Genomic DNA, 57,671 nt, shown 5'->3' with positions numbered 1-57,671 from the left:
CAGGGCCCGGCCACCGTCGAGACCTATACCGTGCAGTACGCGCGGGATGGCAAGCCGCTCAACGGCATCGTGATCGGACGCACGCCTGCCAACCAGCGCGTGATGGCGAAAGTCATGACGGACGATGGCGCCTCGATGGAACTGCTGCTCTCCACCGCGCGCACCGCCGTTGGCAGCATGGGGCACGTGCGGATCGACACCTTCGGCCTGCCCGTCTGGGAAGCCGGCGCCGAACCGCGCGATCGCCGGCAACTGCCGCGCCGGTATTGCAGCGTGACGCGCGAAGGCCACCTGACGATTGTCATGATCAACCGTCCCGAGTCCATGAACTGCCTGCACCCGGCCGCCAACGCGGAACTGGCCGAGGTGTTCGACGCGTTCGATCGCGACCCGTCGCAATGGGTGGCGATCATCACCGGCGCGGGCGACCGTGCCTTCTGCGCCGGCAACGATCTCAAGTTCACCGCTACCGCGATGGCGCGCGGCGAAAGCATCGAGCCGCCCCTGACCGGCTTTGCCGGCCTGACTGCCCGCTTCGGCCGCACCAAGCCGGTGATCGCGGCAGTGAACGGCGTGGCGATGGGCGGCGGCTTCGAGATCGCGCTGGCGTGCGACCTGATCGTCGCCGCCGACAATGCGGTGTTCGCCCTGCCGGAACCGAAGGTCGGCCTTGCCGCGCTGGCGGGCGGGCTGCTCCGGCTGCCGCAGCAGATTCCGCTGAAGCAGGCGATGGGGATGATCCTGACCGGCCGGCGCGTGGGCGCGCAGGAGGGGCTGTCGCTCGGCTTCGTCAACCAGGTCACCTCGCCGGGCGGCTTGATGGAGGCGGCCCGGCGCCTTGCGGCAGAGATCATGGCCTGCAGCCCGATGTCGATACGCGCGTCCGTGGAGATCGTCAACAAAGGCCTGGCGGAGCCGACGATGGCGGATGCCTACATCCGGCAGAACCGCTATCCGGCGGTGGCCGGCCTGTTCCGGTCGGACGACGTGCGCGAGGGTCCGCTGGCGTTTGCGCAGAAGCGCGCGCCGCAGTGGAAGGGCGAGTAGGCCCGGACAGCAGCACAGAGAAACAATACGAGGCACGGAACATGAGTGGAGATCATTGCGTAGTCGTCGGCGGCGGTCACGCCGCGGCGCAGATGGTGGCGAGCCTGCGACAGGAAGGCTGGAGCGGCGCGATCACGCTCGTCAGCGATGAGCCGATCCTGCCTTACCACCGGCCGCCCCTGTCGAAGGGCTTCCTGTGCGGCGACAAGTCCCGCGACGAGTTGCTGATCCGGTCGGAGGCGTTCTATGTGCAGAACCGGGTCGAGACCGTCCTGGGGGTGCGGGTCGCCTCGCTGGATCGCGGGCGCAAGCGCGTGGAATTGGATGACGGCACGAGCCTGTCCTGGGACAAGCTCGTGCTGGCGACCGGCGCGCGCGCCCGCAAGCTGGACGTGCCGGGGGCGTCCTTGCCCGGCGTGTACTGCCTGCGGACCGTCGGGGATGTGGGCGGTATCCGGCAGTCCATCGGCGCGGGCAAGCGCGTCGTGATGATCGGCGGCGGCTATATCGGCCTGGAGGCGGCGGCGTCGCTGCGCACCGCGGGCATGCAGGTAACGGTGCTGGAGGCCATGCCACGCCTGCTGCAGCGGGTGACGGCGCCGGAGGTGTCGGCTTTCTATGCCCGCGTGCATGCGGAAGAGGGCGTCGAAATCGTCACGCAGGCCGTGGTGGTCGGCATCGAGGGGGACAAGGCCGTGCAGGCCGTGCGTCTTCGCGATGGACGCACGATTCCCGCCGACGCGGTCATCATTGGCGTCGGCGTGGTGCCGGCCACGGAACTGGCCGAGGCGGCCGGATTGCGGGTCGACGACGGGATCCTCGTCGATGAATTCGGGACCACCAGTGATCCCGACATCTTCGCCGTAGGCGATTGCAGCAACCACCACAACCCCATCTATGGCCGCCGGCTGCGGCTGGAATCCGTCCAGAACGCCACGGACCAGGCGCGCACCGCCGCCCTGGCCCTGTGCGGCAAAGGCTTGCCCTATCGCGCGTTGCCGTGGTTCTGGTCCGATCAGTACGAACTCAAGCTTCAGATCGCGGGTCTGTGCACGGGCTACGACCAGGTCGTGCTGCGCGGCAGCGCCAGCGAAGGCCGGAGCTTCTCCGCCTTCTATTTCCGGGAAGGCAGGCTGATCGCGGCCGACTGCATCAACCGCGCGAAGGAATTCATGGTGACGAAGCGCTTCCTGGCGGAAGGCCGCTCGGCCGACATGGCGCGCATTGCCGACGAATCGATCGACATCAAGGACTGCTTCTGAGGCCACCACGGCAGCGAGAACAGAAGAAACAGGACCGAAACAGGATATTTCATGCCCTCGATTACTTTCATTGCCCACGACAGCACGGCCACGCAGGTGGCGGCCAAGCCGGGCCTGAGCCTGATGCAGGAGGCCGTCAATCACGGGGTCACGGGCATCATTGGCGAGTGCGGCGGAACCGGCGCCTGCGCCACCTGCCATTGCTACATTGACGACGCGTGGATCGACAAGGTGGGACCGGCCAGTTCCATGGAGAAGGACATGCTCGAATGCGTGGTGGACCCCGCGCCGAACAGCCGGCTCGGCTGCCAGGTCAAGGTGACGGAGGCGCTCGACGGGCTGGTGGTCCGCCTGCCGGTCTCGCAGTACTGAACCAGCCAGTGCGACGGCGGCAGCGCGCCTGCCGTCGCACCTCAGGGCGCTCAAGGGCGTCTCACACACCCATGTAGTGGCGCCAGGCCCGATGGAACACCTGGTTGCCCACTTCGTTGAGGCCAAGGAGCACCGGGCTGCCGAAAGGATGGCCCGCCGAGGACTGGATGCTGTTGCCCACCGGTACATCCTCGTTGACGATCGCGGCTTCGGCAATCCTCCAGTTCTTCGCCATGATCGCCTCGCCCCGCTCGTCGTGCTCGCGGGTGCGGGTCAGGATGCGTAGCTGGACGCGGCACCGGCCCGGGTCCTTCGTGTCCTGATAGAGCGTCCAGTGCTCGATGTGGTGCGGATGGAGCACGAAGGTCGTGTTGGGCGACACCAGGTTGCCGAAGACCGCGTAATCGTCCAGCGGCTTGCTGCCGGGCGGCTGGTCAAGGATGGTGTCGATCGTGCGGCGCGGGGTGCCCGTGACGTGGTGATGCCCGAAGTCGTCGATCACCATCATGTTGAGGTAGAAGTACGGCTTGATCGTGTCGCCGTGCACGAACGACACATGGTAGCCGTCGAGCACGCCCTCCAGCATCACTTTCCAGTTCTGTGGAAATTCCAGCTCGTGCGTGCGGTAGCAGAAGAACTGCTCCAGGTGGTAGTCGGCGAGCAGCCGGTCCATGCCGGGACCGAGATGCGCGGCAATGTCGATGCTGCCGGCTGGGTCTTCCACGATCCAGATGAAGCCGTGGCGCTCCTCCACCGGAAGCCTGACGAGATCACGCGGCGCATCGAGCTGGCCGAAGGTCTCGCGAAAGGAGATCGCCTTCAGCTTCCCGTCGGGGGTATAACTCCAGCCGTGATACGGGCAACTGAACAGGCGGCGCTTGCCGCTCTCCTGCGTGACGACGGTGGCACCACGGTGCCGGCAGGCGTTGACGAAGGCCATCACGCTGCCATCCGGCTGTCGCGTCACGAGCACGTTGGTCTGGTTCAGCCGCACCGTCACGAAGTCGCCGGCCTCCGGTAGCTGCGAACTCAGCAGGGTCATCATCGGGAGGCGGTGGAAGATGCGCTCGCGTTCCTGTCGGGCAATATCCGGATCGGCATACATGGAAAGGTCGTACTCCATCATGCCCGCCGCTTGGTCGGTGGTGCCCGCGCGCACGTGGGCGAAAAGCCGCTCGGTGAACCACTGGTTCCGTTCGGGACTGAAATACATGCTTGGCTCCTCGGGTGTGGGGATGGCGCCGTGGATGAGGAACCCGGGCATCGCTCCGATGGCCGGGGCGCGGGGCGCCTGGTGTTGCGGGAGAGGACGAAGGCGCGGCTGCGCCTTCGGGTATTGCAGGAAAAAGCCGGAGCCGTCGCTCAGTACGACGTCCACCCGGCATCGGCCACGACAACCGCGCCGTTGAGCAGGCTGGCCTCGTCGGACGCGAGGAAGCAGGCGATGTTCGAGATCTCCTCCGGCTCGCCGATGCGGACAAGGTTCTTCATGCCTGAGTTGGCGCGCCGCGCACCGTCGCGGTTCATGCTGCCGGCCTGCTCCATCGCCGCCTGGACCATGGGCGTTTCCACGGGGCCGGGGCAGATCACGTTGCAGCGCAGGCCGGTGGGGGCGTAGTTGAAGGCCGTGTGCTTGGTCATCGCGACAAGCGCATGCTTGGAGGCGGTGTACGCCACGCCGGAGCGGCCGTACTCGGTGCCGCCAATGGAGGCGATGTTGATGATGTTGCCGCGGCGTTCGATCAGGTGCGGGACGGCGAACTTGCAGGCGAGGAACGCCGCGTCGAGGTTGAGGGCGAAGACGTCGTGCCAGAGTTCCTCTTTCATGTCGGCGACGGCAGAAAAATCGTCGTTGATGCCGGCGTTGTTCACCAGCACGTCGAGCCTGCCGAAGCGTTCCACGGCGACCGCCACCATCCGGCGGATGTCGTCCTTGTCTCGCATGTCGCCCCGGAAGGGCACCACGCCCCCCGGATAGTCGGCTGCCCTGGCAGCGATCTCCTCGAGCTTGTCGGCGCGCCGGGCCACGGCCAGCACCCGGGCGCCTTCACGCGCGAAGCGCAGCGCCATCGCCTGCCCCAGCCCGGAACTGGCGCCGGTCACGATGGCGACCTTGTCCTTCAGTCTCATGGTCGATTCCCGATACGGTGGAGGTCAGGCGACGGCACGGCTCTCGCCGTGCAGCGTTTCATAGAATTGGGGCAGGTTGTTGCGCGGGACCTTCCCGGTGCTCGTGCGCGGCAGGGGCTTGCTGCTGATGATGATCTCCTTTGGCGTCTTGTATGCGCCCAGCGCGGTCCGGCAGGCCTTCATGATGCTCTGGGGATCCAGTACTTCCTGTCCGTGGACGACGGCCACCACCCGCTCGCCCCAGGTCGCATCGGGCATGCCGAAGGCGACCACCTCTGCGACGCCGTCCAGCCCGCTCATCGCGCGCTCGACCTCGGCGGGATAGACGTTCACGCCGCCCGAGATCACCATGTTCTTCTTGCGGTCCGCGATCTGGAGGCAGCCCGCTTCGTCGAGCTTGCCCAGGTCGCCGGTGCGATACCAGCCATTGTTCCACGCCTCGGCGGTTGCCTCGGGATTGGCCCAGTAGCCGCGGAACATCTGCTCGCCGCGCAGCAGGATTTCGCCCGCTTCGCCGACGGCGCAGGCGCGGCCGTTGGCGTCGACCACGCGATACTCCAGCGTCGGACTGGCCCAGCCGCACGACCAAGGCTTGGCGATCGCGTCGCGCGGATTGGGCACGGCGATCCAGCCGCCGGCCTCGGTGCAGCCGTACGTCTGGCGCACGCAGACGCCCTTGTCGGTGTACTGCTTCAGCAAGGCCTCGGCGACCGGGGCGCCGCCCGTGGTTGCGGTCTTCAGCGAGCCGAGGTTGGCGGCGGCGAAATCCGGCGAGGCGGCCATGCGCTCCCACAGGATAGGCACGCCCGTCAGGCCGGTGATCTTCTCCTGCGAGATGATGGCCAGGGCGCGCTCGGCGTCGAGGGTTTCCTCGATGAAGATGGCGCCGCCGATGATGTAGGCCGGGGTGTAGACGCAAATGAGTCCGCCCGTGAACGCGAACGGCGCGAGCAGCAGCACGCGTTCGTCGTTGGTCCAGCCGAATACCTTGAACACGCTCGACGCGTGCGCCTCGATGGAGCGGTGGGTCAGCATCGCGCCCTTCGGCAGTCCCGTGGAGCCGGACGTGAAGGTGATGACGGCGACATCGTCGGCAGCCGTTTCGACCGGCACCGGAATGCCACCGGCCGCGACGGCCTCGCGCAGTGAAATGGGCGCCGCGTCGCTCTTCATGGGAAAGATGTGGATGTCGCCGCTGTCAGCCACGCGGCCAGCCACCTTCGGATTGATGCGGCCGACGTGCTCGGCAACCGACACGAGGGCGGTGCAGTCGGTCTGGGCGGCGATCTCGCACAACTCGCCGTTGCCGTAGCGCGGGTTCAGCGGCACCAGGATGGCACCGGCCCGCAGCACGGCCACGAACGTGACCACCCATTCCATGCAGTTGTTCAGCAGGCAGCCGACGCGATCGCCCTTGCCGATGCCCGCCTGCTGCAAGGCGGCGGCGACTGCGTTGGCCTGCGTATTGAGGTCGGCCCAGGACAACCGGTGCTCCTTGAAGACCGCCGCGAGCGATTCGCCGCGCATTCGCGCCCAGTAGTCGGCGTAGCGAGCCAGATTCATGTCTCTCCTCCATGTCGTTCCATGACGACGTGTTGTTCGTAGTTCACCCCGTGAGGGTGGCGTGGCTAGAAGACCGTATTGGCCTGACGCAGACGCTCCACCTCGTCCGCGCCGATCCCCAGCAGGTTCCCCAGCACGTCGTCGGTATGTTCCCACTGGGCCGGCGCGGCCGATGGCGCGAACGGCTGGCCCGGCGTCTTGACCGGCGTGCCCGTCAGCGTGAGGGTGCCGATGCCGGGATGTTCCATCTCGTAGGTATTGTGGCGCGCCAGGAAGTGGGGGTCGGAGGCCAGCGTCCGTGGCGAGTTGGCCGGACCGCCGGGGATGTCGTGTTCCAGGAAGCACTGCATCCAGTCGTCGAAGTCCCGCGTGAGAAAGATCTTCGCGAGTTCGCCGTGGATCTCCTCGTCGACGTCGGCGGGATCCTTGCCTGACTCGTAGCGGGCCTGCAGGTCGTGCCGGTCGACCAGCGCGCAGAAGCGTTGCCAGAACTTCTCGTACATCCCCTGGAAGAAGAGCTTCTGGCCGTCGCGCGTCTCGTAGGCGCACAGGCGCGACCACAGCGCCATGCGACCGGCGCTGTTGTAGAAGCCAGGGCGTTCATGCAGCACGCCCTCATTGAGCACCGTGTTGACGCCTTCCGGCAGCCAGTGGGCCGCCGACTCGGCACCCGTGACCTCGATCAGCGCGCCATGGCCGGTACGCTTGGCCCGCAACACGGCGGCCAGCGTTCCAAGCGCGGCGTTGAGGCCCATCGCATGCATGCCGACGGGCGCGAAGTTGGAAGTTTCGCGTTCTGCTGCCGTCAGCGAATGCGGGTTGGTGGAGGACAGGGCGCCAAAGGCATCGAAGGACGGCCCGTGCGAGCCGAGCGTGTGGTAGGGACCGTCGCGGCCCAGCCCGGACAGTGAACAAAACACGAGGTGCGGCGCAACGGCGCGCAGGTCCTCGTAGCCCAACCCCAGCCGGTCCAGGACGCCGGCCCGCATGCCTTCGATCACGACATCCGACTTCGCCGCCAGCTTGCGGAACAGTTCCGCGCCGCCCGGGCTCTTGAGGCTCAGGCCGACGCTCTTTTTGCCACGATTCCAGCGCAGGTGCAGGAAGCTGACGCCGTCGGGCGAGCCGATCGCCGGCGAACTGCTGTGGCGCACGGGGTCGCCATCGACCCCTTCGATCTTGATGACCTCGGCGCCCATGTCGGCCAGATAGCCGCCAAGGCTCGAAGGGCCCAGGTGCGCGACTTCGAGCACGCGGACGCCGTTGAGAAAGTCATATCCTGACATGAAGACTCCGTCTTGCCGTGATGTGGTGAAGCCCGGTGGGGCGCTCAGAGTTCCTTGCCATCGAGATCGCGGGCAAGCTGGCGGTGCAGGTGCTGGGCCGACAACTCGCTGCGGCCATACCGGAAGGTGCCGGTGGGGCGTGCCGTGGCGTTCTGCTGGATCCATTCCTCCATCGGCCAGTCTTCGGTCGAGGCGGCGTTCTCCAGGATGTCCCAGCTCTTGCGCACGCGGCGCTCGATCTCGGGCGTGAGGATGTTCTTGCGCACGAGGAAGCGGATCTGCACGGTGGCCTTCGCCGGATTCTCGGTGGGCCAGACGGTCCAGAATTCGACGTGCTCCGGCGCCGCGATCATCATCGTGTTCGGATAGATGACCAGGTTGGAGGCGATGTACTTGGTGCCGAGGTTTCTCGCGTCGCCGTTCTTCGCCAGTTCCCGCAGCTTCTTGCGCGAGCTGAAGTGCTGGCCGTGCCGCCCGTAGCTGCGGAACACGCCGACATTCGTCTCGACCAGTTCGGCCACGCCGCCCGGGTGGAGGAATTGCGGATGGAGCACATCGATGGCGCCGTCCATCAGCAGCTTCCAGTTGATGTCGAGCGTATAGGACTTCTCCATCAGGATCGTCGAATCCTCCAGGTACCACGGCGCGATCTGCGCTTCCACCTCGGGTCCGAGGTAGTCGGCAACAGGGCGTGCCTGGTTGTTCGAGAAGTCGACGAAGATCAGGCCGTGTACTTCCTCGGTCTTGATCCGGTCGAGACCGTGCGTGCTGAAGTTGATCGGGTCGAACGACGTCTGGTAGGGGACAACCCGCAGCCCGCCGCCATTCGCGTCGTACGACCAGCCGTGATAGCGGCAGGTGAACACGCGCCGGTTGCCGGATTCGCCCGTTTCCACGCGGCCGCCTCGGTGGCTGCACATATTGAGGAAGGCCTGCACCGAGCCGTCGTTCTGGCGCGAGAGCAGCAGCGGCGTGCCGAAGACGTCACGGGTGATGAAGTCGCCGGGATTCGGCAGCTCGCTGCGGTGCGCCACCAGCAACGGCAGCGTCTTCATGAGGTCAATCTCGGCCTGGGCGCGCAGCGGACTCACGAAATGCTCGACGGGTACGTGGATGTCGCGGTCGGCCAGGTCCGTGGTCTCGTTCATCAGATGCGAGATCATCGTCTCAGCGACGGCCGCATTGACGCTAATGTCCTGTTTCAGGTTGGACATATTGCTCCTTGGCTGGAAATGTTCGGTAGGTCGGTTCATCTTGCGAAGGAGTGTTCGGAGAATCTGCTTCCGCAAGATGGCACGACGGAAGCGTAGAGGGCCGGGGCAAAGGGGGTCGTCGTCGTAAGAGACGATTTCGGGGGGGGCCGACGGACCACGCGGCGCGATTCGAGAAATGTCGAAAACGACGATTTCTTGCAGTGAGGCGGGTCCATAGAATGCAGACGGGACTGGCGGGCAGGCGACGCAACCGAAACCACAGCAACTTTGCAGCGAGATTCAGGAAGGAGTCAGAGATGAATGACGTGGACAACCCGCTGGGCACGGATGCCATCCGGGTGTTGAGGCCGACGCTGGAGTCGCTCGGTCCGAGCGCGATCGCGGCCATACGCCGCATTCCTCCCCATGACAGGAACGAGGTGGAATCCACCATCGCGCGGCGCCCGGCCGGCATCTTTACCGACCCGTCGCACTACGAGCAGGAGCAACGCGCGATCTTCCGGCGGCTGCCGGTGCCGGTCGGCCTGTCGGTGCAACTGCCTGAGCCGAACATGTTCCTGGCGCTCAACGCCTACGGCCTGCCGATCCTGCTGAGCCGTACCGCCACGGGCGAGGTCAAGGCGTTCTTGAACGTCTGCCAGCACAAGGGCTCCCTGCTGGTGGAGCGCGCCGACGCATTCAAGGCCGGCCGCGTCAGTTGCCCGTACCACGCCTGGACCTTCAGCGCGACCGGCAAGCTCGTCGGCGTGCCGCGCCAGGAAGTGTTCGCCGGCCTGCGCAAGGAAGACCACCCGCTCGCGGAACTCGCGTGCAAGGAAGCAGGTGGCCTGATCTGGGTCGTGCTGGATCGCAACGTAGAGCCGGATTTCAGCCATATCCACGACGACCTCGTGAGCGACTTCGAGGCGCTGAACCTGCCGCGCCTGCACTTATACGGCCACAAGACCTTCGAACTCGATGCGAACTGGAAGCTCGTGCTCGAACCGTTCCTGGAGCCGTATCACATCCAGCGGCTGCACGCCAACTCGGTGGCGGGGATGTTCGCGGACCTGCCGAATGTGGTCGACGTGCTGGGCGAGCATATCCGCCAGGTGTCGGGGAAGGCGGATTTCGAGCCGTCGGTGCTCGACAAGCCGGGCGAGAACATCCACAAGTCCGTGACCTTCGCCTACATGGTGTTCCCCAATACCGTGGTGATTACCAGCCCGCACTACATCAGCGTGAAGATCGTCAAGCCGAACGGCCCGGCGAAATCCACGGTGGAGTATTTCATGCTGACGCGCACGCCGCCGGACAACGACAAGGCAAAGGAACTCTACGCGCGCTCGTTCGAACTGATCCTCGACGTGTTCGGCAACGAGGACTATCACGCGGCCTGTATCTCCCAGCGCGGCATCGAATCGGGGGCAATCCGGGAACTGATCTATGGGGGGATGGAGACCAACATTCCGCTGTTCTACGAGTTCGTCGAGCGCCGCCTCGCGGCGGCGGGCGCGTACGCAATGACCGATCATTCTTCGCGGAGCTAAACGAGCATGAGTCTGACTTTCAGCAGCGCAATTTCCTGGTGGGCCAGGAACACGCCGGATACAGTCGCGATCCATGTGCTGGGCGAGACAATCTCCTATCGCACGTATGACAACCGGGGCGACCGCATCGCGGCGAGGCTGGTGGAGATGGGCGTCCGGCCGGGCGACCGTGTCGCCATCTGCGCGGGGAATTCCATCGACTACTGTGCGCTCATCCTCGGGGCGATACGGGCGGGTGCCATCGTGCTGCCCGTCAGCACGCGCCTGACCGCGCACGAGATTGGCGAGGTCTTCGCGGACACCACGCCGGCCCGCGCGTTCGCGGACGCGGCGAACCGCGCCAAGCTGGCTAGCACGGATGTCGCCGTGGTGGACATTGCGGAGGTTGCGCAGATGCGCGGCGACGCCGCCTTGCCGGACCTCCTGCCCGACGCCCCGGTCGCGATCATCACCACCAGCGGGTCGACGGCCAGGCCGAAAGGCGTGGTCTACTCGCACCGGTCGATGGCGAACGCCGTCGCCGAGTTCGTGCTGCATCTCCCCGGCTGCATCGCGCCGGGTGCACGTGCGCTGACCTGTGCGCCGCTCAGCACCTCCGCCGGCTTCGTCCAGCTCGTCACATACATGACTGCCGGGTCGACCTTCTACCTGGAGCCGGCCTTCGATGCCCAGCGCGCGCTGGACCTCATCCAGCAGGACCGGATCAACGTGTTCTGCGGCGCGCCGATCTTCCCCGAGCGCATCACCGCCTGCCCCGGGTTTGCCGAGGCCGACCTGAGCAGCCTGCGCCTGGTGACGGTGGGCGGCGCGGCGGTTAGCCGCGCGTTGCTCGATACGTGGAAGCAGAAGGGCGTCATCATCCGCCAGATGTACGGCCAAACGGAGATCGGCGGCTATGCGACGGTCATGCCGGCCGACCGCGCGGTGGACTCGCCGGAGAAATGCGGACGCGGTGGCATCTTCACCGACCTGCGCATCGTGGGCGACGACGGCAAGTTCTGCCCGCCCGGCCAGCCCGGGGAGATCGTGCTGCGCGGCCCGGGCATGATGCTGGGCTACTGGAACAATCCCGAGGCCACGGCGGCGGTGATCCGCGATGGCTGGCTGTACACCGGCGACATCGGCGTGCTCGACGAGGACGGACTGCTGACCTTCGTCGACCGCAAGAAGGACATCATCATCTCCGGCGGTCTGAACATCTCGGCTGCCGAAGTCGAGAGCGTCATTCTTCAGTTCCACGACATCGAGGAAGCGGTGGTCATCGCCGCGCCGGATGAGAAGTTCGGCGAGACGCCGCTGGCCGTGGTCCATGCGAGCCGCGCGATCAGCGTGGAGGAGATCATCGCCCACTGCAACGAGCGGCTGGCCGCCTACAAGGTGCCGCGCTACCTGGTGCTGTCGGACGAACCGCTGCCGCGCCTGGCGACCGGAAAGCTATCGAAGGTGGCGCTGCGCGAGAAGTATCGCGACATGGTCGCGACGCTGCCGCGCGTGCGTTGAGCATCGATCCTGTGCCGACTGACATGACACAACCCACACCTGCCAGCGCTGCCAGCCTGCTCCGTGGAACGCGCGTCGAACTGTCCCGCGACGAATCGAGCGCGACGCTTGCGCTGTTCAATCCGCCGCACGGCTATTTCGATGCGCAGAGCGAGCGGGAATTTCTCGAAGCGTTCGACCTGATCGACGCGCAGGCCGACATCCGCACGGTCATCGTGACGGGGCAAGATCCCGGCGTGTTCGTGCGGCACTATGATGTTGGCGTGCTGGCACGGCGCGGCCGCACGCTTGTCGAGCGCGATCTCCGTTTCAGCCCCCAGGCACCGCCGACGGAGTCGGGGTTCCATCGCTGCACGGCCCGCCTCGCCAGCCCGGAGCGGATTTCGGTCGCGGCGATCAACGGCTGGTGCATGGGCGGCGGCCTGGAACTGGCGCTGGCCTGCCACCTGCGGTATGCGCAGAATGGCGACTACCGCCTCGGCCTGCCCGAAGTCGAACTGGGCCTGATTCCCGGCGGCGGCGGTACGCAGCGGCTGGGATGGGCGGTGGGGCATGCCAGGGCGCTGGAGATGCTGCTGCGGGGGACGTGTGTCGAACCGGCGGAAGCGACGCGGATCGGTCTCGTTCATGCCGTCGTGCCGGATGCCGTGGCCCATGCGCGCGCCGTCGCGCGCCAACTGGCGCGACGGGCGCCGGGCGCGCTGACCCATCTCGTCAGGCTGAATCAGGCGGCGCGGGAGGCCGACGAAGGCGCCGGGATGGCGCTGGAGCGCGGCGCCTTCGCGGAACTGCTGCGCAGTCCGCACGCGCTGCGGCGCATGGAGGATTTCAATGCCGGCCACCAGCCGTTTCCCGACCTGAACACTGTTGTCCAAAGTCTTGAGGAAAAACCAGCATGAACCAGCAAGCCGCTGAAGTCACCGCGCAGTCGCATGGCAGGACTGTCCAGGCAATCGAGTCGCTGAGCCCGAGCCAGATCGAGGCCATCCGCCGCATCCCGGCACACGACCAGGCCACGCATGTGAGCGTGATGGAACGCCGGCCCGTGGAGATCTTCGTCGACCCGGTGCACTTCGCGTTGGAGCAGTCGTCGATCTTCAAGCAGTTCGGGATGCCGGTCGCGCTGTCGGTCCAGTTGCCGGAGAACAACATGTTCCTGGCGCTGGAGGCGTATGGCCTGCCCATCCTGTTGAGCCGCGATGGCGGGGGCGAAGTCAGGGCGTTCCTCAATGCTTGTCAGCACAAGGGCTCGAAAGTGGTTGAGCGCACGGATGCGTTCAAGGCCGCGCGGGTCAGTTGCCCGTACCACGCGTGGACGTTCAGCCTGGACGGCAGGCTGGTCGGCGTGCCGCGCCAGGAAGTGTTCGCCGGGCTGTGCAAGGAAGACCACGGACTCGCCCCGCTCGCGAGCCGGGAAGCCGGCGGCCTGATCTGGGTGATGCTCGACGCCGCCGCCCCGCCCGATTTCTCCAAGCTGAACGACGAATTGCTGGCCGACTTCGAGGCGCTGAATCTGCCTCGGCTGCACCTGTACGGCCACAAGACCTTCCATCTCGATGCCAACTGGAAGCTGGTCATCGAGCCGTTCCTGGAGGGCTACCACGTCCAGCGCCTGCATGCCGCCACCGTTGGCCCGCTGTTCGCCGATGTCCCGACTGTGCCTAGCCAGCTTGGCGACCACATCCGGCAGGTATCGGGCAAGGCGAACTTCGAGCCGTCCATGCTGGACGCGCCCGGCGAGAGCATCCACAAAACCGTGACGATCACCTACGTGGCGTTCCCCAACGTCGTGGTGGTGACCAGTCCGTACTACGTCAGCGTGATGATCATCAAGCCCGGGGCCGCCGGGAAGTCGACGGTCGAGTATTTCATGCTGACGCGGGACCCGGCCGACAACGACAAGGCGAGGGAGCTGTTCGGAAAGTCCTACGAGATGATCGTCAACGTATTCGGGAACGAGGACTTCCGAGCAGCCTGCATCTCGCAGGTGGGGCTCGCGTCCGGCGCGATCAAGGAACTCATTTATGGCGGGCTGGAGACCCAGATTCCCGTGTTCTACCGCATCCTCGAGCGCCACTTTGACAAGGGTTGAGCGGGAGGCCGTCCGCCGGGCAGGGCGACAGCACAAGGCTCGGCGTAACGCCGCCCGGATCAGGGCATGAGCTTAAGGCGCCGTGCGATTGCCACGGCCTGCGTGCGGTTCTGCGCCTGGAGCTTCGCGCTGATATTGCGCAGGTGGGTACGGATCGTGCTATCGGAGACAAACAGCTTCTCGGCCATTGCGCTGTTCGAATAGCCTTCCGCGACCAGTTGCAGTACACGCACCTCCTTGCGCGAAAGGGCCTCGACGATCTGCGGACCACTGGCATCTTCGTCGGCCTCAATCGGGCCGCAGATCTTGAGCAAGCGCTGGAGGTAGTCGACGAAGATGGGATCCCTGCGCGGGCCGTCGCTGCCGGAGACGGTCGCGTAGACACGCTGGATCAACTGCGCCGCCGCAGCGCCTTCGTCGAGGATCAGGCGCACGTAACCTTCCTGGCAAGCCAGCAGCAGGATTTTCGACATCAGCGTCGTGGCGGTGCCCAGGTCTCCCGACTTCGCAGTGGCCAGCGCGCGCAGCACTTCCAGCTTGAACGCGCGCCTGCCCAGGCCGCGCTGGCGGGCTTCGCGGAACGCGTCGAGCAGGCGCCGCGCCACGGCGGCGGCATCGCCAAAGGTCATCTCCCAGCGCATCTGGGCCAGTTCAATGTAGTCGAGGTCGTGGACGACCTGCCGGTGCTTGCGAACCCACGTCCAGACCGCCTGGTCGTTGGCGCGCTCCAGTTCGACGCGCGAGCCGAGGCTGTTGCCCTGCAGCAGCAGGAGCCGCGACCGTTCCAGGCGCGCCGTCGCGATCAGGCGCGGCAACTGCCGGTTCTGGCCGATGTATTCGAGCTGGATCAGATGCTGGAAAGCCTGGTCGATGTCGCCACGGCAGAAAGCGATGCGAGCCAGGATCAGGTGGCAACTGATCAGGCGCTCGGGCAGGCCGAGGTCGCGCGCCAGCGGCAGGTGAATGTTGAGCAGGTGCTCGGTCTGGTCGAACTGGTTCGTCTCGTACATGGTGTCCGCGAGCAGTACCGCGGCCCAGGCATTGACGTTGCTGTGTGTGGCACCGCCGGGCTGGTCGGGGCCAACTGCCATGCGAAAGCGCGCCATTGCATGGCGCAGCCGACCCTGCTGCAGGTCGAGTACGCCTTCGAGGCAGTCGGAGTACATCCGGTTGAAGGCGCTGTCCGGATAGGCGCTGCGGGTCAGGGCCGTCAGGCGCTGCGATTCCTCCTGATCGCCTAGCGTCGCGGCGAGGTGCGACATGCAGTTGATCAGCACCGAGTCCGCGAACGGGAGGCCCGTGGGCAGGCTCGGGACGATCTCCTTGCAGGCGGCAAAGGCCTCGTCGAAGCGGTCCGTCATGGTGAGCAGAAAGATGCTCAGCACTTTCACGTTGAACGCTACCGTCTCGTCGCCGCTGTGGAGGCAGCCGGACCGCTTGAGCAGTTCCCACGCATCGCGCGGACCGCGCGTAAAGCAGATGGCCCATGCCCAGGTGACCAGCAGCAGCGGATGCTCCGCGACCAGATGCTCCGGAACCTGCGAGAACCAGCGCGCAAGCAGCCGCAGGCGGCCCTGCTTCAGGAAATCGGGTGCGTGCTGCGACAACAGGCTGAGCGCGTAGGGATGGTCGCCGCCATCGATGGCATGGTCGATGGCAGGCCCCGGCCGGCTGTGTGACTCGTACCAGCCCGACGCGGCAAGGTGCAGCCGCGCCACTTCGTTCGGCAGTTCCAGCGCCAGTTGCGAGCGCAGGTAGTCCGCGAAGAGATGGTGATAGCGATAGGCATGCTGCTCGCCCGGGATCGGAGTCAGGAACAGGCTGGTGGAGGCGAGATGTTCGAGCATCTCCGCGCTGTTGTGCGCCGGGCAGAGGGACTGGCACAGGGCCGGATTCAGTTGCTTCAGGATGCTGGTGCGCAGCAGGAACTGGCGGACCTCCGGCGCCTGGCGCGACAGCACGTCCTCGGCGAGAAAATCGGCCACCGCCTGGCTCGACCCTGAGAAATGTTCGATGAACTTGCCTTCGTCGCCGTGCTGCGCGAGGGTAATCGACGCTAGCCACAGGGCCGTCACCCAGCCCTCGGTCTTGGCGTGCAGGCGCAATACGTCCTCCGCCGGCAGCGAGTCGAGCCGATGCTGTTTGATGAACTCCCGGGTCTCGTCCAGCGTGAAGCGCAGTTGCTCGGCGTCGATCTCCAGAAGCTGGCCACGGGCGCGCAGGCGTCCGAGGCCCAGGTTGGGAACGCTGCGCGAACCGACGACGATCTGGCTGCGCCGGGGCAGGCGGTCGATGATCTCGCGCAGCAGCTTGAGCACGTCCGGATCGTGGATCACCTCGAATTCATCGAGAAACAGCACGAGCGGCGATGGGTGGGACGCAAGCATCTCGATCGTTTCGAGCGGCGTCGTCGCGCCCCGGCGGTCCGGCCAAAGATTCGCCGCCGCCATCGACAGCCCCCTGAGCAGGCGCTCGGGGCTGTTGTCCTGCTGGTCGAGGGTGAGCCAGGCGGTTTCGATTCCCGATTGCTCCAGGCAGGCCCGCGCCTGGTTCATCACCGTCGTCTTGCCGAAGCCCGCCGGCGCGCGCAGCAGCACCAGCTTGGCGATGCTGGCATTGCAGATCAGGCTGGACAGGGCAGGGCGCGCGACCTGATCGGGCGTGACGGGAGGCTGTTCGAGCTTGGCTGCGAAATTGGCGGCGGAATTGGTAGCGAATGGGCCAGGGGAGGGGCGCATCGGGGACGTCTCGTAATCATAGTTATGGCCTCGCTGGCATGCTCCGGGAGTCGGAGAGCAGGGCCAGGGGGCGTAGTGATTGTAGCGCGCAGCGATCGGGCAGTGTTCCCCCGGCGGCTCCGCTGACTCGTCGAAAACGACGATATTGCGCTGGACATCGCACCAGAGCCGCTTTCGCCCTCCACTTCGCGGATACGATTGCCGCTCGTGTCCAATCCATCCGTGAATCATGACTCTGCACAACGGCTCGCGCCCCGGTGAGGCTGCCCAGGGGACATTCCATCTCGATGCCGCCCGGCTGGAGCGCTGGCTGGAGGAGAACGTCAGCGGCTTCCGCGGTCCCGTCAGCGTCTCCCGGTTCCAGGGCGGGCAGTCGAATCCGACGTACCGCCTGACCTCGCCGTCCGGCACCTATGTGCTGCGCAGCAAGCCGGCACCGAAGGCGCGGCTGTTGCCGTCGGCGCATGCTATCGAACGCGAATTCCGCATACAGCGCGCGCTGGCCGGCACGGACGTGCCGGTGGCCAAGGTCTACGCGCTCTGCGAGGACGAGGCGGTTATCGGACGTGCCTTTTATGTCATGGAGTGCCTGCAGGGGCGCGTGTTCTGGGATCCGTCGCTGCCGGGGATGGCGCCGGCGGAGCGTGCCGCCATCTATCACGCGATGCATGATGCACTGGCGGCCCTGCATCGGGTGAAACCCGGAGAGGCGGGGCTGTCGGATTTCGGAAAGCCCGGCAACTACTTCCAGCGGCAGATCGAGCGCTGGTCGAAGCAGTACCGCAGCAGCGAAACCGCCCGGATCGCCGCGATGGACGAACTGATGGAGTGGCTTCCCTCTCACATCCCGCCGGAAGACGCGCCGCCGGTGTCCATCGTCCACGGCGATTTCCGCATCGACAACCTGATCTTCCATCCGACCGAGCCTGTCGTCCTCGGCATCCTCGACTGGGAACTGTCGACGCTCGGGCATCCGCTGGCCGACTTCAGTTACCTCTGCATGTACTGGGACATTCCGCCCGACGTTTTTCGCGGCCTCGGCGGCCTGGACCTCGCCGCGCTCGGCATTCCGGACATGCACGCATACCGCGACAGCTACCTCGCCTCGACGGGCCTCACCGTGACGGGCGACTGGAACTTTTACCTCGCCTACAACCTCTTCCGCATGGCTGCCATCCTGCAGGGAGTGCTGAAGCGGGCGCTCGACGGCATGGCGGCGTCGGACGATTCGATCCGCAATGGCCTGCAGGTGGCGGCGCTGGCGGAACTCGGGCTGGAGCGTGCGCGCCAGGCAAATCGCTGACGCATCGATCGCGCGTCAAAACGTCGGATAAGACGATTACCGGGAATCGGTAAGCCCCGAGAATGCATCTCACCTCATCAAACCATTGGTCCGCGATCACGCGGCAGACACAGAGATGCGCTCCTTCGTCGCGCCCCTGGGCGAGATTCGATTCATCCTTCGCGAACTGCTTGATGTGGACCGCGAGCTATCCGGCCTGCCGGCCTATCGCGGGCTCGGCGCGGACACTTGCGAGCAGGTCATTGGCGCGGCGGCGCGCTACGCCGAGGATGTTGTCGCGCCGTTGAACGCGCGCGGCGACCGCGAAGGATGCGTGCTCGAAGCCGGTGAAGTCCGGACGCCTCACGGCTACGCAGCGGCATATCGCGCCTTCGTCGAGCAAGGCTGGCCGGCCCTGGCCTGCCGCGCGGAAGATGGCGGGCAGGCCTTGCCGTCGCTGCTGAACAATGTTCTCTACGAGTTCCTGAACGCCACCTGTCCCGCGTGGAGCATGTATCCGGCGCTGGCGCATGGCGCGTATCACACGCTGCGCCACTACGGCAGCGAGGCGTTGCGCCGGCTCTATCTGCCGAAACTGGTGTCGGGCGAGTGGACCGCGACGATGTGCCTGACCGAACCGCAGAGCGGCTCGGATCTTGGCACGGTGCGCTGCCGCGCCGAAGCGGAGGGCCACGGCGCGTGGCGGCTCAGTGGTGCCAAGCTATTCATTTCCGGCGGGGACCATGACCTCGCGGAGAACATCGTCCATCTGGTCCTCGCACGCCTGCCCGGTGCGCCGGCGGGAAGCCGCGGGGTGTCGCTGTTCGTCGTGCCGAAGTTCATCCCTGATGCGGTCGGACGGCCCGGTGTGCGCAATGCCGTCCGCGTCACTGGCATCGAGCACAAGATGGGCATTTGCGGCAGCGCCACCTGCGCGATGCAGTTCGACGGCGCGGTCGGCTGGCTGGTCGGAGCGCCCCACTGCGGTCTCTCGAATGCTTTCGTGATGATGAACGCCGCCCGGCTTGGCGTTGGGGTGCAGGCCGTTGGCATCGCGGAAGCGGCCAGCCAGGCGGCCATCGACTACGCGCGCCAGCGTCGGCAGGGCAGGGCCGCGAACATTGCCACTGAAGCCGCACCGATCATCGCCCACGCGGAAGTCCGCCGGATGCTGCTCACGCAGAAGGCGTGGGTGGAAGGCGGGCGCATGCTCGCATACTGGCTCGGGCTTCAGCTCGACGTGGAAGCGCACCACGAGGACCCGCACGCCCGTCAGCGCGCCGAAGACCTGGTGGCGCTGCTCACGCCAGTCGCCAAGGCATTCCTGACGGACAATGCATCGGCCTGCGCCAACCTCGCCATACAGGTGCATGGCGGCTACGGCTACATGGTCGAGACCGGCGTCGAACAGCTTGTGCGCGACGCGCGCATCATGCAGATCTATGAAGGCTCCAACGGCATCCAGGCCATCGACCTGCTGGGCCGCAAGGTCATTGCCGACGACGGGCGCCGCTTGCGTGTATTCCTCGACCTGATCGCCGTGTGGCTGGCATCGCCCGGCGCGCAAACGGCGCCCGCGTCCATGAGACAAAGGCTCGGCAGCCTCGCGGCGGACGTCGAGGTGTTGAGCCGGGAGCTTTCCGCATGCGTGGCAAGCGATCCCCATCTGGTCGGCGCGGTGGCCACGGACTATTTGCGCATCATCGGCCATCTGGCCTTCGCCTACCTCTTCGCCCGTTCCGCTGCCACGTGCGCCGCGCGGGCCGTTGCGGGAGATCCCTTTTTCCAGGCCCGACACGCCGTCGCGGCTTTCTATTTCAACCGCCTCCTGCCCGAAGCCGACGCATGCCTGGCCGCCATCCGTGCCTGTGATGGCGACTTCGCGGTGCGGGACGACGCCATCCTCTTTTTCTAAGGGCGCCCGCGTCCGTCCCGTGAACGGGACGAACACCCGCGCCGCGTACTCACGTACTCATCGAGATCACCATGACTGAAGCCTATATTTATGATCACGTCCGCACGCCACGCGGCCGTGGGCGTGCGGACGGCGCGCTGCATGCCATCACGCCGGTGGAACTGGCCAGCCAGGTGCTTGCGGCGCTGAAGACGCGCACCCGGCTTGATACCCGCGAGCTGGAGGATGTGGGACTGGGTATCGTCACGCCTGTCGGGGAGCAGGGCGCGGACATGACGCGCGCGGCCATCCTCAATGCGGGGTATGGCGAACACCTGCCCGGCTATCAGGTGAACCGCTTCTGTACCTCTGCGCTGGATGCCGTCAATCAGGGCGTGAGCCTGATCCGTGCCGGACAGGCGCAGGCGGTGGTCGGCGGCGGCGTGGAGTCGATGTCACGGGTGGCGATGGGGTCCGACGGCGGCGCCAACTATACAGACCCCCGGATCGGCCATCGCTATCCCTATATCCCGAACGGCGTCGCGGCAGACCTGATGGCAACGTTATGGGGCTTCTCCCGCAGCGACGTGGATGCGTTTGCCGTCGAAAGCCAGCGACGCGCCGCGCACGCGCGCGCATCCGGCTATTTCGAACGATCGCTCGTCGCGGTGCGCGACCTGCTGGGCGAGTCCGTTCTCGCGCGGGACGAGGCCGTGCGTCCGGGCACGACGATCGAAGACCTCGCCCGGCTCAAGCCGTCCTTCACCAGCTTGGGCGAGGCGGGCTACAACGCCGTCGTGCAGCAGTGCTATCCGCACGTCGAGGCGATCGAGCATATCCATACCAGCGGCAATTCCAGCGGGATCGTCGACGGCGCTTGCGTGGTGCTGCTGGGCACGCGCGAGTTCGGCGAGCACAGTGGGATCAGGCCCCGCGCGCGGATTCGCGGCTATGTATCGGCCGCGTCGGAGCCGCTGCTGAGCCTCGGTGGGCCCATGCCGGCCACATCGAAGCTGCTGGACCGGCTGGGCATGGGCATCGCGGACATCGACCTGTTCGAGATCAACGAAGCCTTCGCCGTCGTGCCGATGGCCTACATGAAGACCTTCGACATTCCCCACGACCGCGTCAACGTGAATGGCGGAGCGATCGCGCTCGGCCATCCGCTGGGGGCAACGGGCGCGATCCTACTGGGCACGCTGCTCGACGAACTGGAACGCCGCGACCTGACCACCGGCCTCGTCACGCTGTGCGCGGCCGCGGGCCAGGCCACGGTCACCATTATCGAACGCATCTGAGCCATCACCATGAATACCATTGATTTCGAAGTCGACGCCGAAGGCGTCGCGCGCGTCAGCATCAACGTGCCCGATCGCCCGATGAATGTTTTCGTGCCAGATCTGGTCGCGGACCTGGCCGAGGTTGTGCAGCGCGTGCGCCAGCAGGGCGGAATTCGCGGCGCGGTCATCACGTCCGGCAAGCGCGGCGGCTTCGTTGCCGGCGCGGACCTGAAGGACTTCGTCACGGCATACGACCGCAACGTCACGGCGGAGATGGCGCGCGATTCGGTGCTGCAAGCGTCGAAGATCCTGCGCGACCTGGAGACCTGCGGCAAGCCCGTCGCCGCCGCCATCAACGGCGTGGCGCTAGGCGGTGGCTATGAGCTATGCCTGGCTTGTCACTATCGCGTGCTGGTGGATGATCCCAGGGCGGTGGTCGGCCTGCCGGAGGTCACGGTCGGACTGCTGCCGGGCGGCGGCGGGACGCAGCGCCTGCCCCGGCTGATCGGCATCGAGCGCGCCATGCCGCTGCTGCTGGAGGGCGGCCACGTCAAACCGGCGGAGGCCCTGCGGATCGGTATGGTGGATGCCGTCGTCCCGGCGGATCAGCTCTACGCTACGGCCCGCGCGTGGGTCCTCGCCAATCCCGGCGCTTGCCAGCCGTGGGACGTCAAGGGCTTCCGCGTACCCGGCGGCGCCGGCCCGTTGGCGCCGCACGCGATGACGACGTTCGGCGTGGGCGTGGCGGCCTCGCATGGCCGGCACAGCGGCAACTACCCCGCGCCTGCGGCCATCCTGTCTTGCGTCTACGAAGGCACGCAACTGCCGATTGATGCCGCGCTTCGCGTCGAGGTGAACTACTTCGCCACCCTGCTCTCCGGCCCCGTGGCGAGAAACCTGATGCGCACGCTATTCGTCAACAAGCTGGCGGCCGAGAAGGGTGCGGCGCGGCCCGCCGGGATTCCCCCGAAGCCCGTGTGCAAGCTCGGCGTGGTCGGCGCTGGCATGATGGGCAGCGGCATCGCACATGCAGCCGCCGTGGCGGGCATCGAGGTCGTGCTGCTCGATGTGGACCTGGCTGCCGCCGAGAAGGGCAAGGCCCGTTGCACCGGACTGCTGGCCAGGGAGGTGACGAAGGGCCGCCTCACCGATGTCTCTGCGGAAGAGATCGCCGCACGCATCCGGGCAACCGACGCTTTCGCGTTGCTGGACGGCTGCGATCTGGTTGTCGAGGCCGTCTTCGAACAGCGGGAAGTGAAGGCCGATGTCATCCGCAAGGCGGAGGCGGTACTGTCGCCGTCCGCGGTCTTTGCGAGCAATACGTCGACGCTGCCGATCACCGGACTGGCAAGCGAAAGCGCCCGGCCGGCGCAGTTCATCGGCATCCACTTCTTTTCGCCGGTCGACCGGATGCCGCTCGTCGAGGTCATCGTCGGCAAGGAAACGGCACCTGCAACGCTCGCGCACGCGCTCGATTTCGTCCGGCAACTGCGTAAGACGCCGATCGTCGTCAACGACAGCCCGGGCTTCTACACCAGCCGGGTGTTCTGCGCCTATATCGACGAAGGCATGGCGATGCTGGCCGAAGGCATCGCGCCGGCGCTGATCGAGAACGCGGCTAAGCAGGCGGGCATGTCAACCGGCCCACTTGCCGTCACCGACGAAGTGTCACTCGACTTGCAGAAGCGCGTAATCGACCAGGCCGTCGCCGATGGCCTGCCGGCGTCCTCGTTGCGGCAGCATGCGCAACCCGTCATCGAGAAGTTCAACACCCTGGGCCGCCTGGGGCGCAAGGCCGGGAAGGGCTTTTACAGCTATCCGGACGACGGCAGAAAGCGCCTGTGGACCGGGCTGTCCGATCTCTATCCGGTGCAGGTCGTCCAGCCGAGCGTGGAAGACGTCAGGAGCCGCCTGCTCTGCATCCAGGCGCTCGAAGCCGCGCGCTGCGTGGAAGAGGGTGTCGTGACGAGCGCGGCTGACGCCGACATCGGCGCCGTGCTCGGCATCGGCTTTCCGTCGTGGACAGGGGGCACGCTGTCGCTGATCGAGACGATGGGCCTTGAAGCATTCGTCGCCGAATGCGACCGGCTGGCCGACCGGCACGGCGCGCGCTTCCGTCCTTCCGGTTGGCTGCGGCGCCGCGCCGGCGCGAACGACAGGTTCCACCCCCGTCCCGTGCAGTAAGCCCTTGCGAGGAACGCCATGAGACGCACGCATTTTGAGCCGGATCACCATGCCTTCCGCGACAGTGTGGCCCGCTTCTTCCAGGGAGAAATCGGCCCGCATACCGCGCGCTGGCGCGAACAGGGCTTCGTGGACCGCAGCGCCTTCCTCAAGGCCGGCGAACAGGGCTACCTGCTGATGTGGGCGCCGGAGGCCTATGGCGGGCCGGGCCTGAAGGACCTGCGCTACGAGCAGGTCCTGTACGAGGAGAACGTCCGCCACGGCGACATTGGCTTCTACATCAACCTGCACTCGCGCGTGGTCGCGCCGTACCTGGGCGCATTCGCATCGGAGGCGCAGAAGGCGCGCTTCCTGCCACCGGCCATTCGGGGGGAGAAGATCCTCGCCATCGCCATGACGGAACCGGATGCCGGCAGCGACCTCGCGGGCATGAAGTCCAGCGCAAAGGACATGGGCGACCACTGGCTGCTCAATGGTGCGAAGACCTATATCTCCAACGGGACGCAGGCGGACCTCGTCATCGTTGCCGCCCGCACTGACCCCGGGAGCCGGCACGCCATCGGCCTGTTCGTCGTCGAGGCCGGCATGCCCGGCTTCACGCGAGGGCGGAAGCTGAAGAAGATCGGGCTGCATGCGCAGGACACGGCGGAACTCTTCTTTGACAACGTCAGGATCCCGAAGGAGAACGTGCTCGGCGATCCGGCCAGGGGCTTCTTTTACATGTCGGAGCTGCTGGCCGAGGAGCGCCTGCAAGTCGCCATCGGCTCGATCGCGCATGCGCAGGTGGCGTTCGACCTGACGCTCGACTACGTCAGGCAACGGATGGCGTTCGGCAAGCCGGTCGGCACGTTCCAGCACGTGCGCTTCGAGATGGCCACCATGCGCGCGCAGCTTGACGCGGCGCAGGCGTTCGTCGACCACTGCGTGATGGAGGCCAATGCCGGCGAACTGACGGCGGTGGTCGCGTCGGAGGCGAAGCTGCTGGCGACCGAACTTGAGAACCGTGTGATCGACGCCTGCGTGCAGTTGCACGGCGGCGCCGGCTACATGGAGGAGTACCGGATCGCCAGGATGTACACCGACGCACGGGTCTCGCGCATCTTCGCCGGCGCGAACGAGATCATGAAGGAAATCATCGGGCGCAGCCTTGGCCTGGACGATAGGAAGAAGGCATGACGATCGCCCAACCTGGATGGTCGATGGTCGATGGTCGGGACCTGACTGCTCTGGAGATCTGACATGAATTTCGAAATCTCCGATGATCTGAAGGCGCTGCAGTTGCGTACGCGGCGCTTCATTGCCGAGCAGGTGATTCCGCTGGAGCGCGATCCCCGGCAGACGGCCCACGGGCCAAGTGAATCGCTGCGCCTTGAACTCGTTGCCAGGGCACGCGATGCCGGCCTGCTGACGCCCCATGCTTCGGTCGAGTCGGGCGGGTTGGGGCTGTCGCACCTGGCCAAGGCGATTGTGTTCGAGGAGGCGGGCTACTCTACTCTCGGCCCCACGGCGCTCAACATCGCGGCGCCGGACGAGGGCAACATTCACCTGATGGAAGCCGTCGCGACCCCGTCGCAGAAGGCGCGCTGGCTGCAGCCGCAAATCGAGGGAAAGATCCGCTCGTGCTTCTGCATGACGGAACCGGACCCGGGGGCGGGCTCCGATCCCGCCATGCTCCAGACGACGGCCGTGCGCGATGGCGACGGCTACGTGATCAACGGCAGCAAGTGGTTCATCACCGGCGCGGACGGCGCCTCGTACGCGATCATCATGGCGCGCATGGAGGACGGCCGCGCCACCATGTTCCTCTGCGACACGGACCGCCCCGGCTTTATCCACGAGCGGACGATGGACGCGCTGGATGCGTGCTTTACAGGCGGTCACGGCGTGATTCGCTTCGAGAACCTGCGGATTCCCGCCACCGACGTGCTGGGCGAGGTCGGGCAAGGCTTTCGCTACGCGCAAATCCGCCTCGCGCCGGCAAGGCTGACACACTGCATGCGCTGGCTGGGGCAGGCGCGCCGCGCGCACGACATTGCCTCGGACTACGCCGCGCGTCGCCACGCGTTCGGCAAGCCGCTCGGCAGCCACGAGGGCGTGGGCTTCATGCTGGCCGACAACGAGATGGACCTGCATACGGCCCGCCTGACGATCTGGCATTGCGCCTGGGTACTCGACCAGGGCGGGAAGGGACGCCACGAATCCAGCCTGGCCAAGGTGATCTGCTCTGAGGCCGAGTGGCGCGTGGTGGACCGCTGCGTGCAGATTCTCGGCGGGCAAGGCGTAACGCACGAGACGATCGTGGCGCGGATCTTCTCCGACATGCGCGCATTCCGGATCTACGACGGTCCTTCGGAAGTGCATCGCTGGAGCATTGCGAAACAGATTCTCCGCCATGCCGGCGGCGGTTCAGAGTAAGGAGCGAAAAGATGTGGAAAGAGAACGGGCAGGAGGCGGCAGCCTCTACGGTGCGCCGTGCGGCCGTGCTCGGCGCTGGCATCATGGGCGGCGGGATCGCCTACCAGAGCGCGTTGCGCGGCACGCCGGTCGTGATGAAGGATATCACTGCCGCGTCGCTCGACTTGGGCATGCGTGAGGCTGGCCGACTGCTGGGCAAGCAAGTCAGCGGCGGGAAGATGACCGGCGAGGCGGCACAGGCCGTGCTGTCGTCCATCGTCCCGACGCTCGACTACGGCGGCTTCGGGACGGTCGATGTCGTGGTGGAAGCCGTGGTCGAGAGCCTCGGCATCAAGCGTGGTGTCCTGGCCGAGGTGGAGGCACTGGTGCCGGCGCATGCCGTCCTGGCCTCGAATACTTCGTCGCTGTCGATCACCGATTTGGCGGCGAACCTAAAGCGGCCGGAGAACTTTGTCGGGATGCACTTCTTCAACCCGGTGCCGTCCATGCCGTTGGTGGAGGTGATTCGGGGGGAGCGAACCTCGGCGGCGGCTGTCGCCACCGTAGTCGACTACGCGCGCCGCTTGGGCAAGACGCCGGTAGTCGTGGCCGATTGTCCGGGATTCCTCGTCAATCGCATCCTGACCGCCTATATCCTGGCGTTTCTGCGCCTGGTGCGGGACGGCGTCGACTTCGTCGCCATCGACGAGGCGATGGAGGCATACGGCTGGCCAATGGGGCCGGCATATCTGCAGGACGTGGTGGGGATGGACACGGCGTCGCATGTCATCGAAGTCATCGGCAAAGGCTACGCGTCGCGCCTGAAGATCGACGGCGAGCATGCGGTCGCGCTGATGGCGCGAGCTGGCCGGCTGGGGCAGAAGAGCGGGGTCGGCTTCTACCGTTATGTCCGGGATGACAAGGGCAGGCCGGTGAAGTCGCCGGCGGACGACACCCATGCGCTCCTTGCCATGATCCAGCCCGGTGGGACCCGCGCCATGGACGTGGAGGAAATTGTCGCCCGAATGATGCTGCCGATGGTAATTGAGGCGGCACATTGCCTTGAGTCAGGGGTTGCGGCGTCCGCTGCGGACATTGACATGAGCCTGGTCCTCGGGCTCGGCTTCCCGCGCCAGATTGGCGGTGCACTGCACCATGCCGACGCGCTCGGTGCCCGGGAGGTGCTGGCGGCTTGCGAGCGCCTGGCGGAGTTGGGCGACCTGTACAGGCCGACCGCCGGCATGGTCTTACTGGCCGAACGAAATGGCCGCTACTTCGAATAACGGGGAGACAAGGGTGAGCAGGGAGTTCGACGAACAGTTCTCGCTGCAAGGGCGAGTGGCGCTGGTAACCGGCGCCTCAAGCGGACTCGGGCGGCATTTCGCCCGGTTCCTCGCGGCTCGCGGGGCGACGGTCGCGGTCGGGGCGCGGCGTCTCGACCGGCTGACGGCCCTGGTCGGCAAGATCGGGGATGCCGGCGGACGGGCACTGGCTGTCGAAATGGACGTCACGCATGCGCACAGCGTGCGCGAAGCGTTCGACGCGATGGAGTCGGAGATCGGCACCGTCGATCTGATCCTGAACAACGCGGGTGTCGCGGTGACCCGTCCGCTGCTGGAGCACGACGAGCACACTTGGGACGCGGCGATCGACACCAACCTGAAGGGTGCCTGGCTCGTGGCGACGGAGGCTGCGCGCCGCATGGTCGCCGCCGGAAGGCCGGGTTCCATTGTCAATGTCGCGTCGATCACCGGGGTACGGGTGGCGGGCGGCGTGGCGCCGTACTGTGCCTCGAAAGCCGGGCTGATCCATCTGACGCGATCTCTGGCGCTGGAGCTGGCGCAGCACCGCATCCGCGTGAATGCGCTGGCGCCCGGATACATCAGCACCGAGTTGAACGAGGCGTTCCTCGCCAGCGATGCCGGCCAGAAGCTGATGGGCCGCGTGCCGCAACGCCGCTTCGGCACGCCGGACGACCTGCTCGGTCCGCTCTGGCTCCTCGCATCGGAGGCCGGGGCCTACATGACGGGGGCGGTGCTGGCCGTCGATGGCGGGCATCTAGCGAGCGGCCTCTGACGGTGACAGGAGAAGAAAACATGCTGATCGAGGAACTGGACTCCCCCGCCCTGAAGGTTGAACTGGCCGATGGCGTGGCCACGCTGACCATGCACGTGCCGTCAAAGCGCAACGCGCTGACACCTGAACTCTACGAAGGACTCGCCCGTGCGCTGGCCGCCCTGCAGGACAACGACGCCTGCCGCGCCGTGCTGCTCACCGGCGGCGCGCATTTCTGCTCCGGCGGCGACGTGGGCGGACTGGATGCCCCGGGCCTCGTTATGCGCCGCAACATGCAGATCGGCCAGCAGGTGGTGCGCACAATGATCGGCGGCCGCCTGCCCGTGGTGGCTGCCGTGCAGGGTGCTGCGTTTGGGGCGGGCTTTTCGCTCGCGATGGCGTCGGACTTCGTGTTCGCCGACCCCAATGCCACCTTTTGCGCAGCCTTCGGCCGTCTCGGGCTGACGCCGGACTATGGACTGCTGTGGTCGCTGCCTCAGCGTGTGAGTATGGGCGTGGCGCGTGAAATCCTGATGCTGTGCGATCCAATTCCCGGCACACAGGCCAGGGTACTCGGACTGGTCGACGTACTGACCGAGCCGGGGCAGGTCTTGGAACAGGCGCGGGAACGGGCCTTGCGGCTGGCCAAGGCGCCCCCGGCGACGATTGCCACCACCAAGGCAGTGCTCTCGCGCGTACCGATGTCGCTTGACACCATGCTCGCGTGGGAGGCGGATACGCAGTCCTTGCTGGCCGCCTCCGCCGATTTCCGCGAGGGATGTGCCGCCTTTGCGGAGCGGCGGCCGGGCGTATTCCTGGGGCGGTGAGCGGGCTCGGCGCCTGCCGCGCGATATGACTTCAATGCGGATCAAAGGATCGACACACATGGCTTCCAGGATTGAGCCAGCCGGCATCGGCATGTCCCTGACCCAGCCCCTGCACAAGGCCCTGCGCCAGTGCCCGCAGGCGGAGGCGCTGGTCTCGGGGCAACGGCGTTCCACGTTCGCGGTTCTTTGCGACCGCGTTGCGCGACTGGCCGCCGCGTTGCAGCGCCTCGGCATGCGTCCCGGCGACCGCGTCGGCATGCTCGCGCAGAATTCTGATCGCTATGTCGAGTACCTGTATGGCGCGTGGTGGGGCGGGGGCGTGGTGAACCCCGTCAACGTCCGCTGGACGGCGCGCGAGATGGTGTGGTCGCTGGACGATTGCGGCACTCGCATCCTCCTGGTCGACGATGCCTTCGCGAGGATCGCCAGGGATCTGCGCGCGCTATCGAAGTCGCTGCAAACGCTGATCCATGTGGGCGACGGTCCAGTGCCGTCCGGCATGCTTGGCTACGAGTGGCTGCTCGCCGAGACGGAGCCGGTCAGAGACGCACAGCGGGGCGGCGCTGACTTGGCGGCGATCCTGTATACCGGCGGCACCACGGGCACGCCGAAGGGCGTGATGCTGACCCACGCCAACCTTGCGATCGACGCGCTCGCCGCCGTGGCGGCAGCCACCCGCCCCGAGCGCGCGGTCGGCATCCAGGCAGCGCCGATGTTCCACGTGGGCGGCATCGGCCTCACGTTGCAACTGATGTTGCGGCTGTGCAAGCAGGTCATCCTGCCGGGCTTCGATGAGGCGGCGGTGCTTCGAGCCATCTCGGAAGAGCGGGGCAGCGAGATCTTCCTCGTGCCGACCATGATCCAGCGTCTGCTCGACGCTCCGGAGTTCGGTGCGCACGACCTGTCGAGCCTGTCGCTGGTGCTCTATGGGGCGGCGCCGATCGACAGCCCGCTGCTCGACCGAGCCCTCGCGGCCATGCCCCAGGCGCGTTTCGCGCAGTTGTATGGCATGACGGAACTGTCGCCTGTGGTCAGTTGCCTGCCAGCGTGGTGCCACGCCGGGCACGGGCGTGAGGCCGGCAAGCTACGTTCAGCGGGTCTGCCGGTGCCGGTGGCGGAGGTGCGTATCGTCGACGGCGACGGGAGGGAGGTGCCGCGCGGCACCGTAGGGGAGGTGACCGTGCGCGGCCCGACCGTCATGGCCGGTTACTGGAACAACCCCGAGCAATCCGCCATCGCCGTGCGCGATGGCTGGATGCATACCGGCGACGCAGCATGGATGGACGATGACGGCTTCCTCTACATCGTCGATCGCGTCAAGGACATGATCGTCACCGGTGGTGAAAACGTCTATTCGGCCGAGGTGGAGAATACGCTAGCGAAGCATCCCGCTGTGTCAGCCTGTGCCGTGATTGGCATCCCGAACGAGAAGTGGGGCGAGTCGGTCCACGCAGTGGTCGTGTGTAAGCCGTGCGAGTCCGTCAGCGAGACGGAGCTTATAGCGCACTGCAAGGCCGAGATCGCGGGCTACAAGAGTCCACGGAGTATCGAGTTTCGCGACGCACTGCCGCTTTCCGGAGCCGGGAAGGTCCTTAAGATCGAATTGCGGAAGCCGTTCTGGGAAGGACGCGCGAGGCAAATAGGCTGAGGATCAGCGCTGACGGCAGCACGGTTGGCTAGGCTTCAATCCAAGCCGGCGATTTCAACTATCTCCCATTCATACAGAATGAGCGCATATAAGCCACCTTTCCGTGATCTTAGCCTTGTCCTCCATGAGTTCTTGGATATGCCGAAACCATGTGGCGAGCATCCTGCTTCCCTCTGTCCTGGCGCGCTGCGTAAGCCAGCGGGCCCTTGAGGCGATGGAAACCCTATCGAGTCGGCCCATCGAGGATCGGCGCACTTTTCCCAGCCTTGTCACGGCCGTCAATGGCCCGGCCGTTCGTTGGCGTGTGGATCAATGGCACGCTCGAGTCGGGCTCTGGCTTCGATAGGCAAGTCCGGCTGACCGAGTGGCAGTGAGAGGTGATCGACAGGTGCGTGCGGATTCTTGGCGGATACGGATACTTGCTGGAACACCCATTGCGAGCATATGTCGGCGCGCGCGCGCAACGCATCTACCTACGGTGGCGCTAATGAAATCCGTCGGGAGCTGGTCGTGCGCTCATTGTGAGAAAGCGGAAGAACGGGCGCTAGCTGGCCCGTCGGTCCGGAATAACAGGAAATGGAGACTGAAATCATCATGCTCTCAGGTATCAGGGTTGTGGAAATCTGTGGGATCGGACCTGGTCCGTTCTGCGCCATGCATCTGGCCGATCTCGGCGCCGATGTGATCGCCGTCGAGCGAGGCGATGCCGCAAGCAGCGACAAGCCCGCCGAAGGCTTCGTACTGAACCGCGGCAAGCGCTCAGTGGTAGCAGACCTGAAGACCGACGTGGGTCGGGAGCTGGTCTTGAAACTGGTGGAGGATGCCGATGTGCTGATCGAAGGCATGCGGCCCGGCGTAATGGAGCGCTTGCGGCTGGGTCCGGACGAACTGCTGGCATGCAACCCCCGCCTGGTCTATGGGCGCATGACCGGCTGGGGCCAGTCTGGACCGATGGCCCAGTCGGCGGGCCATGACAACAACTACATTTCCCTGTCCGGCGCGCTTTACTACAATGGCTCCCCCGTCGAACCGCCGTCTGCGGCCATTACCGCCATTGGCGATATAGGTGGCGGCGCGCTCTACCTGGCGGTGGGGATCCTGGCCGGCATCCTTAAGGCCCGCGAAACCGGGCGGGGCACGGTGGTGGACGCGGCGATCGTGGACGGTTCCGCACACCTGATGTCGCTGCTCCTGTCTACCCGCAAGGCCGGCCTGGTGGTTGGCGCGCGCGGCGAGAACGTGCACGACAGCTCGCATTTCTACGCGACTTATCGCTGCGCGGATGGCCAGTTCATCACGGTGGGTGCCATCGAACCGCAGTTTTATGCGTTGCTGCTCGAAAAACTCGGCCTGGAAGACGTACCGCAGTTTGCCCGCCAGTGGGACAGGGAGCGCTGGCCGGAGATGCGCCGCCACTTTGCCGATATCTTCGCTGGCCGTACGCGTGCCGAATGGTGCAGAGTGCTTGAAGGGACTGACGCCTGTTTCGGTCCGGTGTTGAGCCCCCAAGAGGCGGCTAGGCATCCGCATAACCTCGCGCGCGGCGTCTACTTCGAGCGTGACGGCGAGTTGCAGGCGTCGCCTGCGCCGCGCTTCGACGGCCAATTGTGCGAGCCAGGGCCGGTGCCCCTGAGGGGCGAGCATACTGATTCGGTGCTGGCCGCACTGCAAGCCGGACAGGTCTGGAAGCGAGCCTAAGCGGGGTTGCCGGGCTGATTATGTACTTCGGCATGGGCGATGTACTGTCTGTCCGCAAGGTCGAGTTGCCACCTGCGCCCCGGATATTCCCTGTGCTGACGATTCGCCTGGACGAAGACTGCGAGCTCATCGCAGAAGTGGATTTTGCGGTGGGCGGCAAATATCCCGTTGCCGAAAGGGTTCCTGATTGGCTGTTGCGCGAGGAGGCTCATGAAATCTGGGAGCGAATGAGGAATGGGCGTACCGTCAGTGCCCTGTAGCCGGGTACGGATCTACGGCTATTCGGATAGGTCGCCATTATCGTAGAACGAAGTAATCCTAGCTCTCCCGCACTTTGTGTGACAGCCGCGTCGAGGGCTTGATTTCGGGCCGATCTGGCCCTACGTTAATCGTTACCATGAGCTAACTTCTCGGTGGGATCGATCGTATTCTCACCCGTGTGGGTAAGCGCGTCGTATCCAGCGACGCGCGAGGGGAAACCATCACGGTCAAAGCCCGCAGTACGGTTCGTGCGGCACCTTGTCCTGCTTGCCGTTGTTGGAGTAACCGACGCCACGGCAGCTATGTGCACAGGCTGGAAGAACGACCGATGCTCGGGCAGCGGGTCGTTCTCGCCGTTGAGGTGCGTCGCTTCAAGTGCGCGAACGCCGGCTGCCCCCGTCGTACGTTTGCCGAGAACATCCACGCCTTGGCCGGTCGGCATCAACGTCGAACGCGATCGCAGGCTCGGGCGTTGCACGCGCTGGGTCACGCCCTCGGTGGTGAGGCGGCGGCCCGGCTTGCCAACGCCTTGGGCTTGCGCACCAGTGCCGACACCGTGCTGCGGGAGTTGCGAAGAGCTCCTGGGCGCAAGCGCAAAACACGACCGCGGGTCGTCGGCATCGATGACTGGGCGATCGCGCGCGGTCACCAGTACGGAACGATCATCGTCGACCTGGAGCGACGTGAGCCGATCGAAGTGTTCGCCGGTAGGGAAGCAACTGCGGTGGCCGCGTGGATGCGTGCGCACCCATCGATCGAGATCGTCGCCAGGGATCGGGCCGGGGCCTACTCCGAGGCGGTCGACATTGCGCTGCCGGCAGCCAAGCAAGTCTCCGATCGCTGGCATCTGCTGTGCAACCTGCGCGACAACGTCGAGGGGCTGCTGTACCGACTCGGGCCGCAACTGTGCCAAGCCGCGCAGCTAGTCGAGGTCGGTGGCGTGACCCTGTGCCGGCAGGGGTTGCCGAGCCGCTCCTCACTGCGGTCATGGCAGCGCCTGAGCGATCAGCGACGCGCCACGCGGCTCGCGCTGTACGAAAGGGTGATGGCGCTACGCTCCCTGGGCGGCACGATGAAAGGAATCGGGCGCGAGCTCTCAATCAACCCTCGAACCGTGCGCAAGTTCGTCACCGCGGGGGCCTTCCCCGAGCGCGCACCCAAGGCGCGGGGTCCGACGCCTTTGGATCCCCATCGCAGCTAATTTGAGGAACGAATTGCCCAGGGATGTCGCTTTCCTGAACTGATCTGGCAAGAACTCAAGCAGCGAGGCTATACGGGCAGTCGCGCCTCCGTGCAGCATTGCGTGGTCCGCCTCCTCTTTCCGCAGGGCAAGGTGTCGCTTGTCCAGGCACCCGTGCGCACGATGCCGTGCCCGTCGGCCCGGCGCGTGTTCGGATGGCTTGTCGGATGGAGGAAGCTCGCCGTCGAGGAGCCCAGGAGTGCGGACCACGAGCGCTTCGTGCAGGGCGCTGTGCAAGATCGAACCCGTGGTGGGCGAGGTCCGCAGCCTCGCGCGGGAGTTTCTCGGGCTCATGCACCGGCGAAGTCCGAGGCAGTTCGATCGATGATTGAGGCGTCTGTCGCGCTGCGACGCTGCGGAAATGCGTAGTTTCGCGCAAAGCCTGCGCGCCGACTTACCGGCTGTGCGGGCGGCCTTCAAGCTGCCATGGAGCAACGGCCAGACCGAGGGTCACGTCAACCGGCTCAAGTTCCTCAAGCGCCAGATGTATGGCCGCGCGAACATCGAGTGGGGGGCGCCCCACATATCCAGGCGAAGCCGTTACGCCGAACTCAAAATGCAATTAATCGCCAAGCTTCGCCTGCAACCATCGAGGGCACGCAGACCCCAGTCGCCAGCCGTGCCCTGGTTTGGGTATCAGCGATACCTCCCCCAAGGAAAGTCTGATATCTCCTTTTAAGAATATGACGGGGGGCGGCCTTTTCATATGCTTCGGTCAGCCGAGGTGACTTCCTGATGCACATAAGCGCGCAGTGTCGTGAAGGCTATGGTGGCCATGGGTGGCGGCTCGCCGATGGGTTCGCTGGTCGGGGTGTATCCACATCGTCTCGGCATGACCCGCATACCGAAACGACGTTCTCACGAGGTCGGGGATTGCATGCCAGTACCTGCCGCTGCCGGGATGTTGGCGATGCCCGAGATGAGCATGTCGAGGAAGGCATCGACCACTTGTTCGAGGGTCAGCTTGCCACGGTTGTCGAACCAGCGCGGGACCCAGTTCAGCGAGCCGAACAGCATGGCCGACACCAGGCCAGGATGACAAGGTTTGATGGTGCCGTCCGCGATTCCCTGGACTACCAACCCCCGCACGGTGGTGTCGAGGCGCCGCTGGAACTTACGGATCTCGCCGCCTGGCATCATGTCGAGCGGACGCGATCCAACCAGAACAAGGCAACGCCCGTAGTCATTGTTCTGCGCGAGGGCAAGGCTGCGGGCAAATATGCGCAGGCGCTCGAGTACCGGGATGGTCCGGTCCTCCATCTTCTCGATAATCGTATCCAGGTCGCCGAAGGACTTGAGCAGGCACTGATAGAGAATGCTCTCCTTATTATCCACGTAGTGATACAGCGTGGCCTTATGCATGCCCAGCACGTCGGCAATCATGTCAAGCGACGTGGCTTCGTAGCCGTTCGATGCAAACTGCTGAGCCGCCGTGCGCAGGATTGCCGTGCGCTTGTCCTCGTGACGCGCTTCAGACTGCTTTCTTCGGCTCGTCTTTGCCGGGGCGCGCGCACGGGCTTGCGCGCGTTCCGCCTTGGCATCCGGCTCGTTCTGGACTTCAGGGAGATCTTGTGTCAGGGATGGCATGGCGAGATTATGCCGCAAAGATCGTACCGGCTTCGAGCAAGGCCTTGATCTTCGGTGCTTGCATGTCGAACTCAGCAAGAATTTCCCGCGTGTGCTCGCCCAGCAGCGGCGCGCGGTGACGTACCGCACCGGGCGTCGCGGAAAGCTTGACGGGAATGCCCGGTACGGCAACGGGGCGGGCGCTGCCCGGTTGCTCCACTTCTGGCAGCATCTGGCGTGCCGAAAAATGCGGATCCTCGAAGATATCCTGAGCCGTGTAGATAGGGCTGAATGGCACGCGGCCACCGAACAGTATACGTAGCTCGCCCTTGGTCCTGGTGCGGGTGAAAGTTTCGATCGCCTCGAGCAAGGCGGCATTGTTTTCCCATCGGGCGCCCTCGCTATTGAAGCGAGCGTCGGTGATTAGTTCAGGCATGCCGATCAGCCGGCACAGTTCTGCCCATTGCACATCGTGCGGCGCCGCGATGGCGATCACGCCGTCCTTGACTTTGATGGTGCCAAACGGCGCAAGCCCGGGAATGCCGTTGCCGACCGGAACCGGCGATATGCCCCGGTAGCTATATTGCGAAACTACGAGTTCCGACATCGCGAGTACGCTGTCGGTCATGGCAATGTCGACATACTGGCCCTCACCGGTCGCGCGCGCATGCCACAGGGCAGCCATGGTGCCAAACGCCGCAAACAGGCCGGGCACGGTATCGCCAACGCCGCCGCCGACTTTGTAAGGATGATCCGCGTCCTCGCCGGTGATGCCCATCCATCCACCCATGGCTTGCGCGACGATATCGAAGGCGGGCCACATCATATACGGGCTTTGTCCGCCGGCCTTGTCGCCAAAGCCGCGCACGGAGGTGTAGACCAGGCTCGGCTTGACTGCCTTCAGCGCCTCATAGCCGAGGTTCAGCTTGTCCAGCACGCCGGCGCGGTAGTTTTCCACGAGGGCATCCGCGCCCTTTATGAGTTCCCGTACCAAGGCCTGGCCATCGGGATCCTTCAAGTTGACGGCAATCGAGCGCTTGTTGCGATTGCACGACTGAAACAGGCCGCCGAAATGGCGCTTGGTGTCATCGTCGCGGAAGGGTCCGATGCGGCGGAAAAAGTCACCTTCGATCGGTTCGATCTTGATGACGTCGGCCCCATGATCGGCCAATACCTGCGAGCAGAAAGGGCCTGCCAGCGCGTGTGTCAGATCCAGAACGCGGAGACCCTTGAGCGAACCTGTCGAATGTTTTGTCATGACTCTCACTTCGAAAATATCAGCCAACCGGTTGGTTGATATTATAGCTTTGCATTGTATGGCGTTTTCAGTTCGAGGCGGCGCGTTGCCGTTGACGTTCCCTCGGTGCCACGGGAAAGGCTGGTGTCCCGCAGCAAGGACCCGCGTTCACATGGTGCGTGCGATCAGATCCTTCAGCGTCTCGTTCGAGCCGCCATAGATTCTGGCCACGCGGGCATCCATATACAGCTGGGCGATCGGGTATTCGCAGATGTAGCCGTAGCCACCGAACAGTTGCAAGCAGCGATCGATGATCTGGCACTGCTTTTCGGAGCCCCACCACTTCGCCATCAAGGCGTCGTTGGCTTGCAGGGGCTTGCCGTCCACCAGGTCGTTGATGATGCTATCGATGAAGACGCGGCCGATGCGGGCCTCGGTGGCGCATTCAGCCAGTGTGAACTTTGTGTTCTGGAAATCCCACAGCGTCTGGCCGAGCATTTTGCGGTTCTTGGCGTGATCGACGGCCAGTTCGATTGCGCGCTCGGCACATGTGATGCCCACTACCCCAATGGACAGGCGCTCGCGCGTGAACACGTCCATGAGCTGGAAGAAGCCTCTGCCTTCGACGCCGCCGATCAGGTTCTCGGCCGGCACGCGTGCATCCTCGAGGAAGATTTCCGCGGTGTTCAGAGCGTTCTGACCGATCTTCTGCAGAACCTTGCTGACCTTGAAGCCGGGGGTCTTGGCGGTTTCGACCATGAACAGCGAGATGCCCTTCGCACCTGAGCCGGGCTCGCCTGTCCGGGCGGCCACGAGCGCCAGATCGGCCTGCTGCCCCAGGGTGATAAAGATCTTGTTGCCGTTGAGCACATACTCGTCGCCTTCCCGGCGAGCGGTGGTGCGCATCGCCTTGACGTCAGTGCCGGCGTCGGGCTCCGTAATGCAGACGCACAGCATCTTCCTGCCCGACGCAATGTCGGGCATCCACTTGAGCAGTTGCTCGTGCGTAGCCGTGCCATGGAAGAAGGCGGGGCCATTCAACGCGCCCGGGATGAAGCCGAAGGTGGTATCGCAAATGCGCGCTTGCTCCTCCATCACCACGACCTCATGCGCGAACGTAGCACCTTGACCGCCATATTCTTCGGGGATGCTCATGCACAGCAGACCCAATTCTCCGGCCTTTTCCCATACATCGCGGTCGATGTGGTGCTGGGCGCGGAATCTGTCGGCCTTGGGGGCCACCTCTTCGGCAAAAAACCGTCGCGCGGTGTCGCGCAGCATGTCGAGCTCGTCAGTCATCCAGGGCGAGCGGTAGGACGTCGGTGTCACATTCATCTCCGGGTTGTTGATCGTAGCAATGGCGTTCGCGTAGCGGGCATTGCTTGTACCGGCCCATTCTGGTCATGCAAAAACTATTTGTCAACCAACCAGTTGGTTGACTAAAAAATGGAACGGCGATACATTGGCCTGAACTTCAGGACGCGGCAGCGCAAGACGTCACACGGTGTCAGCGGTGCAGAGTGTTGAGTTGGGCGCAAAGACGCCAGCACACAGCCTTAGGAGATGGAGATAAATGACGAAAAGCGTACTTTCGGATGCCGATTGGTCAGGCAAGGCATTCACAGGTGAGTGGCGGTCCTTGTCCGGCGAACCAATAGTCGTCACCGAACCCGCAACGGGTCAACCGCTTGGTCGAGTGGGGCGTGCCACCGCCAGCGATATGCGTACCAGCGCGGCGCAGGCCAGGCAGGCTCAGAAAAGTTGGGTGGGCATGCCCTATGGCGAGCGCGCCAAGGTGTTTCGCAAGGCAGCGGCGCTGCTGGAATCCAGCCGGGACGAATTTGCGTCCTGGATCGTCCGTGAGACCGGCGGAATTCCACCCAAGGCCATGTTCGAAATCGATTCCGTCCTGCACCACCTGCACGAGGCGGCTGCCATGCTGACCCAACCGAAAGGGCTGGTTCTGCCTAGCGCGGAAGGTTGCACCAGCATCGCCCGCCGTGTGCCACACGGTGTGGTCGGAGTGATTTCGCCGTTCAATTTCCCGTTTCTGCTGTCGAGCCGATCCGCGTTGCCGGCGTTGGCCACGGGCAATGCCGTGGTGCTTAAGCCCGATCCGAGAACGCCCGTCAGCGGCGGGGTCCTATTGGCGCTGCTGCTGGATGGCGCAGGCCTGCCCAAGGGCGTGCTCCATATGCTGCCTGGCGATGCCGAGGCGGGCGAGGCCCTGGTGACGGACCCCGACGTGGCGATGATCTCCTTCACAGGATCGACAGCGGTTGGGCGTCGCGTGGGCGAACTCGCCGGAAAGAACCTGAAGAAGGCCGCGCTTGAACTCGGCGGCAAGAACGCTCTGATCATCTTGGACGATGCCGATCTCGACCTGGCGGTCTGTGGCGGTGCGTGGGCATCGTGGCTGCATCAGGGCCAGATCTGCATGAGTGCCGGCCGGCATCTCGTGCACAAAAGCCTGGTCGCCGACTACACACAGCGCATGGCGGAAAAGGCCAGGACGTTGCCGGTGGGCAATCCGCACACACAACCGGTGGCACTGGGCCCGATCATCACGCCGCAGCAGGTGCAGCGCGTGGATCGCATCGTGAAAGCGTCGGTCAGCATGGGCGCAAGGCTGCTGGCAGGTGGCAGCCCTGACGGCCAGTTCTATCCGGCCACCGTGCTCGCGGGTGTCACGCCTGACATGCCGGCGTTTCGCGAGGAAATCTTCGGGCCGGTAGTCTCGATTTCCGCATTCGATAGCGACGCGGAAGCCATTGCACTCGCTAATGACAGCGAATATGGGCTTTCCGCCGGAATCTATACGCGGGACGTCGGGCGCGGCATGGCGATCGCGGAACAGATCAACGCAGGCCTGGTGCATGTCAATGACCAGACCGTAAACGACGACGGCACCATGCCGATGGGTGGCCGGGGCGCCTCGGGTAATGGGTCAAGGCATGGCGGCCCCGCCAACTGGGACGAATTCACGCAGTGGCAGTGGACCACGGTGCGCAGCACCGCGCCGGCATATCCCCTGTGAGCGATCCGCACATACCGTTTTCAAGCCCGCAACAACTTCCAATCGAGTAATGACATGACCAGAATCGTCAAGGTTGAATGCCTGCCAGTATCAACGCCGCTGAAGAAGCCCGTGATCATGCCGAACACGCGCATCACCTCCATCGACAGCGTGGTGTTGAAGATCACCACCGACGACGGCACCGTCGGATACGCCGACTCCGGCGACACCTCGTCGTGGTACCGCGGCGAACTCCAGGAATCGATCATTGGCATGATCGCCAATGTGATCGCGCCGCGTGTCCTGCTTGGCGAAGACCCGCGCAATATCGAGAAGATTGTCGGCAAGATGGACTTGCTGGTGCGCGACAACAATCAGGCCAAGGCGACCGTTGATTTCGCGCTGCACGACCTCAAGGGTAAGCTGCTCGGCGTTCCCGTGTACGAACTGCTGGGCGGTCGCACGATCGAAGCGGCGCGCCAGGGCTGGGTGCTCTCGGCCGGCAAGCCGGAAGACGTAGCTGCGGAGGCTGCACAGGCGAAGAAGATCGGCTTTGCTCTGTTCAAGATGAAGATCGGCTACGGCTCATTGCAGGACGACATCGACATGGTGCACGCCGTGCGCGATACAGTCGGCGCCGATGCCTACCTGACCATCGATGCAAACGGTTTCTGGAGCTACGAGAAGGCTTTGCACATCATCCGCAAGATCGACTCCGCCGGCCTGGACCTGATCGAGCAGCCGCTGCCCTACTGGGACATCGAAGGCATGGCCCGCTTGCGGGCGCAAGTCCAGACGCCGATCTACGCGGACGAGTCCGCACAGGAATTGCATCACCTGAAGGAAATCATCGACCGCCGCGCATCGGACGGGCTGTTTATCAAGCTCCAGAAGGCCGGCGGCCTGGTCAAGTCGCAGCGCTGGCTCACCTTGGCACGCCTGGCCGGATTACCTGTTCACTGCGGCTGCATGATTGGTTCCGGCCTGGAGCACAGTCCCTCCGCGCATTTGTGGACGGCCAACGAATGGGCGTCGCAAGGTCTGAACGAATCCATTGGGCCGCTGTTGATCCACGGCACGATGGAGAGCAAGAACATCGAGCAAGGCACCGACATTGCCTTGAACATTCCTCGCTTCGAAGCCGGCATGTGCTATCCCAACGAAGGCCCTGGCTTCGGCATCGAACTCAATGAAGCATTCCTTGAAGCCAACAAGACGGCTGGCAAGGAAGGTCGTACGGTGGTGTTGTGATGGAACGCGCTGGTCCTTTGTCCCACCTTACGGTGGTGGAATTCGCTGGCCTCGGTCCAGCCCCTTTCGCGGGCATGATGTTGGCGGATCAGGGCGCTCGCGTCATCCGTATCGACCGTCCGGCCAGGCGCAGTGGCAAGGCCGAGGGCATGGCCACGCTAACGGCCCGCGACAGCGACGTGCTGTCGCGCGGACGTGAATCGATCGCGCTGGACCTCAAGCAGCCCGAGGCCAGAGAGGTTGCGTTGCGGCTGGTCGAGCGTGCCGACATCCTGATCGAGGGCTTCAGGCCCGGTGTCATGGAGTCCCTGGGTCTCGGGCCGGATGTGTGCCTGCAACGTCGTCCAAGTCTGGTCTACGGCCGGGTCACCGGCTGGGGGCAGAACGGACCGCTGGCGCAGGCAGCAGGCCACGACATCAACTACATTGCGCTGACCGGAGCGTTGCACTCCACGGCGCGACGAGGCCAGGCCCCTGTGCCAACGCCCGGACTGATAGGCGACTTCGGCGGCGGCGGCATGCTGCTTGCCTTTGGTGTAATGGCCGCCGTCTCGCATGCGCAAGCAACGGGAGAAGGCCAGGTCGTGGACGCGGCGATTACCGACGGCTCCGCCTTGTTGACGGCGCTGATCCAGGGCTGGCACTCATGCGGATTATGGAACGCAGAGGCCGGCACGAATAACGGCGATGGCGGTGCGCCGTTCTACGACGTCTACGTGTGCGCTGACGGAAAGTACATCTCCATTGGGTCCATGGAGCCCCAGTTCTATGCGTTGCTGCGCGAGAAATGCGGGCTCACCGACCCGGATTTCGACGCCCAATGGGATGCCGGCCGATGGCCGGCATTGAAGGCGCGCGTCGCCGAAGTCTTCCGGCAAAAGACACGTCAGCAATGGTGCGAGTTGCTCGAGGGTACCGATGTCTGCTTTGCCCCTGTCCTGGACTTGTCTGAGGCCGCACAGCATCCCCATAACGAGGCGCGCGGCACGTTCGTCCGGATAAACGGCATCACCCAGCCCGCTCCGGCTCCCAGATTCAGCGGCACGCCGTCGGCGCCGTGCCGGCCTGTCGGCGTCGCTGGGGCTGACATGCGCAACCTTCTGGAAGAGCTGGACTTTGGCGGCGAAGTGATGGAGCGATTGTTGACGTCAAGCGAAGCCGGCATACCAGGCCTGCCTTGAATTTTCCCGTAGCCGTGCACTGGGATGCGAAACAAAAGCGCGCCTTCATGAAAAAGGGCATGGCATCCAGGTACAGCAGGTCTGACAGTAATGATTGAGGAGACAAGATAATGAGTTATCCGAACAGGCCGACATATGCGCCGTTGGTTGCGCAGCAGGACCTGGGTAATACCAGCAAGGTGGTCATCGTATTGGGGGTAGCGCTTGGGTTGACCTTCGGCTTCGGCCCGATGTTTTTCAGTGTCGTCGGCGTTTTCCTCAAGGCCATGACGGTTTCGTTTCAGTGGAGCAGAGCTGACGTGGCGCTATTGCCAATGCTCGCCATGGTCGGCACCGCCATTGGTGCGCCGATTGCCGGATACGCGGCCGACCGCATCGGCTGGGGCAAGGTCATTGGCTATTCCATCGTTTTGTTCGCTGCCTCTCTCCTGGCACTGGCGTTGGCCCCGGCCAATCACGCCTACGTGGGAATCGTCGGGTTCCTGATTGGCGTCACTGGAGCCTCCACCACCGCGGCGGGCTATTTGGCCGTGCTTCCAAGCGTCTTCGAAGCGCGGCTTGGAATGGCTCTGGGATTCGGCATGATCGGCACCGGCATCGGTGGCTACGCCGCACCGATTGCGGCCAATTACCTCACCACCGTCACCGACTGGCGACATTCCTACGAAATTTTCGCAGCGCTGGCTTTGGGCCTCGGCCTTATCGCGCATCAGATCATCTTCAGAACGCTCGCTGACCGCCAGCGAGAGCGCAAGGCGATGAACGCGCTGGTCGATGCGCAGAGCGGCATGACGCTGCGGGAAGCCCTGGCGAACTATCGTTTCTGGCTGCTTGGTGTGGTTGTTTTCCTGGTATCGTCCAGCGTTCTCGGCGGTTTCGTCCATCTGCCGGCCTTTGCCAGCGACACCGGACTGGGGAGGGACGTGGCTGCTCGCAGCGCGGCGCTTGTCGGAGTGGGGTTGGCCGTCTCACGGGTCGGCGTGGGCTTCGTCCTGGACCGTGTCTTCGCGCCCCTCGTCGGCTTGATTGCATTCTTCCTGGGAGCGGTTGCATTTGCCATTCTCTTGAGTGGCTTGGCACACGATCCAGCCTATATCCTGCTTGCAGCCTTTTTGCTCGGCATTTCCACGGGGACGGAGGGGGACATCATCCCATATTTGACGCGCAAGTATTTCGGCAAGCGCGCATTCGGTGTAATTTACGGCGCCTTATTCGGCTGCGCTACAGTCGGAGCGGCCGTCGGCCCCTTTATCTACGGGCTTGCGTTTGATCACTTCAAGTCGTACGGACCTATCCATCAAGCTTCCGCCCTGATTTGCGTGGTTTCTGCCTTGGCGGTGGTACTGCTCGGAAAGTATCCCGCGACGCTCCCTGCGAGCAAAGAAGCGTAGCAAGCCGATGCAATCGGCCTGTCCTGTTTCGGAACCAGCTGAATCCCGGTCGATTCATCGTCAAGGCTGAATGCGCCCCATTGTTGCGATGCTGAAGGAGTTGGTCGATCATCGCCCTGCGGTCGAGCCGTCGCTCACGCCAACCCGATTGGTGCCATTTGTGCATGGCTAAAAGCCTGATGCGCCAGGTTCGTGAAGCGATGGTCGACGCCGCGCCTTGCGAGCCCATTGTGTCCGCCCGCGACAGGGAGGCGGCGGTGCTCCTCCTTCAGGAAGCTATCGCCAGTCGCGATGCGCTCAAGACCGTCATAAGGCTGGCTGCCGCCGTGGAGTTGCGGGCGAGCATAAGCAAGGAGCTCTGGACGCGCTGTGGCGAGACGGCCGACAAATATGGCGATGCGGCGGTCCGGCGGCTATTTCGCAGTGCGAGGGGCAGGTCCTTTGCGGTCGGCCAGAACATAATGCGCTCACGCGTTTGGCAGGGCGCTGAAATGCCTCTAGCGGAAGTCAGTGGCGAATGCCCGCTGCTACGACATCGGGGTAGCAATGAAGCGCGTAATTGAAGCCAAACCAGGAAACCAACGAGTCTCGATCGTGGCTTCTGGAGGACTGAGCCACTTCGTGGTGGACGAGGATCTGGACAGGGAGGTCCTCGCAGCAATGGTCGACGGGGGCGCCAAGAGGCTCAGGGAACTGCCGCGAAGCGCGCTGACCCATTCTGCCGAGGCATATTGTGCCGCCGCAGCGCCCTGCTTCGCGCCTTATCCGAGAGGGGCAAGCGCTCAGGTCCATAGGATTCTCCCGCTGCATCTGTTCCTTGGTCTTCGCCTGCCGGTAGCCGTTATCCCGATGGGTCGCAGGCCAGCTTAGCGACACCACCGAAGCCGTCGCCTGGTTGTTGTCCGACAAGGCGAGCTACGTGACGGGGCCCACGCTTTCAGTGGATAGCGGCATAACACTCCCCGAGGCACTGTTACATTGCCAGGGGAGGGGGGCATCAGGCGGCGGCAAGCGCGCGTCAATGTGCCAGGAAGTCGATCACCATCCGGTTGAACGCATCCGCGTGCTCCCATTGCGCCCAGTGGCCGCAGCGATTGAAGATGTGCATCTGCGCATCCTGCATGCCGGCGATCAGCCGCAGGCCCACATCCATCGGCACGAAACGGTCATCGCGGCCCCAGATCACCAGCGTGGGCGCGGCGATCTCGCACAGGCGTGGACCGTAGTCGGTGAACTGCTTCGGATTGGCCGCGAGGCTCTTGACGAAGTTCTCCAGGTGCTCACGCCGCGCGAGCATGTTGTCCAGGCGGGCCTGCATCAGTTCGTCGGTCAGCGAGCTGGCGTCGTAGACGAACACATTCATCATCCGCTTCAGGTTTTCGATGGTGGGCTCGCGATACAGGCCGTTGAGCAGCTTGATGCCTTCGGTCGGCATCGGCACGAACTGGCTCGGGCCTCCGGTGCCGCCGCCCATCAGCACGAGCTTGCCGACGCGCTGCGGATTGGCCAGAGCGAAGGCGACAGCGCTGTGCCCACCCATCGAATTGCCGAGCACATGGACCCGCTCAATGTCCAGTGCGTCCAGCACTGCCTTGAGCACGCGGCCGTTCAGCTCCGAGCGTGATCCGGTATTGACGACCGGATCGCTCTTGCCCCAGCCGGGGCAATCCACCAGCAACACGCGATAGCCGGCCGCGACCAGCGGCTCGACGTTGCGGTTGAAGTTGGCCCAGCCAGTCGCACCGGGGCCCGAGCCGTGCAGCATAACCACGGTCTCGGCACCCGATCCCGCATCGTTGTAGTGGATCCGGAATTCGGTGTTGCCGTCCTTCACGGTGACAAACCTGCTCGTCGAGGCTTCCGTGATCGCTTGTGCTGTTGCATTCATGATGATCTTCCTTCCTGGAATGAAATTGAACTTGGTCTTGAATCGAAAACGCGTGGCGCCGGGGTTGGATCGGCGCGCCGTCAGGCGCCTCGCCCGCCAGGCAGCGCAGCGCCTGGCAAAGGGCGCGACGCGAATGAACCCACCACCGCCAGGGCGGCAAGCGCCGCCACGACGATCAGCGGAATGCTTGCCGCGACCAGCACTGATGCGCTTTGGCCAAGCGCGAACAGTTGGCCCGCGACAAGCGGCCCGAGAATCGAACCGATCCGGCCAACGGCAACCGCCGCGCCGACACCGGTGCCGCGGACCTCGGTGGGATATGCCTGGCCCGCCAGCGAGTACAGCACCGACTGCCCGCCGACGAGGAACAGGCCGCAGAAGAACGCCCCCCAAGCCATCGACGCGCTACCGCCCGCACCCGCCAGGGCTGCAAGCGCAACCGCGATCCCCACATACAGGGCAATTACAGTGAGGCGCCGGCCGAAGCGGTCCATCAAGTTGGCAATGCCGACCGCGCCGATGCCGCCGCCGATGTTGAACATCATCATCGTGAACCCCGCCTGTACGCGGGAGAGGCCGTTCGACACCACCATCGACGGGAGCCAGTTCATCAGAAAATACAAGACGATCAACGTGCCGAGATAGCTGATCCACAGCGCCAGCGTGATGCGCGCGCGCCCATCGCGCCACAGCGCACTGGCAAAGCCGGAGGCGGTATGGCTGGCTGCTGTTGCCCTGGTTTGGACGAACTGCACCGACTCGCGCAGGCACAGCGCAAGCAGCGGCAGCATCAGCAGCGGGCCGAATCCCCCGACATAGAAGATGTGCCGCCAGCCTTCGTCGCCGGGGCTGGCGATGCCGATCGCCGCCGCAATCGCCGCGCCGAGAGGCATGCCGCAATACATTGCCCCGACAGCCGTGCTGCGTTGCCGCGGCGATGTGGCTTCCGAACACAACGCGATCAGGTTCGGCATCGCGGCGCCCAGGCCAAGTCCGGTCAGCAGGCGGGTGACAAGCAGGCTTTCCAGGTTCCATACCAGAGTCGTCGCCAGCGAAAGCGCGCCGAACAAGGCTACCGACAACATCAGCACGCGCTTGCGGCCCAGGCGGTCGGCGAGCCGGCCGCCCAGCGCCGCACCCGGCAGCAGGCCGATGGCGCCGGCACTGAATGCCCAGCCCATCTGCGCCACCGAGAGCGAGAACTCCTTTGCGATGCGCGGTGCGGCGACGCCTGCCGACTGCAGGTCCAGCCCTTCGAGCAGCGCGATGGCCAGGCACAGGCCGATCGTGGTGATGCCGCCGTTCGCGCCGCTTGTGCTGGCGCTACCTGTTCGAAACGTGTTCATCGGTTGTCTCCGTCATGGCGGATGCGAGCCTCTCTGGGTGGAGGCCTGTTCTTCGGGGTCATTCACGCGGTCGGCGGCGTGGCAACGCGCGCCGCCGACCACCTCATTGTTGCGCCTCGAGCGCGCGGTTCTTCAGATCCAGTGCGACGTCAACGATCATGTCCTCCTGGCCGCCCACCATCCGGCGCTTGCCCAGTTCGACGAGGATGTCCACGGTCTTCAGGCCGTATTTCTGCGCGGCCACTTCCGAGTGGCGCAGGAAGCTCGAATAGACGCCCGCATAGCCGAGCGCGAGCGTTTCGCGGTCGACCCGCACCGGGCGGTCCTGCAGCGGACGCACGATGTCGTCGGCCGCATCCATCAGCGTGTACAAGTCGGTGCCGTGATTCCAGCCCAGGCGTTCGGCCGCGGCGATGAACACCTCCAGCGGTGCATTGCCCGCCCCGGCACCCATGCCGGCCAGCGACGCATCGATGCGGTCGCAGCCTTCCTCGACGGCGACGATCGAGTTGGCGACGCCGAGCGACAGGTTGTGGTGCGCGTGCATCCCGGTGTGCGTGTCAGGGTTCAGGACATCCTTGAGCGCACGGAAGCGCGCACGCACGTCGTTCATCGACAGCGCGCCGCCCGAGTCGACCACATAGATGCAGGTCGCGCCGTAGCTTTCCATCTTCTTCGCTTCGACGGCGAGGTTCTCCGGCGTGGTCATGTGGCTCATCATCAGGAAGCCGACCGTGTCCATGCCGAGTTCGCGCGCATACTCGATGTGCTGCTTTGAGATGTCCGCCTCGGTGCAGTGCGTGGCGATGCGGACCACGCGCGCGCCGGCCTCGTAGGCGGCTTTCAGGTCGTGCGTGGTGCCGATGCCGGGTAGCAGCAGGGTGGCGATCTTTGCGTGCTTGACCACGTCGGCCACGGCGGCGATCCATTCCAGATCGCTGTGCGCGCCGAAGCCATAGTTGAAGCTCGAGCCCTGCAGGCCGTCGCCGTGCGCGACTTCGATGCTGTCGACCCTGGCGCGGTCGAGCGCGCGGGCGATGTCCTGCACGTTCTGGATCGAGTACTGATGTCGGACTGCGTGACTACCGTCGCGCAGCGTCACATCGGAGATATAAAGTTTCTTGGCGGGGGTGCTCATGCGCAGGCTCCTTCAGTGGCCGCTGCGGCAGTCAGCAGCGATTGCGCCATCCGCTCGGCAGTGGCGAGCGCGGCGGAGGTCATGATGTCGAGATTGCCTGCGTAGGCAGGCAGGTAGTGGGCGGCGCCCTCGACTTCGAGGAACACCGAAGTCTTCAGGCCGCTGAAGCGGCCCAGGCCCGGTACATTCAAGGGAGCGCTGGCAGGGATCTCATCGAACTGCACGGTCTGCTTGAGGCGATAGCCGGGCACATAGGCATGCACGGCGCGGACGGTCTCGGCGATCGAGGCTTCGATCTTTTCCCGGTCGGCCAGGTCGGACAGTGTGTAGACGGTGTCGCGCATCATGACCGGCGGCTCGGCCGGGTTGAGCACGATGATGGCCTTGCCCCTGGCCGCGCCACCGACAACCTCGATGGCCTTGGATGTGGTCTCGGTGAACTCGTCGATGTTGGCGCGGGTGCCCGGGCCGGCCGACTTGCTGCTGATCGAGGCGACGATCTCCGCGTAGTGGACCCTGGCCACGCGCGACACGGCCGCCACGATGGGAATCGTGGCCTGGCCGCCGCAGGTGACCATGTTCACGTTCGGCGCGTCCAGATGCGCATCGAGGTTGACGACCGGCACGCAGTACGGGCCGATCGCCGCGGGCGTCAGGTCGATCAGGCGCAAGCCTGGCTTGAGCTTGCGCAGCAGCGCATCGTTCTTCACGTGCGCGCCGGCAGAGGTGGCGTCGAAGACGAAGTCGATGTCATCGAACACCGGCAGGCGCGTCAGCCCTTCGGCGCCCTCGTGCGTGGTCGCGACGCCCAGGCGGGCGGCGCGCGCCAGTCCGTCGGACGCCGGGTCGATGCCGACCATTGCCGCCATCTCCAGATGCTTGCTGTTGCGCAGGATCTTGATCATCAGGTCCGTGCCGATGTTGCCGGAGCCGATGATCGCTGCCTTGAGTTTTTTGGAAGCCATAGGGTTGCCCTCGTTATTCAGTGAACGTCGCGCGGACGCTGCCGAGTCCTTCGATTTCGGTGGTGAATGTGCCCGGCCGGGTGACGGCCACCATCGGGCCGAGCGCGCCGGTCAGCACGACATCGCCGGCACGCAGCGGCGTGCCCAGCTGTGCCATCCGGTCCGCCAGCCAGACCGCCGCGTTCAGCGGATTGCCCAGGCACGCCGCACCGCTGCCCTGCGACAGCACTTCACCGTCGCGGGAGAGCGTCATGGCGCAGGCGGTGAGGTCAATGGCGGACAGTGGCACCGGGCGGCTACCGAGCACAAACCGCGCGCTCGATGCGTTGTCGGCGACCGTGTCGACGAAGCGGATGTCCCAGTTCTGGATCCGGCTGTCGACGACCTCGATGGCAGCCAGCGCGTACGCCGTCGCGCGCAGGATGTCGGCGAACGTGTGTTTCTCGTGTGTGAGGTCGTGTTCCAGCACGAGCGCGATCTCCGCCTCGATCTTCGGCTGGATCAGGCGCGACAGCGGCATCGGCTGGCCGTCGCCATAGGCCATGCTCGCGAACAGCGCGCCGAAGTCCGGCTGGTCGACGCCGAGTTGCTTTTGCACCGCCAGCGACGTCAGGCCGATCTTGCGGCCGACGATGCGCTCGCCGTTGGCCAGGCGCGCATCGACGTTCGCCTGCTGGACGGCGTAGGCGGTCGCAATGTCGTCGAGCGCGATCTCGCCGCGCACCGGCGCGATGGTCTGGCGCGAGGCCTCGGCTTCGCGCAGCCGCGCAGCGATTGAATTCACGATCTTCTGATCGGACATGGGCTCTCCTTGATGGGTTCAGGCTGCCGCGGCCAGTGCGGCGGCAGGCGTGGCATGCATGGTGGCGAAACCCGCGATCCATTCGGGAATGGCGCGGTAGAAGTCGAGCGATGCGTGGTAGGGACCGTAAGCGCCCAGCGCGCCGAAGGCCGCAACCCAGGTACGGATCTCGTGCGCGGATTTCCCGCCGTCGCGGGTAATGGCGTCATTGGTCATGCCGTCGACCGCCATCAGCTCGCCGGATGCCAGGCGTTCCAGGAATGCACGGTCCCACTCGGGATTGAGAGGATGCAGATGGCTGTCGCCGGCGGTGAACGCCTGCGCGGCGGCGAGCGTGCGCGCCTGGCGCGCGGCGCGTGATTCGGCCGAGGGATTGCGCCCGGCGATCAGGCGTTCTGCGACTTCCTCGGTCGCGCCGATCAGCTCAGGCACTGGCGGCTCGTGCGAGATGCCGCCCGAGCCAACGACGAGCACGCGCTTGTCCGTCCTGGACAGGAAGCGGCCGACCGCGTCGCCAAGCAGGCGCGCGCGGCGCAGGGTGGCCATTGGCGGCGCCACGCAGTTGATGAAGACCGGGATCACCGTATAGCGGTCCAGCCCCCCGGTCAGTACCTCGAGGGCATCCGCAAAGCCGTGGTCGACTTGCATCCGGTATGACAGCGACACGTCGATCTCAGCGGCAAGCACGCTCTCAGCCAGCGCGCGCGCAACGTCGCCGGGCACCGGCAGCGTGCCGGCGAGGCTCTTGAAGTCGCCGATTGCGCGGGCGGCCGCGCCGATGCAGAACGGCGGCATCATGTCGTAGAAGAAGCCGTTGAAATGGTCGGGCGCAAAGATGACAACCAGCTCGGGATCAAATGCGCGCACGCGCTCGCGCGCCGCGGCCTGCACGCGCTCGACCTCGGCGACGACTTCAGGCGCGGGATCGAAATAGCCGTGTAACGGCGTGTGCGATAGACATTCCAGGTGAATCGGCATTCTCATGCTCCTGCGGCTTGTGCTTGGATGACTGAAATGGGTTCGGGCAACAGGCGCGACGATGGTGACGCCACTGTGGCGCCCGCACGCGGTGGCGCATCGGTCATGCCGAGCTTGCCTGCGAGTTCGACGATCGCGTCCGATACCTGCTGCGGCGAGCAGACGCCCGCGACAAAGCGATCGGGGCGCAGCAACACCACCGACTGTGGGACGCGGCTGAACCAGTCTTTGAGCCGGCCCGACGCATCGCCGATCGCGATCACGCCCTCGGGCACGTCGTCGGCATGGCAAAGCTGCACATCCGGCTTGGCCACCACGAAGCGCACGCCGGCTTGCTCGCACAAGGCGCGCGCCTGCGGCGTGAGGCCGAAGGTCGGGTCTGCGCCCCAGGCGAGGACGGCGAAGCCGTTGCCGATCGCGTCATCGAGCCGCACCAGGCGGGCGTCCGTGGTGCGCACGCGCGGCTGGATGAACATGCGCCCGACCGGCGAGCCCGCCAGCGGATCACGTCCGTAGGCCAGGCGGCCGAGGAAGGAATCGCGCTTTTCGCTCATGAGGCCAAGCATGCGCCCCGGCGCCGAATTGCCAGAGCGTTCGAGCATGCGGGCGAGCCAGCCGCCGGACTTGCGCGCCGGCGGCAGCAGCACGGCGCCCTCCTCGTAGCGCGGCATCGGCTTGAAGCGCATCTCGACGAAATAGCGCTTGACCGACGGGAGCACCTCGAACGTGCGCACGAACAGATCGCGAAAGCGCGCGCCAAAGCGCGTGGTCGGCGCGAAGATGTCGCCCGCGACTTCGGACAGGTGGATCATCGCGCGCGCATGGGCGCGGCGCTCCACCGTGTAGGTATCGAGCAGGCGCTGGTGCGCCAGGCCCTTCGCGACCATCGCGAGCTTCCAGCCGAGGTTGTTGGCGTCGCGGATGCCGCTGTTATAGCCCTGGCCTTGCCAAACAGGCATGATGTGCGCGGCATCGCCCGCCAGCAGGATGCGGTCGACGCCAAAGGTCGAGGCCAGCCGCGCGTTGTGCGTGTAGACGCGCTTGCGGATGTAGTCGACCTTCTCCGGATCGGCCACTACCTTGCGGATCAGCGCTGCCATGTTCTCCGGCTTCGACAGTTCCTCTTCCGTCTCGCCCGGCATCACCATGAATTCGAAGCGGCGGATGCCGTGCGGGAGGGCTGCAGAGACATAAGGCCGCTCGTGGTCGCAATGCATGTAGATATGCGGCGAGCCGACCGGGTCATTGCGCACGTCCACCACGATCCACTGGTTGGGCTTGGTGCGGCCTTCGAACGGCACGTCCAGCGTGCGCCGCACGAAGCTGTTGCCGCCGTCGGCGCCGACCATGTAGGCGGCGCGGATCGTACGGCACTCGCCATCGGCGTTGCGCACGTTGATGCTCACGCCGTCGGCATCCTGTGTGAACGCCTCGACGGCATGGCCGAACAGGACTTGGGCATGCTCAAAGCGGCTCAGCCCTTCGAACAGCACGCGGTCGGCGAGCGGCTGGATGAACGCGTTGCGGCGCGGCCAGCCGAATTCATCGGTGCGAGGCTCGATCGAGGCGAAGCAATGGCCGTCTTTCGTGACGAAGCGCATCCAGTGATCGGGCGTGGTGTGCGGCAGCAGCGCGTCGGCAAGCCCGACCGCCTGAAACACGCGCAGCGCTTCGTCGTCGAGGCCGATCGCGCGCGGGTAGTCGATAATCTGTTCGAGCTTTTCGACCAGCGTGACGCGCACGCCCTGGAGGCCGAGGATATTGGCGATCATCAGCCCGACCGGACCGGCACCGATGATGGCGACGTCCGTGGAAAGGGTTGGTTGACGGCCGGCTTGAGCCGGCTGCTTGGCCATGGTGTTCATATGTCTCCTTCTGGCAAGGCGCGAGCGCGTCCCCGCGTCACGCGCGTACTGGCTGTACTGCGATGGATGGGTAGGGGCAGCGGTGTGGCTGCCCACAAGTCAGACGCCGGGGTGTCGTGGCGGGTGCACGGACCGGGCGGAGGATGTGTGGCGGCTGGCGAGGGCGGGGCCCGGCCGAAGCAGACGGCAGGCTCGGTGGATCATGGGGCGTCTCCGTTGACTCTTGGATTTTGGATGGAGTCTAGGCATCGGCCGGAAAACGCTCAACAATTTTTGAGAAATGTGCAAAGATTGCACATCATTGATTTATAAGAGATTTTCCATGAACAAATACGCGAGCGTGCGTGGCCTTGCGCGTGGCCTGCTGGTGCTGCGCGCGCTCAATGCCATGGAAAACGGCCGCGCCACCAGCCAGCAGCTGAGCGAGGCGACGGGCCTGCACCGGACCACCGTCCGGCGCCTGCTGGAGACGCTGGTTGAGGAGAAGTTCGTGCGCCGAAGCGCCTCCGATGACAGCTTCCGGCTGACGCTTGACGTGCGTTCGCTCAGCGAGGGATTCACCGACGACGAGCGAATTGCGACGATCGCGCCGCCGATCATGGCGCAGCTGATGCAGCGCGTGGTATGGCCTTCGGACCTGACGACGCCGGACGGCGACGCCATGATCATCCGCGAGACCACGCACCGGTTCAGCCCGCTGTCGTTTCACCGCTCGATGGTGGGCCGACGCCTGCCCATGCTGCTGACTGCCGCCGGCCGCGTGTATTTCTCGATGTGCCCCGAGGCCGAGCGCGAGGACATTCTCGAAGTGCTGCGCTCGGGCGCGGGCGGCGAGCAGCAGCTCAAGCTCGCGCTCGATGACGCCTATATCCGCAACCTGGTGCGTCAGACGCGTGCCGACGGCTTCGGCTCCAATCACGGCGACTGGGCCGACCAGCGCAAGATCGGCGCGCTCGCCGTGGCGATCGAAACGGGCGGGCGCATACTCGCGAGCCTCAACGTGATCTATCTCGAGCAGGCAATCAGCCCGGCCGAGGCTACGCGACGCTTCGTGCCAGAACTGCAGCGCGCCGCGCAGGAGATGGTGAGCGCGCTGGAAAGACAGGAGCCGTGAGCACGCCGGCTCACGCCGTCGACGATCCCGGAGCGTGGCAAATAATTGCTCTGGGCTGCTGCCGCCGACCTAAGCATTTTTGTATCTTCTCGCACGCTTAGCCTTCAATGCCGGATGCCGCCAATGGAGCGGTGTCGCATCGCCGCCGGAGACGGGCTACGCGTGCCCGGCTGGCGTTTAGCGCCCCGCAGCTCGCCGGGCCAGGTGCCGGCTGGCAAGAAAGTAATGCAGCCCCGACCAGGCGAAGATCACGCTCATTGCCAGCATGGCGTAGCGCAGGCCCTGTGCCGATGCCTGCGCACAGGCCGCCGCGGCCGGTCCCTGCCATACCGCGACGCCGTGCGCACCACGGCAAATGGTCTGGAAGTCCCCTGCGGCAAACAGGTGCGATGCAAACATGTCGCTCAGCAGTCCAATGGCCGGCGGGCCGAAGCCCTGCCCGACCAGGTTCATGGCAAGAAAGACGATTGCCGTGGCCGTGGCGCGCATGCGCGCCGAAACCAGCGCGTGGACCACGGCAAAGGTGGGGCCGTTCCAGACATTCAGCAGCAGGGTGCACAGCAGCAGCAAGGGCACGGCGACATGCCAGTCCTGCTGCAGGAATGTGGCCGCCGCAAGCGGGAAGCCAAGCAGCGTGCCGCATGCCGGTATCCAGGCGTACCAGCGCCGGTCGTGCCGCGCAGCCGCGTCAGCGGCGAAGCCGCCTACCGCATTGCCCACGATGCCGCCGATGCCCACGACCAGGCCGAAGGCCAGGCCTGCCTGCATCATGTCCATGCCGAAGGTGCGCGCCAGGTAGACCGGCAAGAAGAGGTTGATGGCGTACTGCGCGAAGGCGCTGATGACCGTGCCCAGCAGCATTTGCACGAAGGCGGGGCTGCGCAGCAGCAGCGATAGCACGTCCCGCAGCGGCGGCACCTGCTGTGCCTCGCCAGGGTCGGGATCGCTGGCGCCGCGCCTGGGCTCCTTCAGCGTGAGCCATGCCAGGGCACCAAGGGCGAGGCCGGGCAATCCCACGATATAGAAGGCTTCCCGCCAGCCAATGGTCTGCGCCAGCCAACCGCCGCCGATGGCCCCGGCGATCACGCCGATCGGCGGGCCCAGCGCGTACAGCGACAGTGCGGTAGCCCGCCGCTCGGGAGGAAACTGGTCGGTAATCAGCGAGTGCGCGGTCGGCGTACTGCCGGCTTCGCCGATCCCCACACCCAGGCGGTACAGCAGCAGATGCCAGAAGTGCCCGGCGGTGCCGCACAGCGCGGTCATGGCCGACCACATCGCGATGGAGATGGCGATCAGCGCCACGCGGTTGCAGCGCTCAGCCAGCCGTGCCATCGGGATGCCGAGCGTTGCATACAGGATCGAGAACGCGAGGCCGCCCAGGACACCCAGCTGCACGTCGGACAGGTTCATCTCGGCCTTGATCTTTTGGGCGACCACCGAAATGAAGATGCGGTCGACGAAGCTGGAGGCATAGATCAGGATGAGCAGGAACAGGAACCAATAGCGGTAGTGCGCGCGCGATCCGGCTGCAGTCCGGACCGGCACGCGGGCCAGGTCTTGCATGAGGGGGTGTCTCCTTGAGCGGGTTGTCCAGGTGCTGCGTCGTGTGCCCTGTCGAGCGCACGTAGGGCACCTTTTTAATGCCAGATATCTATCTTGGTATTTATTGGGGTGATTCTGGCACGCGAGTGCGGGCGCTGCAAGCTGGAGCCCTACAAATCGGCCACTTTGTCAGCCGTGGCTCTTTATTTCTGTACTGAACGGGCATGCCAGTATTCCATTTCGGTATACTGCGCAGTAAGAACCGCTTACTCAGACCTGATGACACAGTTCGAAAAGAAAAGCATGGCCGGCGAGATCAAGGCCACGATCCAGCGCGAAATCGAGGATGGCAACATGCCGCCCGGCACGCCGCTGGACGAACGCATGCTGGCGGAGCGCTTCGGCGTCTCCCGCACACCCGTGCGCGAGGCGCTGCAGCAACTGTCCGTGCAGAACATGGTTCGCATCGTGCCCCGCGTCGGCGTGTTCGTATCGCGCCTGTCGATCACGCAACTGCGCGAGACCCTGGAACTGCTCGGCGAGCTGGAAGCGGTGGCGGCGAAGCTGGCCGCGCGCCGCATGGACGACGACCAGCGCGCGCGGCTAAAGGCTGCCCGCTCCGAATGCGAGCAGGCGCATGCCGAGGACGACGGCAAGCGCTTCGCGAAGGCTAACGCCGAGTTTCATGACGCGGTATATGCGGGCAGCCACAACGAATATCTGGTGGAGCAGATCCAGGGCATCCGCCGGCTGATGCAGCGCTACCGCCCGCGTATTTTCCAGACGCCCACGCGCCGGCAGCGCGTGCTGGAAGACCACCAGCGGCTCGCAGACGCCATTCTCAGCGGCGACGAAGGTGCCGCGCACGCGGCCATGCTCGAACACGCGCCTGTGGGTACGACCGGGTTTGCGGAATTTCTGTCGACCCTGCCGGCGAGCTATCTGGAGGGCGAAGGCGGCGGGGACGCCACGGCCGCCAGGAGCACCGCACCCCGCGGCGGCGCCCGGCGCGGGCGCAAGCCGGCTGCCACGCGGGCAGCCTAGCCGGGATGGGAAGCTGGAAAGCCTGATCGTTCGCTCCCCACGCGCACGCAAGGGGGCGCGGGGAGCGACCCGTCGGGCTTTCCGATGTGATGGCTCAGAACTTGTGTCGCACACCCACGGCCACGCCGAACTGATTGTGCTCGTTCGGCGCGATCTGGTAGGCGGCGAGCGCGCCGTTCAGGCTTTCAAAGTTCAGCGACGCGTTTTTCGTGTACGCCGAGGCGACGTAGACGTCGGTGCGCTTGGACAGTGAGTAATCGGCAATCAGCGTGACTTGCCATGGGTTGGCCGGATTGGTCAGGCTGGTCGCGGTGTACAGCGATTTGACATTGTCGTAGTAGAAGGCGCCGGTCAGTTGCAGGGCGCCAGTGGCCTGGTAGTTCAAGGCAAACCACCACAAGTCGTCGCGCGATGCGGTGTTCGTTGCCCGCGTGCCGTTGTTGTTGTACCGGTACCCCGCCTGGGCAAGCAATGCAGGGGTGATCTGGTAGCGCAGGCCCAGTGCAGCCTTCTGGGTGCGGGTGTAGTTGCCGGCGGTCGTTGCGCTGTTGACGCTGTCGTACGCCGCCGCGATCCCGAACTGGGCGAGACGGTAGTCGAGGCCGCCGCCGTAAGCCGAGGAACCCTGGAACGAGCCCGGTTGCTCGCCGAAGGCCCAGTGCATTTCCGCGGTCAGCGGGCCGAGGTCGACATGGTATTTCACCATATTGTCTTCGCGCAGATTCAGGCCGGCGATGCCGGTCACCGGCTCATAGGTCGTCGCATAAGCCGTGGGCGAATAGTTGGCCATCGTCAGGAAGAGCGACGTGTACTGGCGGCCCAGCGTCAGTTGCTGACCGCCTGCCGCCAGGCCCACCCAGGCCTGGCGGCCGAACAGGCGGCCGCCCTGGGTGGAGACGCCGGTATCCAGACTGAAACCGCTCTCCAGGGCAAAGATGGCCCGCTTTCCGCCACCGAGGTCTTCCGTGCCGCGCAGGCCCCAGCGGCTGGGAGACAGGCCGCCCGAGTTCAGCGCGACCTTGGAGTGCCCGTCGGGGCCGCTCCCGGGGTTGTTGTTGGTGTATTCGATGTTGGCATCCGCCACGCCGTAGAGCGTGATGCCGGATGTCTGCGCCGCGGCCGTTGCGCTGGCGATGGCGCAGGCAAGACCGACAAGACTTCTTTTCATGGGTTTCTCCTCCTGGTTCTGGATGTCATTCCCTAGCTGCGGGAAGTGGCAGGACTATCGCATATTGGTATGTATATGAATCATAGTGGTATACGTTAATCCGTCTTTAAAATGCAACGATGACCCGCCGGCAAGCAGGCGCTACCGGGCTTCATGCCTTGCCACGCTGGTAGTCGGCGAAGGTCTTGCCTTCGTGCGCCAGCCGGGCCAGCAGCGGTGCCGGTTCCCACCAGTAGCCGTGCTCCGCGTGGAAACGCTCGATGTCGGCGTACACCTTGCGCAGCCCGATGCGGTCGGCGTAGTACATCGGGCCGCCGTGGCGGGCGGGGAAGCCGTAGCCGGTCAGATAGACGGTGTCGATGTCGCTGGGCCGCAGCGCCACGCCGGCTTCGAGCAGCTTCGCGCCTTCGTTGACCATGCTGTAGACGCAACGCTTGATGATTTCCTCGGCCGCGATGGGGCGCCGCACGATGCCCAGCCGCGCTGACTCCTGTTCGATGAAGGCTTCAACCTCAGAGTCGCGCAGCGGCTGGCGGCTGCCCGGCTCGTAGCGGTACCAGCCCTTGCCGCTCTTCTGCCCCAGGCGGCCCAGCTCGGTCAGCTTCAGGATCAGGTCGTTCCAGCGGCGGTCCTGCGCCCGGGTGGCTATCTGCGCCTTACGGGTCTGGTAGCCCACGTCGTTA

Annotated in this window: 46 protein-coding genes and 1 pseudogene (1 of these 47 running past the window's edge); 28 read left to right on the top strand and 19 right to left on the bottom strand. The window is 65.2% G+C overall.

The window, feature by feature from the left end; genetic code table 11:
- The 3 genes in view from RM96_RS22895 to RM96_RS22885 are tightly spaced (at most 51 nt apart) and all read left to right on the top strand, a layout consistent with a single transcriptional unit that may run on beyond the window.
- Positions 1-1,047, top strand: partial view of an enoyl-CoA hydratase-related protein gene (locus RM96_RS22895; protein ID WP_039013911.1) — the 3' portion only. 1,284 nt of this gene lie to the left of the window's left edge; the window shows 1,047 of its 2,331 coding nt (coding positions 1,285-2,331); the start codon falls outside the window, past its left edge; the stop codon is at positions 1,045-1,047.
- 41 nt (positions 1,048-1,088) lie between these two features.
- Entirely contained in the window at positions 1,089-2,309 is a 1,221-nt protein-coding gene (locus RM96_RS22890; RefSeq protein ID WP_039013909.1) for an NAD(P)/FAD-dependent oxidoreductase, read from the top strand.
- 51 nt (positions 2,310-2,360) lie between these two features.
- The gene (locus RM96_RS22885; protein ID WP_039013908.1) at positions 2,361-2,681 is read left to right on the top strand and encodes a 2Fe-2S iron-sulfur cluster-binding protein; all 321 of its coding nucleotides are present in this window, start codon (positions 2,361-2,363) and stop codon (positions 2,679-2,681) included.
- Positions 2,682-2,742: 61 nt separating this feature from the next.
- Here the strand turns inward: RM96_RS22885 and RM96_RS22880 are convergent, their stop codons facing one another.
- The 5 genes from RM96_RS22880 to RM96_RS22860 all read right to left on the bottom strand — a co-directional run bounded on the left by RM96_RS22880 (position 2,743) and on the right by RM96_RS22860 (position 8,874).
- Positions 2,743-3,894 (bottom strand): aromatic ring-hydroxylating oxygenase subunit alpha, encoded by a 1,152-nt coding sequence (locus RM96_RS22880; RefSeq protein ID WP_052279680.1) that lies wholly within the window; start codon positions 3,892-3,894, stop codon positions 2,743-2,745.
- Between the two features lie 149 nt (positions 3,895-4,043).
- Positions 4,044-4,811 carry a glucose 1-dehydrogenase gene (locus RM96_RS22875; RefSeq protein ID WP_039013907.1) on the bottom strand — a complete coding sequence of 256 codons (768 nt, stop codon included), beginning with the start codon at positions 4,809-4,811 and terminating at the stop codon, positions 4,044-4,046.
- A gap of 24 nt (positions 4,812-4,835) precedes the next feature.
- Complete coding sequence (locus RM96_RS22870) at positions 4,836-6,374, bottom strand: class I adenylate-forming enzyme family protein (RefSeq protein ID WP_039013906.1); 1,539 nt, start codon at positions 6,372-6,374, stop codon at positions 4,836-4,838.
- A gap of 65 nt (positions 6,375-6,439) precedes the next feature.
- Entirely contained in the window at positions 6,440-7,660 is a 1,221-nt protein-coding gene (locus tag RM96_RS22865) for a CaiB/BaiF CoA transferase family protein (RefSeq protein WP_052279679.1), read from the bottom strand.
- Positions 7,661-7,704: 44 nt separating this feature from the next.
- Complete coding sequence (locus RM96_RS22860; protein ID WP_039013905.1) at positions 7,705-8,874, bottom strand: aromatic ring-hydroxylating oxygenase subunit alpha; 1,170 nt, start codon at positions 8,872-8,874, stop codon at positions 7,705-7,707.
- 296 nt (positions 8,875-9,170) lie between these two features.
- Here RM96_RS22860 and RM96_RS22855 point away from each other — a divergent pair, with 296 nt between their 5' ends.
- Genes RM96_RS22855 through RM96_RS22840 form a run of 4 tightly spaced genes read left to right on the top strand, consistent with a single transcriptional unit; the run spans position 9,171 to position 13,995 of the window.
- Positions 9,171-10,403: an aromatic ring-hydroxylating oxygenase subunit alpha gene (locus tag RM96_RS22855; protein ID WP_052279678.1), complete on the top strand. Its 1,233-nt coding sequence runs from the start codon at positions 9,171-9,173 to the stop codon at positions 10,401-10,403.
- Between the two features lie 6 nt (positions 10,404-10,409).
- A complete protein-coding gene (locus RM96_RS22850) occupies positions 10,410-11,903 on the top strand; it encodes a class I adenylate-forming enzyme family protein (protein WP_039013904.1) in 1,494 nt (497 codons plus the stop codon).
- Positions 11,904-11,926: 23 nt separating this feature from the next.
- Positions 11,927-12,802 carry an enoyl-CoA hydratase/isomerase family protein gene (locus RM96_RS36435; RefSeq protein WP_052279677.1) on the top strand — a complete coding sequence of 292 codons (876 nt, stop codon included), beginning with the start codon at positions 11,927-11,929 and terminating at the stop codon, positions 12,800-12,802.
- On the top strand, positions 12,799-13,995 hold the full coding sequence (locus tag RM96_RS22840; protein ID WP_039013903.1) for an aromatic ring-hydroxylating oxygenase subunit alpha: 1,197 nt from the start codon (positions 12,799-12,801) through the stop codon (positions 13,993-13,995). Before RM96_RS36435 ends, RM96_RS22840 begins: the two co-directional genes overlap by 4 nt.
- A gap of 59 nt (positions 13,996-14,054) precedes the next feature.
- On the opposite strand, the gene RM96_RS22835 is transcribed toward RM96_RS22840, so the two are convergent.
- A complete protein-coding gene (locus tag RM96_RS22835) occupies positions 14,055-16,733 on the bottom strand; it encodes a LuxR C-terminal-related transcriptional regulator (protein WP_052279676.1) in 2,679 nt (892 codons plus the stop codon).
- 229 nt (positions 16,734-16,962) lie between these two features.
- On the opposite strand from RM96_RS22835, the gene RM96_RS22830 reads away from it, so the two are divergent.
- The 13 genes and pseudogenes from RM96_RS22830 to RM96_RS40925 form a co-directional block, all read left to right on the top strand.
- A complete protein-coding gene (locus RM96_RS22830; RefSeq protein WP_039013902.1) occupies positions 16,963-18,036 on the top strand; it encodes a phosphotransferase in 1,074 nt (357 codons plus the stop codon).
- A gap of 115 nt (positions 18,037-18,151) precedes the next feature.
- The gene (locus RM96_RS22825) at positions 18,152-19,930 is read left to right on the top strand and encodes an acyl-CoA dehydrogenase (protein WP_039013901.1); all 1,779 of its coding nucleotides are present in this window, start codon (positions 18,152-18,154) and stop codon (positions 19,928-19,930) included.
- 71 nt (positions 19,931-20,001) lie between these two features.
- Positions 20,002-21,207 (top strand): acetyl-CoA C-acetyltransferase, encoded by a 1,206-nt coding sequence (locus RM96_RS22820; RefSeq protein WP_039013900.1) that lies wholly within the window; start codon positions 20,002-20,004, stop codon positions 21,205-21,207.
- Between the two features lie 9 nt (positions 21,208-21,216).
- Positions 21,217-23,373 carry a 3-hydroxyacyl-CoA dehydrogenase NAD-binding domain-containing protein gene (locus RM96_RS22815; protein ID WP_039013899.1) on the top strand — a complete coding sequence of 719 codons (2,157 nt, stop codon included), beginning with the start codon at positions 21,217-21,219 and terminating at the stop codon, positions 23,371-23,373.
- An 18-nt stretch (positions 23,374-23,391) separates the two neighbouring features.
- The gene (locus RM96_RS22810; RefSeq protein WP_039013898.1) at positions 23,392-24,549 is read left to right on the top strand and encodes an acyl-CoA dehydrogenase family protein; all 1,158 of its coding nucleotides are present in this window, start codon (positions 23,392-23,394) and stop codon (positions 24,547-24,549) included.
- Positions 24,550-24,612: 63 nt separating this feature from the next.
- Complete coding sequence (locus tag RM96_RS22805; protein ID WP_039013897.1) at positions 24,613-25,788, top strand: acyl-CoA dehydrogenase family protein; 1,176 nt, start codon at positions 24,613-24,615, stop codon at positions 25,786-25,788.
- A gap of 11 nt (positions 25,789-25,799) precedes the next feature.
- Positions 25,800-27,050 carry a 3-hydroxyacyl-CoA dehydrogenase NAD-binding domain-containing protein gene (locus RM96_RS22800; RefSeq protein WP_052279675.1) on the top strand — a complete coding sequence of 417 codons (1,251 nt, stop codon included), beginning with the start codon at positions 25,800-25,802 and terminating at the stop codon, positions 27,048-27,050.
- Positions 27,051-27,063: 13 nt separating this feature from the next.
- On the top strand, positions 27,064-27,843 hold the full coding sequence (locus RM96_RS22795) for an SDR family NAD(P)-dependent oxidoreductase (protein ID WP_039013896.1): 780 nt from the start codon (positions 27,064-27,066) through the stop codon (positions 27,841-27,843).
- 20 nt (positions 27,844-27,863) lie between these two features.
- Positions 27,864-28,649, top strand: coding sequence for an enoyl-CoA hydratase/isomerase family protein (locus tag RM96_RS22790; RefSeq protein WP_039013895.1), 786 nt, complete (start codon positions 27,864-27,866; stop codon positions 28,647-28,649).
- A 91-nt stretch (positions 28,650-28,740) separates the two neighbouring features.
- Entirely contained in the window at positions 28,741-30,297 is a 1,557-nt protein-coding gene (locus RM96_RS22785; RefSeq protein ID WP_193752510.1) for a long-chain-fatty-acid--CoA ligase, read from the top strand.
- A 594-nt stretch (positions 30,298-30,891) separates the two neighbouring features.
- Positions 30,892-31,995, top strand: coding sequence for a CaiB/BaiF CoA transferase family protein (locus RM96_RS22780; RefSeq protein ID WP_152624197.1), 1,104 nt, complete (start codon positions 30,892-30,894; stop codon positions 31,993-31,995).
- Positions 31,996-32,087: 92 nt separating this feature from the next.
- Entirely contained in the window at positions 32,088-32,255 is a 168-nt protein-coding gene (locus tag RM96_RS39465) for a hypothetical protein (RefSeq protein WP_193752508.1), read from the top strand.
- Between the two features lie 158 nt (positions 32,256-32,413).
- Positions 32,414-34,004, top strand: a pseudogene (locus RM96_RS40925) (ISL3 family transposase); the annotation flags it as partial.
- 350 nt (positions 34,005-34,354) lie between these two features.
- Here RM96_RS40925 and RM96_RS22760 read toward each other — a convergent pair.
- From RM96_RS22760 to RM96_RS22750, 3 genes are all read right to left on the bottom strand, one after another.
- Positions 34,355-35,083: a TetR/AcrR family transcriptional regulator gene (locus RM96_RS22760; RefSeq protein ID WP_039013891.1), complete on the bottom strand. Its 729-nt coding sequence runs from the start codon at positions 35,081-35,083 to the stop codon at positions 34,355-34,357.
- Between the two features lie 7 nt (positions 35,084-35,090).
- Complete coding sequence (locus tag RM96_RS22755) at positions 35,091-36,347, bottom strand: CaiB/BaiF CoA transferase family protein (RefSeq protein WP_238587375.1); 1,257 nt, start codon at positions 36,345-36,347, stop codon at positions 35,091-35,093.
- A 120-nt stretch (positions 36,348-36,467) separates the two neighbouring features.
- Positions 36,468-37,598, bottom strand: a complete 1,131-nt coding sequence (locus tag RM96_RS22750) for an acyl-CoA dehydrogenase family protein (RefSeq protein ID WP_052279673.1) — start codon at positions 37,596-37,598, stop codon at positions 36,468-36,470.
- Between the two features lie 274 nt (positions 37,599-37,872).
- Here RM96_RS22750 and RM96_RS22745 point away from each other — a divergent pair, with 274 nt between their 5' ends.
- The 6 genes from RM96_RS22745 to RM96_RS40920 all read left to right on the top strand — a co-directional run bounded on the left by RM96_RS22745 (position 37,873) and on the right by RM96_RS40920 (position 44,008).
- On the top strand, positions 37,873-39,336 hold the full coding sequence (locus tag RM96_RS22745) for a benzaldehyde dehydrogenase (RefSeq protein ID WP_039013887.1): 1,464 nt from the start codon (positions 37,873-37,875) through the stop codon (positions 39,334-39,336).
- 54 nt (positions 39,337-39,390) lie between these two features.
- Positions 39,391-40,566: a mandelate racemase/muconate lactonizing enzyme family protein gene (locus RM96_RS22740; protein ID WP_039013886.1), complete on the top strand. Its 1,176-nt coding sequence runs from the start codon at positions 39,391-39,393 to the stop codon at positions 40,564-40,566.
- Positions 40,566-41,747, top strand: a complete 1,182-nt coding sequence (locus tag RM96_RS22735; protein WP_052279672.1) for a CaiB/BaiF CoA transferase family protein — start codon at positions 40,566-40,568, stop codon at positions 41,745-41,747. Before RM96_RS22740 ends, RM96_RS22735 begins: the two co-directional genes overlap by 1 nt.
- Before the next feature lie 110 nt (positions 41,748-41,857).
- Positions 41,858-43,138: an MFS transporter gene (locus RM96_RS22730; protein ID WP_052279671.1), complete on the top strand. Its 1,281-nt coding sequence runs from the start codon at positions 41,858-41,860 to the stop codon at positions 43,136-43,138.
- Positions 43,139-43,302: 164 nt separating this feature from the next.
- Entirely contained in the window at positions 43,303-43,701 is a 399-nt protein-coding gene (locus RM96_RS22725; protein WP_039013885.1) for a hypothetical protein, read from the top strand.
- Positions 43,685-44,008: a hypothetical protein gene (locus tag RM96_RS40920; protein ID WP_152624194.1), complete on the top strand. Its 324-nt coding sequence runs from the start codon at positions 43,685-43,687 to the stop codon at positions 44,006-44,008. Before RM96_RS22725 ends, RM96_RS40920 begins: the two co-directional genes overlap by 17 nt.
- Before the next feature lie 148 nt (positions 44,009-44,156).
- Here the strand turns inward: RM96_RS40920 and RM96_RS22720 are convergent, their stop codons facing one another.
- The 7 genes from RM96_RS22720 to RM96_RS22690 form a co-directional block, all read right to left on the bottom strand.
- On the bottom strand, positions 44,157-45,026 hold the full coding sequence (locus tag RM96_RS22720; RefSeq protein ID WP_039013884.1) for an alpha/beta fold hydrolase: 870 nt from the start codon (positions 45,024-45,026) through the stop codon (positions 44,157-44,159).
- Between the two features lie 80 nt (positions 45,027-45,106).
- Positions 45,107-46,372: a 3-(3-hydroxy-phenyl)propionate transporter MhpT gene (gene mhpT, locus RM96_RS22715; protein ID WP_039013883.1), complete on the bottom strand. Its 1,266-nt coding sequence runs from the start codon at positions 46,370-46,372 to the stop codon at positions 45,107-45,109.
- A gap of 103 nt (positions 46,373-46,475) precedes the next feature.
- Entirely contained in the window at positions 46,476-47,510 is a 1,035-nt protein-coding gene (gene dmpG / locus RM96_RS22710; protein WP_039013881.1) for a 4-hydroxy-2-oxovalerate aldolase, read from the bottom strand.
- Positions 47,507-48,475, bottom strand: coding sequence for an acetaldehyde dehydrogenase (acetylating) (locus tag RM96_RS22705; protein WP_039013880.1), 969 nt, complete (start codon positions 48,473-48,475; stop codon positions 47,507-47,509). Before RM96_RS22705 ends, dmpG begins: the two co-directional genes overlap by 4 nt.
- A gap of 13 nt (positions 48,476-48,488) precedes the next feature.
- Positions 48,489-49,277 carry a 2-keto-4-pentenoate hydratase gene (gene mhpD, locus RM96_RS22700; protein ID WP_039013879.1) on the bottom strand — a complete coding sequence of 263 codons (789 nt, stop codon included), beginning with the start codon at positions 49,275-49,277 and terminating at the stop codon, positions 48,489-48,491.
- 18 nt (positions 49,278-49,295) lie between these two features.
- Entirely contained in the window at positions 49,296-50,255 is a 960-nt protein-coding gene (locus RM96_RS22695) for a 3-carboxyethylcatechol 2,3-dioxygenase (protein ID WP_039013878.1), read from the bottom strand.
- A gap of 2 nt (positions 50,256-50,257) precedes the next feature.
- Positions 50,258-52,120, bottom strand: a complete 1,863-nt coding sequence (locus RM96_RS22690; RefSeq protein WP_039013877.1) for a bifunctional 3-(3-hydroxy-phenyl)propionate/3-hydroxycinnamic acid hydroxylase — start codon at positions 52,118-52,120, stop codon at positions 50,258-50,260.
- 322 nt (positions 52,121-52,442) lie between these two features.
- Here RM96_RS22690 and RM96_RS22685 point away from each other — a divergent pair, with 322 nt between their 5' ends.
- Positions 52,443-53,234, top strand: a complete 792-nt coding sequence (locus tag RM96_RS22685) for a DNA-binding transcriptional regulator (protein WP_039013875.1) — start codon at positions 52,443-52,445, stop codon at positions 53,232-53,234.
- 177 nt (positions 53,235-53,411) lie between these two features.
- Here RM96_RS22685 and RM96_RS22680 read toward each other — a convergent pair whose 3' ends face one another.
- Positions 53,412-54,797: a spinster family MFS transporter gene (locus RM96_RS22680; RefSeq protein ID WP_052279670.1), complete on the bottom strand. Its 1,386-nt coding sequence runs from the start codon at positions 54,795-54,797 to the stop codon at positions 53,412-53,414.
- Positions 54,798-55,055: 258 nt separating this feature from the next.
- On the opposite strand from RM96_RS22680, the gene RM96_RS22675 reads away from it, so the two are divergent.
- The gene (locus RM96_RS22675) at positions 55,056-55,820 is read left to right on the top strand and encodes a GntR family transcriptional regulator (protein WP_039013873.1); all 765 of its coding nucleotides are present in this window, start codon (positions 55,056-55,058) and stop codon (positions 55,818-55,820) included.
- A 94-nt stretch (positions 55,821-55,914) separates the two neighbouring features.
- Here RM96_RS22675 and RM96_RS22670 read toward each other — a convergent pair whose 3' ends face one another.
- Positions 55,915-56,988, bottom strand: coding sequence for a porin (locus tag RM96_RS22670; protein WP_039013871.1), 1,074 nt, complete (start codon positions 56,986-56,988; stop codon positions 55,915-55,917).
- Positions 56,989-57,139: 151 nt separating this feature from the next.
- Positions 57,140-57,671: 3-hydroxyacyl-CoA dehydrogenase family protein (locus RM96_RS22665; RefSeq protein WP_039013870.1), on the bottom strand; the 532-nt coding region annotated here is incomplete at its 5' end.

Origin of the sequence: Cupriavidus sp. IDO, from assembly GCF_000812465.1 — a bacterium.
Classification (GTDB): domain Bacteria; phylum Pseudomonadota; class Gammaproteobacteria; order Burkholderiales; family Burkholderiaceae; genus Cupriavidus.
This window is presented reverse-complemented; position numbering and strand designations above follow the sequence as displayed.

What these genes read in the sequence shown, in the direction of transcription:
- RM96_RS22805 (WP_039013897.1), top strand. Translation starts at nt 24,613, where the DNA reads ATGAATTTCGAAATCTCCGATGATCTGAAGGCGCTGCAGTTGCGTACG.
- RM96_RS22850 (WP_039013904.1), top strand. Translation starts at nt 10,410, where the DNA reads ATGAGTCTGACTTTCAGCAGCGCAATTTCCTGGTGGGCCAGGAACACG.
- RM96_RS22810 (WP_039013898.1), top strand. Translation starts at nt 23,392, where the DNA reads ATGAGACGCACGCATTTTGAGCCGGATCACCATGCCTTCCGCGACAGT.
- RM96_RS22760 (WP_039013891.1), bottom strand. Translation starts at nt 35,083, where the DNA reads ATGCCATCCCTGACACAAGATCTCCCTGAAGTCCAGAACGAGCCGGAT.
- RM96_RS22835 (WP_052279676.1), bottom strand. Translation starts at nt 16,733, where the DNA reads ATGCGCCCCTCCCCTGGCCCATTCGCTACCAATTCCGCCGCCAATTTC.
- RM96_RS22860 (WP_039013905.1), bottom strand. Translation starts at nt 8,874, where the DNA reads ATGTCCAACCTGAAACAGGACATTAGCGTCAATGCGGCCGTCGCTGAG.
- RM96_RS22865 (WP_052279679.1), bottom strand. Translation starts at nt 7,660, where the DNA reads ATGTCAGGATATGACTTTCTCAACGGCGTCCGCGTGCTCGAAGTCGCG.
- RM96_RS22695 (WP_039013878.1), bottom strand. Translation starts at nt 50,255, where the DNA reads ATGCCGATTCACCTGGAATGTCTATCGCACACGCCGTTACACGGCTAT.
- RM96_RS22885 (WP_039013908.1), top strand. Translation starts at nt 2,361, where the DNA reads ATGCCCTCGATTACTTTCATTGCCCACGACAGCACGGCCACGCAGGTG.
- RM96_RS22685 (WP_039013875.1), top strand. Translation starts at nt 52,443, where the DNA reads ATGAACAAATACGCGAGCGTGCGTGGCCTTGCGCGTGGCCTGCTGGTG.
- RM96_RS22790 (WP_039013895.1), top strand. Translation starts at nt 27,864, where the DNA reads ATGCTGATCGAGGAACTGGACTCCCCCGCCCTGAAGGTTGAACTGGCC.
- RM96_RS22815 (WP_039013899.1), top strand. Translation starts at nt 21,217, where the DNA reads ATGAATACCATTGATTTCGAAGTCGACGCCGAAGGCGTCGCGCGCGTC.
- RM96_RS22750 (WP_052279673.1), bottom strand. Translation starts at nt 37,598, where the DNA reads ATGACTGACGAGCTCGACATGCTGCGCGACACCGCGCGACGGTTTTTT.
- mhpT (WP_039013883.1), bottom strand. Translation starts at nt 46,372, where the DNA reads ATGAACACGTTTCGAACAGGTAGCGCCAGCACAAGCGGCGCGAACGGC.
- RM96_RS22855 (WP_052279678.1), top strand. Translation starts at nt 9,171, where the DNA reads ATGAATGACGTGGACAACCCGCTGGGCACGGATGCCATCCGGGTGTTG.
- RM96_RS22820 (WP_039013900.1), top strand. Translation starts at nt 20,002, where the DNA reads ATGACTGAAGCCTATATTTATGATCACGTCCGCACGCCACGCGGCCGT.
- RM96_RS22735 (WP_052279672.1), top strand. Translation starts at nt 40,566, where the DNA reads ATGGAACGCGCTGGTCCTTTGTCCCACCTTACGGTGGTGGAATTCGCT.
- RM96_RS22825 (WP_039013901.1), top strand. Translation starts at nt 18,152, where the DNA reads ATGCGCTCCTTCGTCGCGCCCCTGGGCGAGATTCGATTCATCCTTCGC.
- mhpD (WP_039013879.1), bottom strand. Translation starts at nt 49,277, where the DNA reads ATGTCCGATCAGAAGATCGTGAATTCAATCGCTGCGCGGCTGCGCGAA.
- RM96_RS22840 (WP_039013903.1), top strand. Translation starts at nt 12,799, where the DNA reads ATGAACCAGCAAGCCGCTGAAGTCACCGCGCAGTCGCATGGCAGGACT.
- RM96_RS22875 (WP_039013907.1), bottom strand. Translation starts at nt 4,811, where the DNA reads ATGAGACTGAAGGACAAGGTCGCCATCGTGACCGGCGCCAGTTCCGGG.
- RM96_RS22705 (WP_039013880.1), bottom strand. Translation starts at nt 48,475, where the DNA reads ATGGCTTCCAAAAAACTCAAGGCAGCGATCATCGGCTCCGGCAACATC.
- RM96_RS22720 (WP_039013884.1), bottom strand. Translation starts at nt 45,026, where the DNA reads ATGAATGCAACAGCACAAGCGATCACGGAAGCCTCGACGAGCAGGTTT.
- RM96_RS22780 (WP_152624197.1), top strand. Translation starts at nt 30,892, where the DNA reads ATGCTCTCAGGTATCAGGGTTGTGGAAATCTGTGGGATCGGACCTGGT.
- RM96_RS22870 (WP_039013906.1), bottom strand. Translation starts at nt 6,374, where the DNA reads ATGAATCTGGCTCGCTACGCCGACTACTGGGCGCGAATGCGCGGCGAA.
- RM96_RS22785 (WP_193752510.1), top strand. Translation starts at nt 28,741, where the DNA reads ATGTCCCTGACCCAGCCCCTGCACAAGGCCCTGCGCCAGTGCCCGCAG.
- RM96_RS40920 (WP_152624194.1), top strand. Translation starts at nt 43,685, where the DNA reads ATGAAGCGCGTAATTGAAGCCAAACCAGGAAACCAACGAGTCTCGATC.
- RM96_RS36435 (WP_052279677.1), top strand. Translation starts at nt 11,927, where the DNA reads ATGACACAACCCACACCTGCCAGCGCTGCCAGCCTGCTCCGTGGAACG.
- RM96_RS22800 (WP_052279675.1), top strand. Translation starts at nt 25,800, where the DNA reads ATGTGGAAAGAGAACGGGCAGGAGGCGGCAGCCTCTACGGTGCGCCGT.
- RM96_RS22675 (WP_039013873.1), top strand. Translation starts at nt 55,056, where the DNA reads ATGACACAGTTCGAAAAGAAAAGCATGGCCGGCGAGATCAAGGCCACG.
- RM96_RS22730 (WP_052279671.1), top strand. Translation starts at nt 41,858, where the DNA reads ATGAGTTATCCGAACAGGCCGACATATGCGCCGTTGGTTGCGCAGCAG.
- RM96_RS22880 (WP_052279680.1), bottom strand. Translation starts at nt 3,894, where the DNA reads ATGTATTTCAGTCCCGAACGGAACCAGTGGTTCACCGAGCGGCTTTTC.
- RM96_RS22725 (WP_039013885.1), top strand. Translation starts at nt 43,303, where the DNA reads ATGGCTAAAAGCCTGATGCGCCAGGTTCGTGAAGCGATGGTCGACGCC.
- dmpG (WP_039013881.1), bottom strand. Translation starts at nt 47,510, where the DNA reads ATGAGCACCCCCGCCAAGAAACTTTATATCTCCGATGTGACGCTGCGC.
- RM96_RS22690 (WP_039013877.1), bottom strand. Translation starts at nt 52,120, where the DNA reads ATGAACACCATGGCCAAGCAGCCGGCTCAAGCCGGCCGTCAACCAACC.
- RM96_RS22890 (WP_039013909.1), top strand. Translation starts at nt 1,089, where the DNA reads ATGAGTGGAGATCATTGCGTAGTCGTCGGCGGCGGTCACGCCGCGGCG.
- RM96_RS22745 (WP_039013887.1), top strand. Translation starts at nt 37,873, where the DNA reads ATGACGAAAAGCGTACTTTCGGATGCCGATTGGTCAGGCAAGGCATTC.
- RM96_RS22670 (WP_039013871.1), bottom strand. Translation starts at nt 56,988, where the DNA reads ATGAAAAGAAGTCTTGTCGGTCTTGCCTGCGCCATCGCCAGCGCAACG.
- RM96_RS22740 (WP_039013886.1), top strand. Translation starts at nt 39,391, where the DNA reads ATGACCAGAATCGTCAAGGTTGAATGCCTGCCAGTATCAACGCCGCTG.
- RM96_RS22680 (WP_052279670.1), bottom strand. Translation starts at nt 54,797, where the DNA reads ATGCAAGACCTGGCCCGCGTGCCGGTCCGGACTGCAGCCGGATCGCGC.
- RM96_RS22830 (WP_039013902.1), top strand. Translation starts at nt 16,963, where the DNA reads ATGACTCTGCACAACGGCTCGCGCCCCGGTGAGGCTGCCCAGGGGACA.